Origin of the sequence: Shimia sp. R9_3 (genome assembly GCF_017743755.1) — a bacterium.
In the GTDB taxonomy this organism is placed as follows: Bacteria; Pseudomonadota; Alphaproteobacteria; order Rhodobacterales; family Rhodobacteraceae; genus Shimia.
Window position 1 is genome coordinate 569,313 of the sequence record NZ_JAGHRP010000002.1, and the last position, 57,671, is coordinate 626,983.

50 protein-coding genes and 1 tRNA gene (2 of these 51 cut by a window edge) are annotated in these 57,671 nt (G+C 60.2%); 43 read left to right on the forward strand and 8 right to left on the reverse strand.

The annotated features are described in order from the left end of the window. The 5 genes from J7412_RS07230 to J7412_RS07250 form a co-directional block, all read left to right on the forward strand. Positions 1–426 carry the 3' portion of an HAD family hydrolase gene (locus tag J7412_RS07230; RefSeq protein ID WP_209078043.1) on the forward strand. 264 nt of this gene lie to the left of the window's left edge, so the window shows 426 of its 690 coding nt (coding positions 265–690); its start codon lies beyond the left edge, outside the window; it ends in the stop codon at positions 424–426. Positions 427–617: 191 nt separating this feature from the next. Next, positions 618–2,180, forward strand: coding sequence for a trimethylamine methyltransferase family protein (locus J7412_RS07235; RefSeq protein ID WP_209078044.1), 1,563 nt, complete (start codon positions 618–620; stop codon positions 2,178–2,180). Between the two features lie 129 nt (positions 2,181–2,309). Beyond that, a complete protein-coding gene (locus tag J7412_RS07240) occupies positions 2,310–4,061 on the forward strand; it encodes a DUF4153 domain-containing protein (protein WP_209078045.1) in 1,752 nt (583 codons plus the stop codon). 68 nt (positions 4,062–4,129) lie between these two features. Further along, positions 4,130–4,717 (forward strand): heme NO-binding domain-containing protein, encoded by a 588-nt coding sequence (locus J7412_RS07245; protein WP_209078046.1) that lies wholly within the window; start codon positions 4,130–4,132, stop codon positions 4,715–4,717. Then, positions 4,714–5,730, forward strand: coding sequence for a diguanylate cyclase (locus J7412_RS07250; protein ID WP_348540476.1), 1,017 nt, complete (start codon positions 4,714–4,716; stop codon positions 5,728–5,730). The genes J7412_RS07245 and J7412_RS07250 overlap by 4 nt, the downstream gene beginning before the upstream one ends. A gap of 154 nt (positions 5,731–5,884) precedes the next feature. On the opposite strand, the gene J7412_RS07255 is transcribed toward J7412_RS07250, so the two are convergent. Continuing rightward, a complete protein-coding gene (locus J7412_RS07255) occupies positions 5,885–6,790 on the reverse strand; it encodes a LysR family transcriptional regulator (protein WP_209078047.1) in 906 nt (301 codons plus the stop codon). Positions 6,791–6,955: 165 nt separating this feature from the next. On the opposite strand from J7412_RS07255, the gene xdhA reads away from it, so the two are divergent. Genes xdhA through guaD form a run of 4 tightly spaced genes read left to right on the forward strand, consistent with a single transcriptional unit; the run spans position 6,956 to position 12,915 of the window. Continuing rightward, complete coding sequence (gene xdhA / locus J7412_RS07260; RefSeq protein WP_209078048.1) at positions 6,956–8,419, forward strand: xanthine dehydrogenase small subunit; 1,464 nt, start codon at positions 6,956–6,958, stop codon at positions 8,417–8,419. Positions 8,420–8,429: 10 nt separating this feature from the next. Beyond that, positions 8,430–10,742, forward strand: coding sequence for a xanthine dehydrogenase molybdopterin binding subunit (xdhB, locus tag J7412_RS07265; RefSeq protein WP_209078049.1), 2,313 nt, complete (start codon positions 8,430–8,432; stop codon positions 10,740–10,742). Next, positions 10,739–11,581, forward strand: coding sequence for a xanthine dehydrogenase accessory protein XdhC (xdhC, locus tag J7412_RS07270; protein ID WP_209078050.1), 843 nt, complete (start codon positions 10,739–10,741; stop codon positions 11,579–11,581). Before xdhB ends, xdhC begins: the two co-directional genes overlap by 4 nt. Positions 11,582–11,604: 23 nt before the next feature. Next, entirely contained in the window at positions 11,605–12,915 is a 1,311-nt protein-coding gene (guaD, locus tag J7412_RS07275) for a guanine deaminase (protein ID WP_209078051.1), read from the forward strand. Here guaD and J7412_RS07280 read toward each other — a convergent pair. Both J7412_RS07280 and J7412_RS07285 read right to left on the reverse strand, forming a co-directional pair. Further along, positions 12,894–13,277, reverse strand: a complete 384-nt coding sequence (locus tag J7412_RS07280; protein ID WP_209078052.1) for a DUF1801 domain-containing protein — start codon at positions 13,275–13,277, stop codon at positions 12,894–12,896. The genes guaD and J7412_RS07280 overlap by 22 nt on opposite strands. Before the next feature lie 2 nt (positions 13,278–13,279). Beyond that, on the reverse strand, positions 13,280–14,362 hold the full coding sequence (locus J7412_RS07285; RefSeq protein ID WP_247743801.1) for an alcohol dehydrogenase family protein: 1,083 nt from the start codon (positions 14,360–14,362) through the stop codon (positions 13,280–13,282). A 205-nt stretch (positions 14,363–14,567) separates the two neighbouring features. On the opposite strand from J7412_RS07285, the gene J7412_RS07290 reads away from it, so the two are divergent. From J7412_RS07290 to J7412_RS07365, 16 genes are all read left to right on the forward strand, one after another. After that, on the forward strand, positions 14,568–16,862 hold the full coding sequence (locus J7412_RS07290) for a bifunctional salicylyl-CoA 5-hydroxylase/oxidoreductase (protein WP_209078053.1): 2,295 nt from the start codon (positions 14,568–14,570) through the stop codon (positions 16,860–16,862). Beyond that, entirely contained in the window at positions 16,859–17,617 is a 759-nt protein-coding gene (locus J7412_RS07295; RefSeq protein ID WP_209078054.1) for an SDR family NAD(P)-dependent oxidoreductase, read from the forward strand. The genes J7412_RS07290 and J7412_RS07295 overlap by 4 nt, the downstream gene beginning before the upstream one ends. Beyond that, positions 17,614–18,063, forward strand: a complete 450-nt coding sequence (locus tag J7412_RS07300) for a MarR family transcriptional regulator (protein WP_209078055.1) — start codon at positions 17,614–17,616, stop codon at positions 18,061–18,063. The genes J7412_RS07295 and J7412_RS07300 overlap by 4 nt, the downstream gene beginning before the upstream one ends. Before the next feature lie 3 nt (positions 18,064–18,066). Then, the gene (locus J7412_RS07305) at positions 18,067–18,867 is read left to right on the forward strand and encodes an enoyl-CoA hydratase family protein (RefSeq protein ID WP_209078056.1); all 801 of its coding nucleotides are present in this window, start codon (positions 18,067–18,069) and stop codon (positions 18,865–18,867) included. 141 nt (positions 18,868–19,008) lie between these two features. Continuing rightward, the gene (locus tag J7412_RS07310) at positions 19,009–20,169 is read left to right on the forward strand and encodes an acyl-CoA dehydrogenase family protein (RefSeq protein ID WP_209078057.1); all 1,161 of its coding nucleotides are present in this window, start codon (positions 19,009–19,011) and stop codon (positions 20,167–20,169) included. 2 nt (positions 20,170–20,171) lie between these two features. Next, a complete protein-coding gene (locus J7412_RS07315) occupies positions 20,172–21,788 on the forward strand; it encodes an AMP-binding protein (protein ID WP_209078058.1) in 1,617 nt (538 codons plus the stop codon). Further along, on the forward strand, positions 21,785–22,624 hold the full coding sequence (kynA, locus tag J7412_RS07320; protein ID WP_209078059.1) for a tryptophan 2,3-dioxygenase: 840 nt from the start codon (positions 21,785–21,787) through the stop codon (positions 22,622–22,624). The genes J7412_RS07315 and kynA overlap by 4 nt, the downstream gene beginning before the upstream one ends. Next, on the forward strand, positions 22,621–23,820 hold the full coding sequence (gene kynU, locus J7412_RS07325) for a kynureninase (protein ID WP_209078060.1): 1,200 nt from the start codon (positions 22,621–22,623) through the stop codon (positions 23,818–23,820). Before kynA ends, kynU begins: the two co-directional genes overlap by 4 nt. A gap of 9 nt (positions 23,821–23,829) precedes the next feature. Continuing rightward, positions 23,830–24,231 carry a RidA family protein gene (locus J7412_RS07330; RefSeq protein WP_209078061.1) on the forward strand — a complete coding sequence of 134 codons (402 nt, stop codon included), beginning with the start codon at positions 23,830–23,832 and terminating at the stop codon, positions 24,229–24,231. Between the two features lie 86 nt (positions 24,232–24,317). Further along, positions 24,318–24,391: transfer RNA gene (locus J7412_RS07335), tRNA-Gly, on the forward strand. Positions 24,392–24,555: 164 nt separating this feature from the next. Next, complete coding sequence (locus tag J7412_RS07340) at positions 24,556–26,349, forward strand: ABC transporter transmembrane domain-containing protein (RefSeq protein WP_209078062.1); 1,794 nt, start codon at positions 24,556–24,558, stop codon at positions 26,347–26,349. A 226-nt stretch (positions 26,350–26,575) separates the two neighbouring features. Further along, complete coding sequence (locus J7412_RS07345; RefSeq protein ID WP_209078063.1) at positions 26,576–28,471, forward strand: acyl-CoA synthetase; 1,896 nt, start codon at positions 26,576–26,578, stop codon at positions 28,469–28,471. A gap of 112 nt (positions 28,472–28,583) precedes the next feature. Then, entirely contained in the window at positions 28,584–29,543 is a 960-nt protein-coding gene (speB, locus tag J7412_RS07350) for an agmatinase (protein ID WP_209078064.1), read from the forward strand. Positions 29,544–29,814: 271 nt separating this feature from the next. Beyond that, complete coding sequence (locus J7412_RS07355) at positions 29,815–32,190, forward strand: PAS domain S-box protein (protein WP_209078065.1); 2,376 nt, start codon at positions 29,815–29,817, stop codon at positions 32,188–32,190. 163 nt (positions 32,191–32,353) lie between these two features. Beyond that, positions 32,354–33,397, forward strand: coding sequence for an aldo/keto reductase (locus J7412_RS07360; protein WP_209078066.1), 1,044 nt, complete (start codon positions 32,354–32,356; stop codon positions 33,395–33,397). 76 nt (positions 33,398–33,473) lie between these two features. After that, positions 33,474–33,971 (forward strand): hypothetical protein, encoded by a 498-nt coding sequence (locus J7412_RS07365; RefSeq protein ID WP_209078067.1) that lies wholly within the window; start codon positions 33,474–33,476, stop codon positions 33,969–33,971. A gap of 39 nt (positions 33,972–34,010) precedes the next feature. Here J7412_RS07365 and J7412_RS07370 read toward each other — a convergent pair whose 3' ends face one another. Genes J7412_RS07370 through J7412_RS07380 form a run of 3 tightly spaced genes read right to left on the reverse strand, consistent with a single transcriptional unit; the run spans position 34,011 to position 36,967 of the window. Then, positions 34,011–34,583, reverse strand: coding sequence for a TadE/TadG family type IV pilus assembly protein (locus J7412_RS07370; protein ID WP_209078068.1), 573 nt, complete (start codon positions 34,581–34,583; stop codon positions 34,011–34,013). A 3-nt stretch (positions 34,584–34,586) separates the two neighbouring features. Continuing rightward, positions 34,587–35,123, reverse strand: a complete 537-nt coding sequence (locus J7412_RS07375; protein ID WP_209060773.1) for a TadE/TadG family type IV pilus assembly protein — start codon at positions 35,121–35,123, stop codon at positions 34,587–34,589. Next, a complete protein-coding gene (locus J7412_RS07380) occupies positions 35,120–36,967 on the reverse strand; it encodes a Tad domain-containing protein (RefSeq protein WP_247743802.1) in 1,848 nt (615 codons plus the stop codon). The genes J7412_RS07375 and J7412_RS07380 overlap by 4 nt, the downstream gene beginning before the upstream one ends. 327 nt (positions 36,968–37,294) lie before the next feature. On the opposite strand from J7412_RS07380, the gene J7412_RS07385 reads away from it, so the two are divergent. The 18 genes from J7412_RS07385 (at position 37,295) to ribD (ending at position 54,791) form a co-directional block, all read left to right on the forward strand. Further along, a complete protein-coding gene (locus J7412_RS07385; protein ID WP_209078069.1) occupies positions 37,295–38,725 on the forward strand; it encodes a Glu/Leu/Phe/Val dehydrogenase in 1,431 nt (476 codons plus the stop codon). 4 nt (positions 38,726–38,729) lie between these two features. Then, positions 38,730–39,326, forward strand: coding sequence for a DUF6151 family protein (locus J7412_RS07390; protein ID WP_209078070.1), 597 nt, complete (start codon positions 38,730–38,732; stop codon positions 39,324–39,326). Positions 39,327–39,482: 156 nt separating this feature from the next. Next, positions 39,483–40,376 carry a hypothetical protein gene (locus J7412_RS07395; protein WP_209078071.1) on the forward strand — a complete coding sequence of 298 codons (894 nt, stop codon included), beginning with the start codon at positions 39,483–39,485 and terminating at the stop codon, positions 40,374–40,376. Between the two features lie 153 nt (positions 40,377–40,529). Continuing rightward, positions 40,530–41,786, forward strand: coding sequence for a sarcosine oxidase subunit beta family protein (locus J7412_RS07400; protein ID WP_209060765.1), 1,257 nt, complete (start codon positions 40,530–40,532; stop codon positions 41,784–41,786). Positions 41,787–41,824: 38 nt separating this feature from the next. Further along, on the forward strand, positions 41,825–42,370 hold the full coding sequence (locus J7412_RS07405) for a hypothetical protein (protein WP_209078072.1): 546 nt from the start codon (positions 41,825–41,827) through the stop codon (positions 42,368–42,370). Next, positions 42,367–42,654 (forward strand): sarcosine oxidase subunit delta, encoded by a 288-nt coding sequence (locus J7412_RS07410; protein WP_209078073.1) that lies wholly within the window; start codon positions 42,367–42,369, stop codon positions 42,652–42,654. Before J7412_RS07405 ends, J7412_RS07410 begins: the two co-directional genes overlap by 4 nt. Continuing rightward, entirely contained in the window at positions 42,651–45,578 is a 2,928-nt protein-coding gene (locus tag J7412_RS07415) for a sarcosine oxidase subunit alpha family protein (RefSeq protein ID WP_209078074.1), read from the forward strand. Before J7412_RS07410 ends, J7412_RS07415 begins: the two co-directional genes overlap by 4 nt. Further along, positions 45,571–46,116: a sarcosine oxidase subunit gamma gene (locus J7412_RS07420; protein WP_209078075.1), complete on the forward strand. Its 546-nt coding sequence runs from the start codon at positions 45,571–45,573 to the stop codon at positions 46,114–46,116. The genes J7412_RS07415 and J7412_RS07420 overlap by 8 nt, the downstream gene beginning before the upstream one ends. Positions 46,117–46,151: 35 nt before the next feature. Then, entirely contained in the window at positions 46,152–46,499 is a 348-nt protein-coding gene (locus J7412_RS07425) for a hypothetical protein (protein ID WP_209078076.1), read from the forward strand. 25 nt (positions 46,500–46,524) lie between these two features. Then, positions 46,525–48,498: a DNA primase gene (gene dnaG, locus J7412_RS07430; protein WP_209078077.1), complete on the forward strand. Its 1,974-nt coding sequence runs from the start codon at positions 46,525–46,527 to the stop codon at positions 48,496–48,498. A 141-nt stretch (positions 48,499–48,639) separates the two neighbouring features. Next, complete coding sequence (gene rpoD / locus J7412_RS07435; RefSeq protein WP_209078078.1) at positions 48,640–50,628, forward strand: RNA polymerase sigma factor RpoD; 1,989 nt, start codon at positions 48,640–48,642, stop codon at positions 50,626–50,628. 3 nt (positions 50,629–50,631) lie between these two features. Then, the gene (locus J7412_RS07440) at positions 50,632–50,910 is read left to right on the forward strand and encodes an HlyU family transcriptional regulator (protein ID WP_209060742.1); all 279 of its coding nucleotides are present in this window, start codon (positions 50,632–50,634) and stop codon (positions 50,908–50,910) included. A gap of 154 nt (positions 50,911–51,064) precedes the next feature. Then, positions 51,065–51,484: a hypothetical protein gene (locus J7412_RS07445; protein WP_209078079.1), complete on the forward strand. Its 420-nt coding sequence runs from the start codon at positions 51,065–51,067 to the stop codon at positions 51,482–51,484. A gap of 139 nt (positions 51,485–51,623) precedes the next feature. After that, complete coding sequence (locus J7412_RS07450; protein ID WP_209078080.1) at positions 51,624–52,034, forward strand: hypothetical protein; 411 nt, start codon at positions 51,624–51,626, stop codon at positions 52,032–52,034. A 49-nt stretch (positions 52,035–52,083) separates the two neighbouring features. Next, complete coding sequence (locus tag J7412_RS07455; RefSeq protein ID WP_209078081.1) at positions 52,084–52,494, forward strand: hypothetical protein; 411 nt, start codon at positions 52,084–52,086, stop codon at positions 52,492–52,494. 51 nt (positions 52,495–52,545) lie between these two features. After that, positions 52,546–52,974 (forward strand): secondary thiamine-phosphate synthase enzyme YjbQ, encoded by a 429-nt coding sequence (locus tag J7412_RS07460; RefSeq protein WP_209078082.1) that lies wholly within the window; start codon positions 52,546–52,548, stop codon positions 52,972–52,974. Positions 52,975–53,202: 228 nt separating this feature from the next. After that, positions 53,203–53,670 carry a transcriptional regulator NrdR gene (nrdR, locus tag J7412_RS07465; RefSeq protein ID WP_058240424.1) on the forward strand — a complete coding sequence of 156 codons (468 nt, stop codon included), beginning with the start codon at positions 53,203–53,205 and terminating at the stop codon, positions 53,668–53,670. Next, complete coding sequence (ribD, locus tag J7412_RS07470) at positions 53,670–54,791, forward strand: bifunctional diaminohydroxyphosphoribosylaminopyrimidine deaminase/5-amino-6-(5-phosphoribosylamino)uracil reductase RibD (RefSeq protein ID WP_348540485.1); 1,122 nt, start codon at positions 53,670–53,672, stop codon at positions 54,789–54,791. The genes nrdR and ribD overlap by 1 nt, the downstream gene beginning before the upstream one ends. 13 nt (positions 54,792–54,804) lie before the next feature. Here ribD and J7412_RS07475 read toward each other — a convergent pair whose 3' ends face one another. Together J7412_RS07475 and J7412_RS07480 are read right to left on the reverse strand one after the other, a co-directional pair. Further along, positions 54,805–56,817, reverse strand: a complete 2,013-nt coding sequence (locus tag J7412_RS07475; protein WP_348540477.1) for a capsular polysaccharide biosynthesis protein — start codon at positions 56,815–56,817, stop codon at positions 54,805–54,807. A 2-nt stretch (positions 56,818–56,819) separates the two neighbouring features. Then, positions 56,820–57,671, reverse strand: partial view of a polysaccharide biosynthesis/export family protein gene (locus tag J7412_RS07480; RefSeq protein WP_209062011.1) — the 3' portion only. Its footprint extends 252 nt past the window's final position; only the last 852 of its 1,104 coding nucleotides appear in the window; the start codon falls outside the window, past its right edge; its stop codon occupies positions 56,820–56,822.

A 57,671-nucleotide genomic window follows, 5' to 3' on the forward strand; every position in this document is an offset into this window, starting at 1 on the left:
ACGTTGATGCTTGAAGCGGCAGAGGCTTCGCTTGCACCGGCGGTGCCGCTTGGGCCGTTGATGGACGGGTTTATCGCGCAGGGTCTCAAGCTTGGCGTGATGACCAATGACACGGAGTTTGGCGCGCGGGCGCATCTGCAGGAGGCCGGGGTTGTGGATCGTTTCAACTTCATCGCCGGGTTTGACAGCGGCTTTGGGGCGAAACCTGATCCGGACCCGCTGCTGGCCTTTGCCCGGCATGTGGCGCTTGATCCGGCGCGGGTGGCGATGGTTGGCGACAGCAGCCATGATCTTTTGGCCGGCCGGCGGGCAGGCATGCAGACCGTGGCCGTGCTGACCGGCGTGGCAGAAGAGGCCGAGCTCGCTCCGCTGGCGGATGTGGTGCTGCCCAACATTGGCCATTTGCCGGAGTGGCTGAGCGCCTGATCTGACCGGCAGATAGCCCCATGTGAGAACTTAAAAAGACCCCGCACCAAGAGGTGGCGGGGTTTTCTTTTGCGCTGTGCTCGGTCCCCAAGGCGCAGGCGGAGTTCAAAAGCGACAGGTTTTGTCGAAAAAGCGCAGGAATCTCGGGCGCGTCAGCGTTTCCTGAAAAGGACGCGGAGAAGGAGAGCGCCATGTCTGAAGCAGAAGAGACATCCCGCAGGGGGAAGCGCAGCGGCGGACGGGCCGCACGGCGCGGGCGTTCGGTTGGTCTGGAACAGATGCCATGGCGCTTGCCGGTCAACACAGATCGGCCGACGGAGCCTTTGTCAGAGGACGGGGTGGCGCGCCTTCATGACGGAGCGATGCGTATCCTTGAGGAAATCGGCATTCAGTTCTTCAACGGCGAAGCGCTCCAGATTTTGAAAGAGGCAGGCTGTCGCGTGGTGGAAGACCGCGTGTTTATGGACCGCAGCTTTGTCATGGAGATGGTGGCCAAGGCGCCGCGCAGCTGGACTCTGACCCCACGCAACCCGGATCGGCAATTGGTGATGGGGGAAGGGCACATTCTTTTTGGCAATGTGTCGAGCCCGCCAAACTACTGGGATCTGGAATTGGGCCGGAAAGTGCCGGGCACGCGGGCGCAATGTGCGGACCTGCTGCGGCTGACGCAGTTTTTCAACTGTATCCATTTTTCGGGCGGCTATCCCGTGGAGCCGCAGGACGTCCATGCTTCCGTGCGCCATCTGGACGTGCTGTTTGACACGCTGACCCTGACCGACAAGGCGGTGCACACCTATTCGCTGGGGGCGGAGCGGGTGGAAGATGCCATGGAGATGGTGCGGATTGCTGCCGGATTGAGCCATGAGGCCTTTGAAGCGCGGCCGCATATCTTCACCAACATCAATTCCACCTCGCCGCTGAAACATGATGAGCCGATGATTGATGGCTGGATGCGGCTGGCGCGGCGCAATCAGGCGCTGGTGGTCACGCCTTTCACGCTGGCGGGGGCGATGGCGCCGGTCACCATGGCGGGCGCGGTGGCGCAATCGCTGGCGGAGGCGTTGAGCGCTGTTGCGCTGGCGCAGTATATCCGCCCCGGTGTGGCCTGCGCGATTGGCACCTTTACCTCAAATGTGGACATGAAATCCGGAGCGCCCGCCTTTGGCACGCCGGAATATATGCGTGCCACCCAGATGACCGGTCAGATGGCGCGGTTTTACGGCTTGCCGATGCGCGCCAGCGGGGTCTGCGCGGCCAATGTGCCGGATGGACAGGCCATGTGGGAGACCTCCAACAGCCTGTGGAGTGCTGTGCAGTCGGGCACCAATATGGTGTATCACGCCGCCGGATGGCTGGAGGGCGGGCTGATCGCCAGCCCTGAGAAGTTCATCATGGATTGCGAAGTGGTGCAGATGATCCAGCGCTATCTGGAGCCGGACATCTGGGCCACGGGAGAGGCGGAGGTTGCGCTGGAGGCGATCCGCGAGGTCGGCTCTGACGGGCATTTCTTCGGGATCGATCACACGCAGGAGCGCTACACCACCGCGTTTTATCAGCCCTTTGCCTCGGATTGGCGCAACTTTGAAGCCTTTCAGGCGGCGGGTGGCACATGGACCGCGGAGCGCGCGCATCACATCTTCAAGGATGTGCTGAGCCAATATGAAGAACCGCCCATGGACGCGGCGATCCGCGAGGAATTGGCCGAATTTGTTGCGCGACGCACAGCAGAAGGCGGTGCGCCCACAGATTTCTGAAACGCGGTACATAGTGGAGTGGCGGCGGGGCGGCGGCAGGCCGCCTCACTTCAAGGTAGGCTTATCAAGACGTTGTTTTTTATCGCCAACCCGATATAGAGAGTCCGCAAGTTTGGTTGGAGGTAGGCCATGCACAAGCGGGAAGGCTACGCGGCCGCAGGGCGTGCGGAAATGGCTGGTGTGGGCGGTTTGGCTGGATTGGCCATCTGGGCGCTGATTGAAAAAGCGCATGAAATCGTCAGCCATCCACTGGCTTATCTTACCCTGACGGGATTTGTTTCCGGCTTTTTTGCTGTTCTGATGGGGCTGAGCGGCCCGCATCGCATTGCCCGTGCGGCTTTGCCAGCGCTTGGTCTCTCTGCGCTGGCGGCGGCCTTACTCACATGGTCTGGGCTGCGCTTTGACACGCTGGACGCTTTTGGCGCAGCGCAGCATCCGATCATTGCCTGGGCGCTGTTTCTGCTGATTGGCACGCCCTTTGCCGCCGCGACGCTGCGGGATCGTCACAGCCTGCGGGATTATGGCCATCTGTTTGATGTGAGCTGGGGCATCCTTGTGCGCTACTCTGCGGCCTGGCTGTTTGTAGCGCTGATCTGGGCGGTGATCTTCCTCAGCAATGCGCTGTTGGAGATTGTGGGTCTCACCATCATTGAGGATCTCTTGGACATTGAGGGCGCGGCCTTTGTGATCTCCGGCGCGGCGCTGGGCGTTGGCCTTTCCGTGGTGCATGAGCTGCGCGACTTTATTTCGCCGTTTCTGGTGATGCGTCTGCTGCGCCTTCTGGTGCCGGTGGTTCTGGTGGTGGTGCTGGTGTTTGTGGGCGCGGCCTTGATGCAGGCGCCGGGCGCTCTGTTTGGCAATTTGAGCCGCGCGACGACTTTGCTTGCGGTGGCGCTGGCCATGATCACGCTGATCAGCGTGGCGCTGGACCGCAGCGATGTGGATGCGGTGCAAACCCCTCTGATGCGGGCGGCGACCTCGGCCTTGGCATTGTTGTTGCCTGTTTTGACCGGATTGGCGGGCTATGCGCTGTGGCTGCGCGTGGCGCAATACGGCTGGACCCCGGCGCGGCTGGTGGCGGCCTGTACGGTGCTGGTGGTGGGGCTGCATGCGGTCAGCTATGCGGTGGCCGTGGTGCTGCGCGGCGCGTGGATGGCGCGGATCCGTCAGGCCAATATCACCATCGCGGTGGGTATGCTTTTGCTGCTGGCGCTCTGGCAGACGCCGGTGCTGAATGTGGAACGCATTTCGACCCAATCACAGGTGGCGCGTATCGTTGCAGAGAAAGTGACGCCGCAGGATGCGGCGCTTTGGGAGATGCAGGCGGAATGGGGCCATGCAGGGCAGGCCGGATTGGCCGCTTTGAGCGCCGATTTTGCCGCCGGAAAACCCGAGTGGCAGGCCGCCGTTGAGGCGGCACAGTCGGCGGAGAGCCCTTGGGAATATGCGCAGGGCTTTCATGGCAATGCGCGAGTTGCACCTGCAGAAAGATTTGCCGCCAATCTGACGGTGCTGCCGCCGGAAGCGGTGGTGGACGCCCGTGATATGAGCGATATTGCGCTCTATCGTTTGGAAGATTGGGCGGATATTTGCGAAAGCGCGCCGGATCCCGGATGCGTTTTGCTGTTTGGTGATTTCCATCCTACACGCGCTGGGCGTGTGGGGATCCTGTTTTTGCCAGTGGCGGCACGCAAAGTTGACGTATTTAGCGTGTATGAGGTCGGCAGGTCGCTCGCTGTGGGAGAAAAAATCGCCAGATCAGAAGGTGATCGGGTGACCCTCAGACAACTGAGGGATATACTGGACGGAAAGTTTGAGGTGGCTCCGAGCAGTCGTCAATCGCTGTGGATCGGTGATATGGAGCTTACACCAGAGTTTTAGTTTTGGGCGCGTTGGGGAAATCTTAACACCGCTCTGATCTTATGGGTCTTGGTAAGAAAGGTGAATGCATGCACGGCTTGATCAACAGAGCGATTCAGTGCTTTGTCCGCGACAGCTATGGTCAGCCGCGGTGGGTTGAGGTGTGCCGGCTTGCCGATGTGGAGACCACCGATTTTGAAGCCATGCTGCACTACGAAGACAGCGTGACCGAAGACCTGATCAAAGCCGCGTCTGAGGTTATTGGCGCGCCGCTTGAAACGGTGCTTGAGGACATTGGCACCTATCTTGTGACCCACCCAAATGTCGAAGCGCTCAGGCGATTGTTACGCTTTGGCGGCGTGGATTTTGTGGATTTTCTGCATTCGCTGGATGATTTGCCGGAACGCGCGAGATTGGCGGTGGATGACCTTATTCTGCCGAGTATGGAACTTCGTGAGCATTCATCGGAATGCTATAGCCTGACCTGTCGACACCCTCAGCTGGGGTTTGGCCATGTGATGATTGGCATTTTGCGCACCATGGCGGATGACTATGGCGCGTTGGTGTTTCTGGAGCACAAGGGCGCTGAGCAGGATGCCGAGGTGGTCGATATCACACTGGTTGTGAATGCCTTTGCCAGTGGGCGTGAGTTTGAGTTGGGGGCGCGTGCCCAGTGAGCGAATTGGACCAGATCTGTGAGATGACGCAAATGCTGGACGTGATGTGTCCGATGCATGTGCAGCTCGACAAAGAGGGGCGCATCACCCATGCGGGCCCCACGCTGACCAAGATTTTCCCCGATCAGGCGCTGATCGGCGCGGGCTTCTTTGACGTTTTTGAACTGAACCGCCCACATGCCATCACCTCCATGTCGCGCCTGATGGCCTCGGCGGGCAAGAAACTGCACCTCAAGAAACGCTCTGATCCGCCCACCGGATTGAAAGGCGTGCTGATGCACGACGGCAAAGGTGGTGCGGTTGTGAACCTGAGTTTCGGGATTTCGATCCTGGATGCGGTGCGCGACTATGATCTGAATGCGGCGGATTTTGCGGCCACGGATTTGACCATCGAGATGCTCTATCTGGTGGAGGCCAAATCGGCCGCTATGGAAGCCAGCCGCAAGCTCAACCAGCGCCTGCAGGGCGCCAAGGTTGCCGCGGAAGAACAGGCCTACACCGATACACTGACGGGGCTGAAAAACCGCCGTGCGCTGGATCTGATCCTGCCGCGTCTGGTGGAAGAGCGTAAGCCCTTTGGCCTGCTGCATGTGGATCTGGACTTCTTCAAAGAGGTCAATGACACCAAGGGCCACGCGGCGGGCGATGTGGTGCTGCAGCATGTGGCGCGGGTGCTTGTGGAAAGCAGCCGGGATGCGGATGTGGTTGCCCGTGTGGGCGGCGATGAATTTGTGCTGGTGATCAAGGGCAACACCGATGAGGAGGTGCTGGGCCGGATTTCTGAGCGGATCATCAAAGAGGTGGAGGCACCGGTACCTTATAAGGACGCGGTGTGCGAGGTCTCTGCGAGCGTGGGGATTTCGATCTACACCGGCACGGCAGACACCAGCGTTGAAGAGCTGATGGATGATGCGGATACGGCGCTTTATGCCTCCAAGCACGATGGGCGCGCGACTTTCACGCTTTATAGGCCTGAGCTTCGTGAAAACGGCCCGCTGGCAGTGGGATCCTGATCTGCGCGCCTGAGCAGCGCCGATATGTCGAGAGGATGGCCCCGCGAGTTGCGGGGCTTTTTCTTTTTGGTGGGCAGCATGAGGGCGCGTAAAGATAAGGTTGCCAAAGCCTTAAGCGAAAGAGTTCAATTTCATTTCCGCGCTGGCTGAGGTTCTAGAGCTGGGCGATGCGGTTGCGGCTTTCGGTGGCGATGTAATCGACAAACAGCCGCACTTTCGGGTCTTGCAGCTTGCGGTGCGGATAGAGGCAGCCAAAAGATGCAGGCAGTGGCGGGGTGTCAGGCAACACCTCAACCAGCGCGCCGCTGGCCAGATCGGCGGAGACGTCAAAGCGTGGTTTGTTGGCAATCCCGGCCCCTTCAAGCGCCCATTGGGTGAGCACATCCCCGTCATCCGCGTCAAACCGACCTTTGGCCTCTATTTTCTGCGGGCCTGCCTCGGTTTGCAGGGTCCAGAAATATTCCGGCGACCGCGGGAAGCGCAGCAAGAGGCAGTTGTGATTGGCGAGAAGATCTTCGGGGATTTGCGGCGTGCCAGCGCGGGCGAGATAGTCCGGAGAGGCCACAAGCACGCGCTCACAATCGGCGATTTTGCGCAGCTTAAGATTGCTGTCTTTCAGCTCGCCCAAGACAAAGGCCACATCCAGACCGTCCTCAAACATGTCCACCGTGCGATCGGACAGGCGCAGGCGCACGTCCACATGCGGGTGTTGTTCGGTGAAGGCGGGGATGAGCGGCGCAATGATGCGGCGACCCACGCCCAAGGGCGCGGTGACCCGGATGGTGCCACGCGGATTGTCGGAGAACCCGGCCACCACCGCTTCGGCTTCCTCCAATGTGGTGATCACTTTGCGGGCGTGTTCATAAAACACCTTGCCGACCTCGGTGGGCGAGAGGTTTCGGGTGGTGCGGTTGAACAAACGCACGCCCAAACGGGTCTCCAGCTCCTTCACCCGGTTTGAGGCCACGGCCGGGGTCAGCCGCAGATCCCGCCCACCAGAGGTGATCGAGCCAAGCTCCACAACACGCACAAAGACCCTCAGGCTTTCAAGATACGGCATTTCTCGCTCCATATGTGGCTGAGGGACAGTTTACTGCCGGAATGGCGGGCGATTTTCAACAAATCATTGAAATAGATTTTCCAAAACCCTCGTTTCATTGAAGACGAAAGAGCAGATAGAGTAGCTTGTGGCCACCTAAGTGCCGACTCCCAGCAAGAGGTCAGGATGCAGCACCGCAGCGAAATACGCTTTTTACTCAACGGCCGTGAGGTCTCTCTTTCCGATGTGGGAGCGGACGACACGCTTCTGGATTTTTTGCGGATTGATCAACGCCTTACGGGCAGCAAAGAAGGCTGTGCGGAGGGCGATTGTGGCGCCTGCACCGTGATGGTCGGGCGGTTGACACCGCAGGGGGTGCATTATGAGACAGTGAATGCCTGCATTCGCTTTCTGGCGACACTGGATGGCTGTCATGTGGTGACAATCGAATATCTCGGCGGTCCTAATGGACGTTTGTCGCCGGTTCAGCAGGCCATGGTGGAGCACCATGGCAGCCAGTGTGGCTTCTGCACACCGGGGATTGTGATGTCGCTTTACGCGCTGTGGATGGCCCATGAGCACCCAACGGTGAAACAGGTGGAAACCGCACTGCAGGGCAACCTGTGCCGCTGCACCGGCTATGCGCCGATCATCCGCGCTGCGCAGGCGGTGACGGAATATGGCACGGCCTCTGCCGAACATCTGGCAACCGAGCGCGAGGCGGTGGCCGCAAAACTGAGTGCGCTGAAAGACGGCGCGCGGGTGGACGTGGCCAAAGGCGAGAGTCGCGCCATCCTGCCTGCGGATGTGGATGATCTGGCCGCGGTTCTTGAGGCCGAGCCGGAGGCGACCATTGTGGCAGGCTCCACCGATGTGGGGCTTTGGGTGACCAAGTTTCTGAAACGCATTTCGCCTGCGGTTTTCATCGGTCAGCTTGACGGGTTGAAAGAAATTGCGGTGACGGAGGATGCGGTGACATTTGGCGCCGGGGTGACCTACACCGAGGCGCAGGATGTGATTGCGCAGCATTATCCGCATCTGGTGGATTACTGGGATCGCATTGCCGGCTGGCAGGTGCGCAATATGGGCACGATTGGCGGCAATATCGCCAATGGCAGCCCGATTGGCGACACGCCGCCGGTGCTGATTGCGCTTGGCGCGTCCATCACCCTGCGCAAGGGCGATGCACGGCGGGTGCTGCCATTGGAAGAGTTCTTCATTGCCTATGGCAAACAGGACCGCGCCACTGGTGAGTTTGTGGAGAGCATCACCATTCCGCGCCTACCAGCAGAGAGTGCTGGGGCGCATCATGCGGCCTATAAGATTTCCAAGCGACGGGAGGAGGACATCTCCTCTGTGGCGGTCGGGATGAATGTTGCCGTTGAAAATGGTATCATCACCCAAGCGGTGCTGGCCTTTGGCGGCATGGCGGCCACGCCCAAACGGGCAGCGGCGGCAGAGGCGGCTTTGGTTGGCCAGCCCTGGAGCGAGGCCAGCCTTTTGGCGGCGGCAGCGAAACTGCCTGAGGATTTCCAACCGCTCAGCGATATGCGCGCAACGGCGGATTACCGGATGAAAGTGGCCCAGAACCTGTTCCGCCGGTTCTGGCTGGAACAGCAGGGCGAAGATGCCCGTCTGGCGAGCGCGTGAGGAGAGAATGATGAAACAGAATGTCTCTATCCGTGGTTCGGCGCACACCGACCTTATTCATGACAGTGCGATCAAGCATGTCTCTGGCGGTGCGGACTACTGCGACGACATCGCAGAGCCGGTGGGCACGTTGCACGCTTATTTTGGCACGGCAAAAGTGGCCCATGCAAAGATCGTGTCTATGGATCTGAGCGCGGTGCGCGCGGCCCCCGGTGTGGTGGATGTGCTGACCGCTGAGGATGTGCCGGGCGTGAATGATGTGAGCCCGACGGGGCGGCATGATGAGCCGCTCTTTGCCACCGAGACGGTGGAATTCTGGGGGCAGGTGCTCTTTGCCGTGGTGGCCGAAAGCCGCGACATTGCCCGCCGCGCAGTGGAGCTGGCGCAGATCGAGTACGCGCCGCTGGATCACGTGATTGAAGCGGATGAGGCTGTGGCCAAAGGCTATCCGCATGTGACCGATCCGATGACCCTGCAGCGCGGCGATGTGGCTGAGGGGCAGGCCAATGCGGCCCACCGCATCGCCGGGCAGATGCGCATTGGCGGGCAGGATCACATGTATCTGGAAGGCCATATTGCCTTTGCCATGCCGGGTGAAGATGACGATGTGATTGTGCATTCCTCCACCCAGCACCCGAGTGAGGCGCAGCATATGGTGGCCCATGTTCTGGGCGTGCCCAACAATGCGGTGGTGGTGAATGTGCGGCGCATGGGCGGCGGGTTTGGCGGCAAGGAAAGCCAGATGAACCAGTTTGCCGCCGTCGCCGCGCTGGCCGCAAAGAAGTGGAACCGCGCGGTGAAAATCCGCCCTGACCGCGATCAGGATATGGAGAGCACCGGCAAGCGCCATGATTTTGTCGTCGACTATGATGTGGCCTTTGATGGGGAAGGCCGGATCGAGGCGGTAGACAATGTCTTTGCCGCGCGCTGTGGTTGGACCTCTGATCTATCCGGTCCGGTGACCGATCGTGCGCTGTTTCACGCGGATAACGCCTATTTCTATCCGCATGTGAAACTGCAAAGCCGCCCGATGAAGACCAACACGGTCTCCAACACCGCGTTTCGCGGCTTTGGAGGGCCGCAGGGTGTTGTCGCGGCGGAGCGGATGATCGAAGAGATTGCTTATAAGCTTGGCAAAGACCCGCTAGAGGTGCGCAAGGCGAATTTCTACGGCACCACGGATCGCAATGTGACGCCTTATCACCAGACGGTTGAAGACAATGTCATGCCGCGGCTGGTGGAGGAACTGGAGCAGAGTTCGGATTATCAGGCGCGTCGCGCAGCGGTGCTCGCGCATAACGCCAAAGGTGGGATTATCCGCAAAGGCATCTCGCTGACGCCGGTGAAATTCGGGATCAGCTTTACCGCCACCTGGTACAATCAGGCCGGGGCGCTGGTGCATATCTACAATGATGGCTCCATCATGCTGAACCATGGTGGCACAGAGATGGGGCAGGGGCTCAACACCAAGATTGCGCAGGTGGTGGCCGAGGCGTTTCAGGTGGATATTGATCACATCAAGATCACCAAAACCACCACGGAGAAAGTGCCCAATACCTCCGCCACGGCGGCGAGCTCCGGCACCGATCTGAACGGTATGGCGGCGCTGAACGCTTGTGATCAGATCAAGGACCGGCTGATCCGCTGGGCCTGTGATCACTTTGGTGTGGATGCACTGCTCGTGAAGTTTGCGCCCAATGAGGTGCATGTGGGCGATCAGGTGTTCACCTTTGGGGAGTTCATCAAACAGGCCTATATGGCGCGGGTGCAGCTTTGGGCGGCGGGGTTTTACAAAACGCCGAAGATCCATTGGGACCGCGAAAAGGGGCAGGGGCGTCCGTTCTATTATTATGCATACGGTGCGGCAGTGGCCGAGGTTTCGGTGGATACGTTGACCGGCGAGTATACGGTGGATCGTGCCGATGTGCTGCATGATGTGGGCAAGTCGCTGAACCCTGTTCTGGACAAGGGACAGGTTGAGGGCGCCTTTGTGCAGGGCATGGGCTGGCTCACCACCGAGGAGCTTTGGTGGGACCAGAAGGGCCAGCTGAAGACCCATGCGCCAAGCACCTATAAGATCCCGCTGGCCGGGGACATTCCACGCGAATTCAACGTCAATCTGGCGGATTGGTCGGAAAACCGGGAGCTGACCATCAAACGCTCCAAAGCGGTGGGTGAGCCGCCGTTTATGCTGCCGATCTGTGTGTTTGAAGCGCTGGGCATGGCGGTGGCCTCGGTCGCAGATTACGCCGAATGCCCGCGTCTGGATGCGCCGGCAACGCCGGAGCGTGTGCTGATGGCGGTGGAGCGGATGCGCGGATGAAAGCGGGCGACCTCATAGCGTTTCTGGACCGCGAACCCGCGGTGATGCGGGTGGAGATCACCCGCGTGCGGGGCAGCTCGCCCCGCGAAGAAGGCGCTGTGATGTTTGTCGCGCCCCAAGCCATGACCGGCACCATTGGGGGCGGGCAGCTTGAGTATATGGCGCTGGATGAGGCGCGCAAACTGCTGCGTCTTGGCGCGGAGGCCGGTCACATGGATGTGCCGCTGGGGCCGGAGATCGGCCAGTGCTGCGGCGGGCGTGTGGAGCTGAAACTGACCAAGAAGGATGCGGCTGCGCGCGCAGAGGCGGTGGCAGACGTCACGCGCTCTGAGGCGGCGCTGCCCCATGTCTATGTCTTTGGCGCGGGCCACGTGGGGCGTGCCTTGGCAGATCAGTTTCAGCATTTGCCCGTGCGCTGCGTGCTGGTGGACAGCCGCGCAGAGGAGCTTGACATGGCAGGCGCTTCTGTTGAAAAGCGCCTGACCGCATTGCCGGAAGCCGAGGTGCGCAGCGCGCCTCAAGGTAGTGCGTTCATTGTTCTGACGCATGATCACGCTTTGGATTTTCTGCTGACATCTGAAGCGCTTGCAAAAGGAAATGCATGTTGGGTGGGGATGATCGGATCCGCCACCAAACGTGCGAAATTTGAGAGTTTTGCCCGCACGCATTGTGAGGGGCAAAGCACGGAAACACTGAATTGCCCCATCGGGATGGTCCCGGGGGTGCGCGGTAGCCGCGACAAGCGGCCGTCCGTGATTGCAGCCCTCGTTGTGGCAGATGTGATCGCGGCATTGACCTCTGAACCTGCCGCAGAACCGGTTGCTTCACCCACCATGTGAGGCGGCCTTAGAGAGGTCAAAGAATGGTGCAAAAACTGTTGCGCGGACGCGTATTGAACTTTGTGGCGGAGCCGCAGGGACCCGAAGATGTGACGAGCTTTCAATATCTTGAGGATGGTGCGATCCTGATTGCGGATGGCCGGATCATCGCCATGGGGGAGCACGCCGATGTGGTGGCCAAGGCGCAGGATGCAGAGGTGGTGGATCACCGTCCGCATCTGCTGATGCCGGGGTTCATTGATATGCATCTGCATTTCCCGCAGGTGCAGGTGATTGCCAGCTGGGGCTCACAGCTGCTGGATTGGCTGAACAACTACACATTCCCCGCCGAGTTGGGCTTTTCGGATGCCAACCATGCCACGCGTATGGCGGCGGCGTTTTATGACCAGCTGACCGGTCATGGCACCACAACCGCGATGGCATTTTGTTCCGTGCATGAAACCTCTGCTGAGGCTTTCTTTGGCGAGGCCGCGCGGCGCGACATGTGCATGATCGGCGGCAAAACCATGATGGACCGCAATGCGCCTGACGGGCTGATGGACAGTGCGCAGGAGGGCTATGACGCGACCAAGCGGCTGATCGCCAAATGGCATGGTCAGGGCCGTGCGCGCTATGCCATCACCCCGCGTTTTGCGATCACCTCAACCCCTGAACAGCTGGAGATGTCTGGCGCGCTGGTGGCGGAGCATCCGGACTGTTTTGTGCAGACGCATCTGAGCGAAAACAAAGCTGAGATCGCCTTCACCAAGGAGCTCTATCCGGAGGCGCGGGACTATCTGGATGTCTATCAGCGGGCCGGTTTGGTGACCGATAAGCTGTTTCTGGGCCATGCGATCCATCTGGAGCCGCGCGAGATCGACGCGCTGGCAGAAACCGGGGCGCATCCGGTGTTTTGCCCGACCTCCAACCTGTTTCTTGGCTCCGGCCTGTTTGATCAGGGTGGGCTGAAGGCGCGGGGCATTCAGAGCGGGATCGCCACCGATATTGGCGCGGGTACAAGCTATTCGATGCTGCAGACGCTGAATGAAGGCTACAAGGTGTTACAACTTCAGGGGCAGGCGCTGCATCCCTATCAGGCGTTTCATTGGATCACGCGCGGCAATGCGCAGACGCTTGGCATGGCGGATGAGATTGGCACGCTGGATGTGGGCAGCGCGGCGGATGTTGTGGTGCTTGATGCGCGCGCGACCTCTGCCATGGCGCTGCGGATGGAGGTCGCTGAAACGCTGGCGGAGGAGCTGTTTATCCTGATGATGATGGGCGATGACCGCGCGGTGGCCCAGACCTATGTGGCGGGGGCGGCGCAGAAGGCTCAGGTTTTGGCTGCGCGATAGTTGAAGGCCATGACGGCCATCTGGTGCAGGGCATCTTCAGGCAAGCTTGACGCGAGCGGGAGATGCACGGCGCGGGTGCCGTCATAGGTGAAGCGCGCGCCATACATGTGACGCCAGCTTTCCACCAGAGTGGTCTGACAATGCACAAGAAAAGCGCAATAGTCCGGGGATTTCTCGGACCATGATAGGCGCACGGGGGTGCCCAGTTTGCGGGGCGGGGCAAAGCTGGGCTGCCCCCATTTGAGGCTTTCGCTGAGCGGGATGTTTGCCGCCTTTGCCGCGTCCTGCAGCACCGCACGCACCGCAGTGAGCTGGGCGCGTGGGACTTCGGGGAGCGCGGCGAAATAGGCGTCAACAGACATGCTCAGGGCGTGACCACGATATTGCCGGTGTGCTCTTTGGCGATGAAGGCGGATTGCGCCGCCTTGAGTTCTGACAGCGGGTAGGCGGCGGCAAGCGCGGGCTTGATTTCACCGGCCTCGATGTAGCGGATCAAGTTGGGCATGACCTCCAGATCGATCACGGTGGAGCCGGTGAACGTGAGGTCGCGCAAATACATAGTGCGCAGGTCCAGATCCACCATCGGCCCGGCAATGGCGCCAGAGCAGGTGTAGCGCCCGCCGCGATCCAGAATGTCGATGAGCTTGGGCCAGTAGGGGCCGCCCACAACATCCGCGACCACGGTGATTTTCTCAGCCCCCAAAGCGGCGCGCAGGTTGTCTGATGCGCGGGGCAGGATGCGGTCGGGTCCAAGTTCGGCAACAGCGGCGTGTTTGGCTTCGCTGGCCATGGCGATCACCCGCGCGCCGCGCCGTTTGGCGAGTTGGATCAACGCGCCGCCGACGCCGCCGGATGCACCGGGCACGAGCACCGTGTCAGCGGCTGTGACCTCCGCGCGGGTCAACATGCCTTCGGCGGTGGAGTAGGAGCAGGAGAAAGTGGCAAGCTCGGCATCTAAGAGGTCCGAGACCACTTTGAGCGCATTGCGCGCGGGCAGGACGCAGTATTCTGCAAAGCCGCCATCAATCTCGGATCCCACATAGCCGGTTTTGGTTTTGTCGGTGAGATCCTCCGGGTCGCGCACCCAGCAATCGGTGATGATGCGCTCACCAATGCGCTCGGCGGCAACGCCATCGCCCACCGCCACCACTTCGCCGCAGATGTCTGCGCCTTGGATGCGGGGGAAGGCGAGCGGTTTGCCACCCCAGCTGGGGTCTTCGCCGTCAGGTGTTTCCTCGGTGGCACCTGACGTCGCGCCGGTGACCGCCTTGGAATACCAACCCGCGCGGGTGTTCACATCGGTGTTGTTCATGCCGCAGGCCCGCACCCGCACAAGCACTTCGCCAGCGTCCGGCTTTGGCACGGGCCAGTCGGTGCGCCATTCATATTTGTCCATATCTCCGTGGCCGGTGAGGATCATGGCGGACATTGTGGTGGGCAGGGTCATGGCGTGTCCTTTGCGTTTTGGGACTTAGATCGAACCATGGGCCTGCGCGCCGTGCAATGGATTTTCAGCAGCGGGGGCCTGGCAATCCCGTGCAGGAGAAATCTTTAAGTTTGAAATTTCAAGCTTGAAGTAAATTCCGACTCACCCTAGCCTGATTGTGTGACGGGGCGTTTGGGCCTCGCGAAAGACGCATCAGGAGGGGTGAATGCGTATTGCGTGTTTGGGCGGCGGTCCCGCCGGGCTGTACTTTGCCATTTCCATGAAGCTGCGCGACCCGTCGCATGAGATCACGGTGATTGAGCGCAACCGCGCCAACGACACCTTTGGCTGGGGCGTGGTGCTGTCAGATGACGCGCTGGAGAACCTTTCCCAAAATGATCCCAAAAGCGCACAGATGATCCGCGATCACTTTGCCTATTGGGATGACATTGCGGTGGTGCATGACGGGGTGCGGACGGTCTCTGGCGGGCATGGGTTTGCCGGGATTGGGCGGCGGCAGATGCTGATCCTGCTGCAGGATCGTGCAAGGGAGCTTGGGGTTGAGCTGCGCTTTGAGGCGGAGTTTGACGATGTCGAGGCGATCCGCGCAGAGTATGATCTGGTGGTGGGCTGTGATGGGCTGAACAGCCGGGTGCGGGAGGCCTATGCCGAACACTTCAAGCCGGAGATCGACGTGCGGGCCTGCAAGTTTGTCTGGCTCGGCACGCATCAGAAATTTGACGACGCCTTCACCTTCATCTTTGAGAAAACCGCGCATGGCTGGATCTGGGCGCATGTCTATCAGTTTGATGATGAAACAGCGACCTTCATCGTGGAGTGCGGGCAGGAGACATGGGACAGATTCGGGTTTGAAGACATGTCCAAAGAGGAGATTGTGGAGACCTGCCGTGCGGTCTTTGCCGATCACCTTGGTGGGCATGATCTGATGAGCAATGCCGCGCATTTGCGGGGCTCGGCGGTGTTCATGAACTTCCCACGTGTGCTTTGTGAGACCTGGCATCATGAGAATGTGGTGCTGTTGGGCGATGCCTCAGCCACGGCGCATTTCTCCATTGGGTCTGGCACAAGGCTGGCCTTTGACAGTGCGATTGCGCTGGCGGAATTTCTGCACAGCGAGCCGAGCATGGCGGCGGCGTTTGAGCGCTATCAGGACGAGCGGCGGCTGGATGTGTTGCGCCTGCAATCGGCGGCGCGCAATTCGCTGGAGTGGTTTGAGGAGGTGGAGCGCTATCTTGATCTTGATCCGGTGCAGTTCAACTATGCGCTGCTGACGCGCAGTCAGCGGATCAGCCATGAAAACCTGCGTCTGCGCGATGCAGATTGGCTTGAAAGTGCGGAGGCTTGGTTTCAGGCGCAGGCGGGCGTTTCAAAAGATGCCCCTGTGCGGGCACCGATGTTTGCGCCTTATAAATTGCGCGAGATGGACCTGCAAAACCGCATCGTGGTGTCGCCGATGGCGCAATATAAAGCGGTTGAGGGCTGCCCGACGGATTGGTATCTGATCCACTATGGCGAACGCGCCAAAGGCGGGGCGGGGCTGGTCTTTACCGAGATGACCTGCGTGAGTGCAGAGGGGCGGATCACGCCGGGCTGTCCGGGGCTTTACGCACCGGAGCATGAGGCCGCCTGGGCGCGGCTGACGGATTTTGTGCATCAGGAGACGAGGGCGAAGATCTGTTGCCAGATTGGCCATTCGGGGCGCAAAGGCTCCACCCAAGTGGGCTGGGAAGAGATGGATGCGCCTTTGGGAAGTGACAATTGGGAGCTGATCTCTGCCTCAGCGATCCCGTGGAGCGGGCAGAATGCGGTGCCACGCGAAGCGACGCGGGCAGATATGGACATGATCCGCGATCAGTTTGTGGCTGCGGCGCAGATGGCGGAGCGCGCGGGCTTTGACATGATCGAGCTGCATGCGGCCCATGGCTATCTTCTGTCGAGCTTCATCTCTCCGGTGAGCAATCAGCGCAAAGACGATTATGGCGGCAGTTTTGAGAACCGGCTGCGCTATCCTCTGGAGGTGTTCACGGCGATGCGGGCGGTCTGGCCTGCGGAAAAGCCGATGTCAGTGCGGATTTCGGCCAATGACTGGCTTGGTGAGGATGGGGTGACACCGCAGGAGGCGGTGGAGATTGCCAAGGCGTTCAAAGCGGCGGGGGCCGACATCATTGATGTGAGTGCGGGGCAGACCAGCACCGAGGCCAAACCCGTCTATGGGCGCATGTTCCAGACGCCGTTCTCGGATCGCATCCGCAATGAGGCAGCGATCGCGACCATGGCGGTGGGCAATATCTATGAGGCCGATCACGCGAACTCCATTCTGATGGCTGGGCGCGCTGATCTGGTGGCGGTTGGACGCCCGCATCTGGCCGATCCTTACTGGACGCTGCATGAGGCCGCGCGGATCGGGGATCGGCAGGCAAACTGGCCGCTGCCCTATGAGGCAGGGCGCGATCAGGCCTGGCGGCTGGCCGACCGCGAAGCGGAGATGATCCGGGTATGAGTGTTGAGGGCAAACATGTGGTGGTCACGGGCGGTGGCACCGGCGTCGGCGCGGCGATTGCCGAAGCGATGGCGCACGCCGGTGCAAGGGTCACCGTTGTGGGCAGACGCGAAGGGCCACTGCGCGAGGTGGCCGGCAGACACCGGTTCATTGGCTGGAAAGTGGCGGATGTGACCGACGCCGCCGCGTTGGGCACAGCAATGTCTGAGGCGCGTGCGTTGTCCGGACCCGTCGCGGTAGCCGTGGCCAATGCGGGAGCGGCAGACAGCGTGCCTTTTGCCAAGATGCAGCCCGATCAGATGCGGGGCATGTTGGAGGTGAACCTGCTGGGTGTGATGAACAGCTGGCAGGCGGCGCTGGGCGATATGCAGAGCGCGGGCTGGGGGCGGCTGATTGCGGTGGCCTCCACCGCGGGGCTGAAAGGCTACCCCTATGTGAGCGGCTATTGCGCGGCGAAACACGGGGTTGTGGGGCTGACCCGCGCTGCGGCGCTGGAGATGGCGGAGAGCGGGATCACCGTGAATGCGATCTGCCCCGGGTTTGTGGACACACCGATGCTGGACCGCTCTGTTGCCAAAATCATGGAGAAGACCGGGATGGACGTGGACAAAGCGCGCGCGAGCCTTATGCGGGGCAATCCGCAGAAGCGGTTTATTGAGGTAGATGAGGTGGCGGGTGCGGCGCTGTGGCTCTGCAGTGAGGCCGCGCGTTCGGTCAATGGGACGGCGATGAGCCTGTCGGGAGGCGAGATATGAGTGAGCTGAGCAAAGCGCGTCTGCGGTTGTGGCTGAAGCTGCTGAAGGCCTCGGGCATGATTGAGGATGAGGTGCGCCGCCGTCTGCGCCGGGAGTTTGACAGCACCCTGCCGCGCTTTGATGTGATGAGCGTTCTCGCGCGTTTTCCTGAAGGGAAAAAGATGAGCGAGATCAGCGATTTGCTACGCGTTTCTAATGGCAATGTCACGGGCATTGTCGACAAGCTTTCTGAGGAAGGTCTGGCGCAGCGGGTGGCGGTGCCGGGGGATCGCCGTGCCTCCAAAGTGAAGCTGACCGAGAAAGGCATCGCGGCCTTTGCCGAGCATGCGGACACCCATGAAGGCTGGATTGACGAGATGCTGGGCGGGCTTAACCCGGAGGATGTGGACGGCATGGCCACGCGGCTTGAGCGACTGATTGAGACTTTGGAAGACAGGGAGATCTGAGCGATGCGCACAGATGTGGAGCATTTTCTTTGCACGGTTGTGGATGGCATTTCGACGGTGCAGCTGAACCGGCCGGAGCGGAAAAACCCGCTGACCTTTGACAGCTATGCCGAGCTGCGCGACTGGTTTCGCGATCTGGCCTATGATGATGAGGTGAAGGCGGTGGTCTTTGCCCCCAATGGCGGCAATTTCAGCTCTGGCGGCGATGTGCATGAGATCATCGGGCCGCTCACAGAGATGAACATGAAAGAGCTGCTGGCCTTCACCCGCATGACCGGAGATCTGGTCAAAGCGATGGTGAACTGCGGCAAGCCGATCATCGCGGCGGTGGATGGCGTTTGCGCAGGGGCCGGAGCGATCATCGCCATGGCGAGCGATCTGCGCATCGGTACGCCTGAGGCCAAGACCGCGTTTCTGTTCAACCGTGTTGGCCTTGCGGGCTGTGACATGGGCGCCTGTGCGATCCTGCCGCGGATCATCGGGCAGGGCCGCGCGGCGGAGCTGCTCTATATGGGCCGCGCGATGACCGCTGAGGAAGGCGAACGCTGGGGCTTTTTCAACCGTTTGGTGGCGGCAGAGGAGCTTTATGGCGCGGCGCAGACTATGGCGCAGCGGATCGCGGCGGGGCCGGGCTTTGCCAATATGATGACCAAGACCATGCTGGCGCAGGAATGGGCCATGTCGATTGAGCAGGCGATTGAGGCGGAGGCGCAGGCGCAGGCGATTTGCATGCAGGGGCAGGATTTCCGGCGGGCCTATGAGGCTTTTGTGGCCAAGGAACGGCCGGTGTTTGTGGGGGACTGACCCGCGCGCAGGCTTAAGTGGGGGGCTGGCCTCCACACACAGGTTTAAATGGGGGCCAGCTCCCATACACAGGTCTAAATGGGGGCCAGCCCCCATACCCCCGGGATACTTGGGGCAAGAGGAAGCAAAGGAGGCTTTGACTTGGCGGATCAGACGTTTTTGGACTGGCCCTTCTTTGAGGAGGCACATCGCGCGCGGGCGCGTGAGGTGGAGACCTGGGCGGCTGAGGCGCTTGGGTCGGTGGATCATGGCGATGTGGATCAGAGCTGTCGTGATCTGGTCGCGCGGATGGGGCAGGCGGGTTTGCTGAACGCCACGGCGTCCATGGATGGCGTGCTCGATGTGCGCAGCCTCTGCCTGAGCCGGGAAATTCTGGCGCGGCATGACGGTCTGGCGGATTTTGCCTTTGCCATGCAGGGGCTGGGGACCGGCGCGATTTCGCTGTTTGGCACGGAGGGGCAGAAAGCGGCGTGGCTGCCAAAGACACGTGCGGGGGAGGCGATTGCAGCCTTTGCGCTGACGGAGCCGCAGTCGGGATCGGATGTGGCCAACAGCACGATGACGGCAACGCGCGAGGGGGCAGAGTTTGTTCTCAATGGCGAGAAGACCTGGATTTCCAATGGCGGGATTGCCGATGTCTACACCGTGTTTGCCCGCACCGGTGAAGCCGAGGGCGCCAAGGGGTTGAGCGCCTTTGTGGTGCCAGCGGACACGCCGGGGCTGTCGGTGGTGGCGCGGCTGGAAACCATTGCGCCGCATCCACTTGCGACCTTACGTTTTGACAATTGCCGCGTTCCGGCAGAGGCCTTGATTGGCGCGCCGGGGCAGGGGTTTCGCATCGCGATGTCGGTGCTGGATGTGTTCCGCTCCACAGTTGCCGCCGCAGCGTTGGGCTTTGCGCGGCGGGCGCTGGATGAGGCTTTGGCGCGGGTGCAGGCGCGCAAGGTGCAGGGCGCGCCGCTGAGTGATTTGCAGATGGTGCAGGGCCATATCGCGGATATGGCGCTGGACGTGGATGCCGCTGCCTTGCTGATTTACCGCGCGGCTTGGACCAAAGACAGCGGTGCCCCGCGGGTGACAAGGGAGGCCGCCATGGCCAAGCTCTTTGCCACCGATCAGGCGCAGCAGGTGATCGACAAGGCGGTGCAGCTGTTTGGCGGGGATGGTGTGAAATCCGGCGAGGTGGTCGAGCGGCTTTATCGCGAGATCCGTGCGCTTCGGATCTATGAAGGGGCCAGCGATGTGCAGCGCGTGGTGATCGCGCGTCAGACATTGGCGGCGCATGCGGCAGGAGGTGTTTGAACATGTTGGGACCATCGGCACATCAGGACACATTCACGCGGGACAATCTGCCGGACGAAGCGCTCTGGCCCCAGCTTTTGCTGGCAGGATTTGACTACCCGGAACAGCTCAATGCAGGCTGGGAGCTGACCGATGGGATGGTGGCCAAAGGGTTTGGGGATCATACCGCGCTGATCGGGAACGGGCGCCGGCGGACCTATAAAGAGCTGACCGATTGGACCAACCGGCTCGCGCATGTGCTGGTCGAAGATCTGGGAGTGAAGCCCGGTAATCGGGTGCTGATCCGCTCTGCCAACAATCCGGCCATGGTGGCCTGCTGGCTGGCGGCGACCAAAGCGGGGGCGGTCGTGGTCAACACCATGCCCATGCTGCGCGCGGTGGAGCTGACCAAATATGTGCAGACCGCAGAGATCAGCCACGCGATTTGTGACACGCGCCTGATGGAAGAGATGGAGGCCTGTGCGGCGCAATGTGACGGGCTTCAGGTGATCGGCTTTGACGGCACGGCCAATCATGATGCGGAGTTGGATCGGTTGGCGCTGGAAAAACCTGTGATGTTTGAGACCGTCCCCACCAGCGCGGATGATGTGGCGCTGATCGGGTTTACCTCCGGCAGCACGGGGCAGCCCAAAGGCACCATGCATTTTCACCGCGATCTGATGATCATCGCGGATGGCTATGCCCGTGAGGTGCTGGATGTGCAGCCAAGCGATGTGTTTGTCGGCTCCCCGCCGCTGGCCTTTACCTTCGGACTTGGCGGGCTGGCGATTTTTCCGCTGCGTTTTGGGGCGGCGGCAACGCTTCTGGAGCAGGCCACGCCGCCCAATATGATCGAGATCATCGAGACCTATAAGGCGACCGTGTGTTTCACTGCACCAACGGCCTATCGCGCGATGCTTGCGGCCATGGAGGAAGGCGCGGATCTCTCTAGCCTGCGCGCTGCTGTGAGTGCGGGGGAGACCCTGCCCGCGCCGGTCTATGACGCCTGGATGGAGAAGACCGGCAAGCCAATGCTGGATGGCATCGGGGCGACGGAAATGCTGCATATCTTCCTTTCCAACCGGTTTGATGATCACCGCCCGGCCTGCACCGGCAAGCCTGTGACTGGCTACGAGGCGAAGGTGATCGGGCCGGATGGCGCGACGCTGCCACGTGGGGAGGTTGGTCGGCTGGCGGTGCGCGGGCCAACCGGATGCCGCTATCTGCGCGGGGACCGGCAGGTGCATTATGTGCAGGACGGCTGGAACATCACTGGTGATGCGTTTTGGCAGGATGAGGATGGCTATTTCCATTTTGCCGCGCGCAACGACGATATGATCATCTCCTCGGGCTACAATATCGCCGGGCCAGAGGTGGAGGCCGCTTTGCTTGGCCATGAGGCCGTGGCGGAATGTGCGGTGATTGGCGTGGCCGATGAGGCGCGCGGCGAGATTGTGCAGGCCCATGTGGTGCTGGCGGAGGGTTTTGCCGGGGATGCGGCTTTGGCCGAGGCGCTGCAGACCCATGTGAAGGCGGCAATTGCGCCTTACAAATATCCGCGCTCTGTGGTGTTCACCAAGGCGCTACCCAAGACGGAAACCGGAAAAATTCAACGGTTCAGACTGAAAGAAAACACATGACACCAAAGGCTTACGATCCGGCAACGGATGGGGCGAAAATGGGATTTGCGGATGCGATGTCCTATGGGGACTATCTGCATCTGGATGGCATTCTGAGCCAGCAGCACCCCCAGAGCGATGCGCATGACGAGATGCTGTTCATCATTCAGCATCAGACCAGTGAGCTGTGGATGAAGCTCGCGTTGCATGAGCTGAGCGCTGCGCGAGAGGCACTGCGGGCGCGCGATCTCGCGCCGATGTTCAAGATGCTGGCGCGGGTCAGCCGGATTTTTGAACAGCTCAATTCGGCCTGGGATGTGCTGCGCACCATGACGCCGGCGGATTACACCAAATTTCGCGAGGCGCTGGGGCCGTCCTCCGGGTTTCAGAGCCATCAGTATCGGCTGATCGAATATGTGCTGGGCAACCGCAATCCGAATATGGTGAAGCCTCATGCACACGTGCCGGAGGCCAAAGCGGTGCTGGAGGCCGAGCTGGCGCAGCCGAGTTTTTATGACGAGGTGATCCGCTTTCTGTTTGAGGAACTGGACGGCGATGCCGCCAAGATGCCCGCGCCGCAACTGACCCAGCCGCATCAGGCCGAGGCAGAGGTGCAGGCGCGCTGGAAGATCGTCTATGAGGATGTGGACACCCACTGGCGGCTTTATGAGCTGGGCGAGAAACTGGTTGATCTGGAAGACTATTTTCGCCGATGGAGGTTCAATCATGTTACGACCGTTGAGCGTGTGATTGGGTTCAAACGCGGCACGGGTGGCACCTCGGGCGTGCAGTATCTGCGCAGGATGCTGGATGTGGAGCTCTTCCCGGAACTTTGGCATCTGCGCGGAGACTTATGACGATGGGCGTTTCGCTTCCCAGAAAAGAGCTTTTTGATGTGCCTGAGGGCGTGATCTATTTGGATGGCAACTCGCTGGGCGTCTTGCCCAAAGGGGCCGCAGAACGCGCGCAGAAGACCATCACCGAGGAGTGGGGCGCACAGCTCATTCGCGCGTGGAACTCGGCGGGCTGGATGGCTTTGCCCCAAGTGGTGGGGGATCAGATCGCCGGGCTGATCGGTGCGCCGGCAGGCTCTGTTGCCACCGGTGATACGCTGTCGATCAAAGTCTATCAGGCGCTGGCGGCGGCACTGAAGATGCGGCCTGAGCGCAAAGTCATTTTGAGCGACAACGGCAACTTCCCCTCAGACCTTTATATGGCTGAAGGGCTGATCAAGACGCTGGATCAGGGTTACGCACTGCGCACCCCTGCGCCGGAAGAGGTTATGGACGCTATCACCGAAGAGGTGGCCGTGGTCATGCTGACGCAGGTGGATTACCGCTCTGGCCGGATGCATGACATGGCGGCGATCACCAAGCGCGCGCATGAGGTTGGTGCGGTGATGATCTGGGATCTGGCGCATTCCGCCGGAGCCGTGCCGGTGGATATCGCTGCATCAGGCGCTGAGTTCGCGGTGGGCTGCAGCTATAAATACCTGAACGGCGGGCCGGGCGCGCCTGCGTTCATCTATGTGCGCCCTGATATTGTCGACAGCATTGCGCCTGCGCTGTCCGGCTGGCTGGGCCATGATGCGCCCTTTGCCATGGAGCTGAACTACCGCCCCGCGAACGCTACGGAACGGATGCGGGTGGGCACACCACCGATTTTGCAGCTCGCCGTGCTGCAGGAAGCGTTAAAGTCCTGGGAAGGTGTGGATATGGCGGATCTGCGCGCCGCGTCTGTGCGTCTGTCTGAGCTGTTCATCTCTGAGGTGGAAGCGCGCTGTCCGGAGCTGACTTTGGCCAGCCCGCGGGAGGCGGCGCTGCGCGGCTCGCAGGTGTCTTTTGCCTTTGAGCACGGCTATCCGGCGATGCAGGCGCTGATTGATCGTGGCGTGATCGGGGACTTCCGCGCGCCCAACATCATGCGGTTTGGCTTCACGCCGCTCTATCTGGATGAGGCAGACATCATTGCCGCAGCGGAAGTGCTTGAAGATGTGATGTCTAACCAGCTGTGGAAAAATGAAAAATATCAAACGCGGTCGCGTGTGACCTGAGGGGGAAGGATGGCGTTAAAGGAGATACATCCGGAAGGCTGGGCCCCGGCGTTGGGCTATGCCAATGGCATGCTGGCAGAGGATGGCACGCTGCACATCGGTGGGCAGATTGGCTGGAACAGTCAGAAGGTCTTTGAATGTCATGATTTCATCGGCCAGATGACGCAGGTCTTGAAAAACATTCGTGCCGTTGTGGAGGCGGCGGGCGGTGCGCCAAGTGACATCGCGCGGCTCACTTGGTTTGTGAAAAGCAAGGCAGAATATATGGCCCATCAAAAGGAGATCGGCGCGGCTTATCGCTCTGTGATGGGGCGGCATTTCCCGGCCATGTCACTGGTTGTGGTGGCGGATCTGCTGGAGGATGAGGCGCTGTTGGAGATCGAGGCGACGGCGCATATCGCGCAGGGCTGAGACAAAAAATCTGCGATAAATTTCGATTGGATGGGGGAAGTCTCTTGACCTCCCCAAATCGCTGAAATACATCAACCGGACCTCGGGCGGGTATGGTGAAATGGTATCATAAGAGCCTTCCAAGCTTAAGGTGCGGGTTCGATTCCCGCTACCCGCTCCAAGGTCAATCTCCCTCAAGTAAAACACTCTCCAAACCACCCGCCGGTGGGCCGCTTTGCCGTGTTTCTTGGGGGGCTATTGTCGCGGTAGCGATTTTGACCGCTTGACCCTTGGGCGCTCCTTGGTCACTAACGCTTAACACCTCAGCCAGAGTAAGGGCGACAGATGGCAAGACGGCCACAAGCCGCGGAAACTGACCAGGACCGCGCAAAAAGCAAGAACATTGGCGCGCTGCGCGGGTTGGGCCCGTTTTTGCGCCCCTATCGTGTGCTGGCGTTTCTGGCGCTCTGTGCGCTGTCGCTGACGGCCTCGGTCTCGCTGATGCTGCCCGTGGCGGTGCGCCGCGTGGTGGACAATTTTGGCACCGAAAGCGATGCGCTTTTGGACAAGTATTTCCTCGCCGCTCTGGGCTTTGCGTCGTTGCTCGCCGTGGGCACGGCGCTGCGCTATCTACTGGTGACGCGCCTTGGCGAGCTGGTGGTGACTGACATCCGCAAGGCGGTGTTTGCCCGTGTGATCGGCATGAGCCCTGCGTTTTATGAGAACGTGATGACCGGCGAAGTGCTGAGCCGCATCACCACGGACACAACGGTTATTCAGTCGGTGATCGGCTCCTCGGTGTCCATCGCGCTGCGCAATATGCTGCTGTTCCTCGGTGGTCTGGTGCTGATGCTTTACACCTCCACCAAGCTCACATTGATGGTGCTTTTGGTGGTGCCGATGGTGATTGTGCCGATCCTCGTTCTGGGGCGGCGCCTGCGCAAGCTGAGCCGTGAGAACCAGGATTGGATTGCGGAGAGCTCCGGCAATGCCTCTGAGGCGTTGCTGTCGGTGCAGACCGTGCAAGCCTTCACCCACGAAGCCCAATCTCGTGCCGCTTTTGACCGGGTGACCAACCTGTCGCTGGCAGCGGCGATGCGGCGGATCAACACCCGTGCGCTGTTGACCATGATCGTGATCTTTCTGATCTTCACCGGCGTTGTGATCGTGCTCTGGATGGGCGCGCGTGACGTGCGGGCCGGGGGCATGAGCGTCGGTGTGCTGGTGCAGTTTGTGATCTATTCCGTGATGGTGGCGGGCGCGGTGGGCGCGCTTTCTGAAATCTGGAGCGAGTTGCAGCGCGCGGCAGGGGCGACCGAACGTCTGGTGGAGCTGCTCTTTGCGCAGGACAGCGTGAACGACCCTGAACAGCCCAAAGCGCTGGCCGCGCCGGTGCGCGGGGAGATCACTTTTGACAATGTGTCTTTCCAATATCCTTCACGTCCGAATGTCTCAGCCCTTGATGGGGTTGATCTGACCATTGCTCCGGGAGAGACGGTGGCGCTGGTTGGCCCGTCTGGTGCGGGTAAGACCACGATCATTCAAATGATCCAGCGGTTTTATGACCCCAAAGAAGGGCAGGTGACGCTTGACGGTATGCCGCTGGCTGAGCTGCAGCGGGATCAGTTCCGCCAGCACATGGCGCTGGTGCCGCAGGATCCGGTGATTTTTGCCAATAGCGCGCGAGAAAACATCCGCTTTGGCCGCCCTGATGCCACCGATGCAGAGGTGGAAGCCGCTGCCAAGGCAGCCGCGGCGCATGACTTCATCAAAGCGCTGCCTGAGGGCTATGACAGCCAGCTTGGCGAGCGCGGCGTGATGATTTCCGGCGGCCAGAAACAGCGCATCGCCATTGCGCGTGCCATCTTGCGTGATGCGCCTGTGCTGCTGCTGGATGAGGCAACATCGGCGCTGGATGCGGAAAGCGAGCGTTTGGTGCAGGCGGCGGTGGATGAGCTGGCACAGAGCCGGACCACCATCATCGTGGCCCACCGTCTGGCAACCGTGAAGAAAGCTGATCGGATCATCGTGATGGAAGAGGGGCGCATTGTGGCGCAGGGACGCCATGATGATCTGGTGGCTGAAGGCGGTCTTTATGCCAAACTTGCGAGGCTTCAATTTACGGCCGGTGCAGCGTAGGCTGCATGCATGAGGCTGCGCCGCAAGGACTAACTCCGAAAAGTAGTTTGGTGGTGCTGTTCCAGTCGTATAGGGAGATCATGACGTAACGTTTCGGTTGCGGTTTACCTTACGTTCAACTGGCCTCATTGCGGGTGCTGAGTGTTTTTGTTGAGATCGCGAGGAAGGACCGCCACATGTGTGGGGCATGTGTGGCAAAACCCACAACAGGGGGGAGACAAGTACTATGAGCTTTGAGTCTTTGGCTGATCTGAAGGCAATTGAACAAGAACAGGCGTGGGAAGACCGCGACTTGCCAGTCACCATCTTTGAGATGCTGACGCGAACAAAGGATAAGTTCCCAAACCGCCCTGCAGTAAGCTATCAGATCTTCTCTGGTCCCAAAGACAAAGCTGAGACGCTGACCTGGGCGGAGCTGCACGCTAAGACGGCACAGGCGGCCAATATGTTCCGCGATCTGGGCGTCGGCGAAAAAGACACCGTGGCCTATGTGCTGCCCAACTGTAACGAGACACTGATTACGTTGCTGGGCGGTATGGTTGCCGGGATCGCAAACCCGATCAACCCGCTGCTGGAGCCAGAGCAGATCTCTGCGATCCTGCGCGAAACGGACGCCAAGGTTGTGGTGACGCTCAAAGGCTTCCCAAAGACCGATGTGGCTCAGAAAGTGGCCGAGGCCGTGCGCCACGCGCCGCATGTGCACACGGTTCTGGAAATTGATCTGGTCAAATATCTGACCCCGCCAAAGTCGTGGATTGTGCCTTTGATCCGTCCGAAGGTGAGCGGCCCGCACCATGCGGATTTCAAAGACTTCAATAAAGAACTCGCGAAATACAACACCACGCTGGACTTTGAAGACAGCAAGGTGGATCGCGTGGGCGCTTATTTCCACACTGGGGGCACCACTGGGATGCCCAAAGTGGCGCAGCACCTTTATTCCGGGATGGTCTACAATGGCTGGCTGGGCCATCGTCTTCTCTTTACCGAGAAAGACAACATCATGTGCCCGCTGCCGCTGTTCCATGTGTTTGCGGTGCATGTGATCATGCAGGCCGCCATCAGCTCTGGTGCGCATGTGGTCTTCCCGACGCCGCAGGGCTATCGCGGGGAAGGGGTGTTTGACAACTTCTGGAAGCTGATCGAGCGTTGGAAGATTTCCTTCATCATCACAGTGCCGACCGCCGTTTCCGCGCTGATGCAGCGCCCGGTGGATGCGGATATCTCATCTGTGAAAACCGCTTTCTCCGGTTCTGCGCCGATGCCGATGGAATTGTTCAAACGGTTTGAAAGCACCTGCGGTGTGGACATCGTGGAAGGCTATGGCCTGACCGAAGCGACCTGTCTGGTCTCTTGTAACCCTCCAACAGGGAATAAAAAGGTCGGCTCTGTAGGTGTGCCGTTCCCGTATACGGATGTGCGTATCATCAAGAACACGCCGGAAGGCCCTTTGGATTGCGAAACCGATGAGGTCGGCGAGATTTGTATCTCCAATCCGGGTGTCTTTGCGGGGAACACCTATACGGAAGCCGATAAGAACGCCGACCTGTATCATCATGAAAAATATCTGCGCACGGGCGACTTGGGTCGGATTGACGAAGACGGCTATCTCTGGATCACCGGACGCGCCAAGGATCTGATCATCCGCGGCGGTCACAACATCGACCCGGCAGAGATCGAAGAGGCGCTGCTGGCGCACCATGACGTGGCCTTTGCGGGCGCGATTGGTCAGCCGGATGCCCATGCCGGTGAGGTGCCTTGCGTTTATGTGGAGCTGATTGAGGGGGCGAGCGTGACCAAGGACGCTCTGATGGAACATGCCAAGGTGCATGTGCACGAGCGCGCCGCCCACCCGAAATATGTGGAGATCATGCCGGAGCTGCCCAAGACGGCGGTGGGCAAGATCTTTAAGCCGGACCTGCGCAAGGCGGCGATCACCCGCGTCTATGATGCGGCGCTGACCAAAGCCGGCGTGCCTGCACATATCGACCACGTGATTGACGACAAAAAGCGCGGTCTGATCGCTCAGGTGAAGCGCACCGGCGACGCCTCTGACGAAGATGTCAGCAAAGTGCTCGGTGATTTCATCAACGCCTGGGAATGGCTGGGCGAAGACGCAGCATAACGGCTGAGTTTCGTGAAAAATCAAAAGGGTGCGGCGCGGGCTGCACCCTTTTTCTTTACGCCGCGGGCAAAAGCGGTCACGCTCCGGTGCAACAGGACAGAGGGAGCGGCAGATGGCGGGACACGGGTATGAGAGCGGGCGGCTGGATTTGCCGTTTGTGGGGATTTCGACCTTTGGCAAGCGGCCCTATGTTGCCGATTGGGACGCGCTGGACGCGGATGTGGCCATCCTTGGGGCGCCGTTTGATTTTGGCACGCAATGGCGCAGCGGCGCGCGGTTTGGCCCGCGTGCGGTGCGGGAGGCCTCCACGCTGTTCAGCTTTGGTCACGCGGGGGCTTATGACCATGAGGACGACGAGACCTATCTGCCAGCCAGCGTGCGGATCGTGGACATGGGGGATGCGGACATCGTGCACACCGACACGCTCAAAAGCCATGCCAATATCGAAGCGGGGGTGCGCGCCGCTCTGAAGGCGGGGGCGCTGCCCGTAACCATCGGCGGTGATCACTCGATCAATATCCCCTGCATCAATGCCTTTGACGATCAGGGCGATATTCACGTGCTGCAGATTGATGCGCATCTGGATTTTGTGGACGAACGCCACGGGGTGCGCTTTGGCCACGGCAACCCGATGCGGCGCGCGGCAGAAAAAACCTATGTGACCGGGCTGACCCAAGTGGGCATTCGCAACGTGAGCTCCACCGCCAAGGAGGGCTATGCCGATGCGCGGGCCATGGGCAGCTCGATCCTGAGCGTGCGTCAGGCGCGCAAGCTTGGGCCAGAGGGCACCATTGCGCAGATCCCTGAGGGCGCGCGGGTTTACGTGACGATTGATATCGATGCGTTTTGCCCTTCCATTGCGCCGGGCACGGGCACACCGAGCCATGGCGGTTTTCTCTACTATGACGTGCTTGAGATGTTGCAGGTGCTGGCCAAACGCCATGAGGTGGTGGGCATTGATCTGGTGGAAGTGGCCCCGGATTATGATCAGAGCGGGTCGACCGCGATCTTGGCGGCACAGGTGCTGTTGAACCTGTTGGGATTCGTGTTTGCAGCGCGCGATCAGAGTTGAATCGCATTGGCAAAGCACGGGCCTTGAGGTTATGTTGCCCTAGAAAATATGCGTATATATTATAGCTGAGCGCCGTTAGCGCTATACGTTTCTACGCGCGCTTAGCGGGTTTTTGACGGGGCGCAGCGCGCGTCGGAAATCAGGCCGATTACCGCCTAAAAAACTATCTAAGAGTCACATTAAACTATTTTCTTCCTCTCCTGATTGTTCTATGTGCGCCGCCCTGCGGATCGGCTAGTACGCCGGATGATTTGGCGAGGAGACACAATCAATGGAAGACTTCATTGCAAAGCAGAGCGACACTGCGGTTCTCGTTCAAATGCAAAAAGTCCAAATGCAGGCGATGGAGCAGGCCACGGGTGTTGGCTATTGGTGTCTTGACCTGCAGCGAGAGGCGCTCTGGTGGAGCGAGAAGACCAAGCAGATCCATGAGGTGGCCCCGGATTTTGAGCCGGATCTGAGCAAGGCGATTGAGTTTTACCTGCCGGAATATCGTGAGGGGGTGCAGAAGGCGCTTGATCTCGTGCTGTCGGCAGGGACGCCCTGGAATGGGACGCTGCAGATCGTCACCGCGCGGAACCGCAAACTGTGGGTTCAGGCTGTCTGTGCGCCAGTATATTCCGGGGACAAGGTGATCGCGATTGCCGGGTCATTCAGAGAGATATCTGAAGAACAGGAAGGTACTGAAGCGCCCCGGCATCTGAGCTCGCCGCAGGGGATGTCTGTTCTGGAGCTGCAGCACGCGAGCAGAGCGCTCAATGAGGCGGCGATTGTCGCCACGGCGGATCGACGGGGCCGGATCACAAGCGTGAACCAAAAGCTGCTCGATATTTCGGGGTATTCCGAAGAGGAACTGATCGGGGCGGACCACCGCATTCTGAATTCCGGCGAACATGACAAAGACTTCTTTGTCGATCTTTGGAAGACCATTTCCAAAGGGCAGATCTGGCGAGGAGAGATTTGCAACCGACGCAAGGACGGGCGGCTCTATTGGGTGGACACGCTGATCTATCCGATCCGCGGCGAAGACGACAAAGTGGAGAAATACCTCTCGATCCGCTTTGATGTGACCGAGCGCGTGGAAGCCTCCAAGCTGGTGTCAAACTTCTTTGACGTTTCCATGGCGCCGCATTGTATCTTTGATCAGTCGGGGCGGATCCAGCAGGTGAACCATGCTTTCTGCCAGCTGGTGCATAAGACTGAGAAAGAGCTGATCGGGCGGGATATTCTGGAGTTTGTGCAGCCCGAAGATCACGGCGAAGTGCCCAACTTCCAGCAATCGCCTCCTGACCCGCATGTGCCAAATCCGGCGCGTCTGAGGCTGATCGACGGGCATGGCAATGTGCGCCACACCGAGTGGCAGAGCCGCGTATATGGAACGCTGATTATTGCCTCAGGCCATGATCTGACAGCAGAGGTGGAGCGGCGTGAGGCGCTGGATGAGGCCAAACGCTCCGCCGAAGAAGCGAGCTTCTCCAAATCGGCGTTTCTGGCAAACATCAGCCATGAAATCAGAACGCCGCTGAACGCGATTGTCGGCGTTGCGGATGGGCTCTTGGACAAGCCGGGCCTGTCTGAAGAGGACAAGAAACTCATCCAGATGATTTTTGACAGCGGCAAGGTGCTGGAGCGCCAGATGTCGGACATTCTGGATTTTTCAAAGATCGAAGCGGGCAAAAGCGAGCTGTTGAACCAGCCGTTCTCGCCAGAGGACATGTTGCAACGCGCGGTGGCCCCCCATGCGGAGGCGGCGCAGGCCAAAGGTGTGGCCTTTCATGTGGATATTGACCCGCAGGCCAGCATTCCGGTTTTGGGTGACGATATGCGGGTGCGTCAGATCGTGTCCAATCTGGCGTCAAATGCGGTCAAGTTTACGTCCAAGGGGGCGATCACGACGCGACTGCGTTGTGTGGCGGATTGCGAAACCGCCTCTTTGGAAATCACCCTGAAAGACACCGGCGTGGGCTTTCCGACGCGCACCGAAACGGATGAGTTTGACCGGTTTGACCAAAAGGGCAGAAGCAGCACTGAGGGCTACTCCGGCACCGGGCTTGGCCTGTCGATCAGCTCCTCTCTTGCGCGCCAGATGGGTGGCCGCCTGTCGGTGGTGTCTGCGCCGGGAGAAGGCAGTGCCTTCCTTGTGGAGCTGCCGCTGCGGCGGGCACAGCCCGCAGAACCCAAGTTGGTCGCATCAGCGCCAGCCAAGAAATTCGCCGGCAGCCTGAAGGGGCGCAGGGTTCTGATTGCCGAGGACATCAAGGCGAACCAGAAAATCGTCGCTTTGCTGTTGAAGGTCACAGGCTGTGAGACGGCCTTTGCGAACAACGGCAAAGAGGCGGTGGCGCTGTATCACTCCTGGAAGCCGGATGTGGTCCTGATGGATATGATGATGCCGGAGATGAACGGCCTTGAAGCGACACGGGAAATCCGGGTTCAGGAGAGAATACGCCGCCTGCCACGCATGCCGATCCTGATGCTGTCGGCCAATGCCATGCGTGAACATATCCAGCAGGCGGAGGATGCGGGTTGTGATGCGCATATTTCCAAGCCGGTGAATAAGAAGGCGTTGATCACTGCCATTCTGGAACGGGTCGAGAGCGACGCGGGCGACGCGCCGTTGGTGCAGCAAGGCAGCATCAGCGCCTAAGGGCGGGCAGCGCAGCAGAACATGAGAGCACTTGCGGCAGGACGCGCGGCTTCTTAGCGCGTGCCTGCCGGCGCGCTTTGCAGGAGCAGAAAGCCTGCGCCCCTTGAAACCCGCGCGCCAAGGCTTAATGTCGCGCCAACGCGATTTCCAACAGGATCCCCCCATGAAAATGAACCCGCTTGGCCGGACGGGCCGCTCTGTTTCTGAATATTGCCTTGGCACAATGACCTTCGGCACCCAGACCGATGAGGCTGACGCCCATGCGCAGATGGATATGGCGCTGGACCATGGCATCAACGTCATTGACGCGGCCGAGCTTTATCCGGTGAACCCGATTAGCGCGGAGACGCAGGGGCGCACCGAGGAAATTCTCGGTACATGGTTTGCCAAGACCGGACGCCGGGATGCCTGGGTGCTGGCCACCAAACACGGCGGGGCAGGGGTGAAGCACATCCGCGATGGCGCGCCGATCACCGGCGCGTCGGTGCGCACGGCGGTGGAAGGATCGCTGAAGCGCCTGCAAACCGAGCATATCGACCTCTATCAGCTGCATTGGCCCAACCGTGGCTCTTATATGTTCCGCCAGAATTGGGAATATGACCCGTCCGCCCAGAACAAGGCCGAGACGTTGGCAAACATGGAGGAGGTGCTGGACGCGCTGCAGGCGGAGGTCGACCGCGGCACCATCGGCGCCTTTGGCCTGTCCAATGAAAGCGCTTGGGGCACCGCGCAGTGGCTGCGCCTGTCTGAGGAGAAAGGCACCCCGCGTGTGGCTTCGATCCAGAATGAATACTCGCTGCTGTGCCGGATGTTTGACACCGATCTGGCGGAGTTGTGCCTGAACGAAGATGTGGGGCTGCTGGCGTTTTCCCCTCTGGCGACCGGTTTGCTGACCGGGAAGTATCAGAACGGTCAGACACCGGAAGGCTCGCGCAAGGCGATCAACGGGGATCTGGGCGGGCGCGTGAGCCCGCGGGTCTTCGATGCGGTGCAGGCTTATCTGGATATTGCGGCCAAACACGGGCTTGATCCGGTGCATATGGCGATGGCCTTTACGGTGCAGCGCCCGTTCATGTGTTCCTCGATTTTTGGGGCCACCACGCTGCCGCAGCTGGAGCATCTGCTCAAAGGCGCGGAGGTGACGCTGAGTGATGAGGTTCTGGCAGAGATCAACGCGGCCAACCGCGCGCACCCGATGCCTTACTAAACACCAATTTTGAAACGCAGCCCCCAGCACTCACATATTTTGGGGGCTGCGTTTCTGACAAAGGATGACTGAGAAGATGCTTCCTCAAACTGATGAAACCGAAGTGCTGGCCACAATCCGTGCCTCCGGCCCGCGCCGGGTGTTTGGCATTGGCACATTGGCCCTGTTGGGCGGCTTGCTTGTGTATTTGGCGCTGGCCACGTCGCCTGCGCTGATCTGGCAGGTCTTCCTGCTGGTCTTGGGCGTGCTGTCTTTGTGGCTGGCGGAGAGCACGCGGCGGGCAACGGAGAACACCATTCAGCTCACCCGCGCAGGGATGGCGACCGACAGTGGCGAGGTGATTGCCCCTCTGGACGATATTGCGGCGGTGAAGCGCGGTATGTTTGATCTGAAACCGTCCAACGGGTTCACAGTGGTGCTGAAAACCTCGCGCCCCCGCCGTTGGCAGCCGGGCCTGTGGTGGGCTCTGGGGAAGCGCGTTGGCATTGGCGGGGTCACACCCGGCTCCGAAGCCAAGTCGATGGCGCAGATCTTGGAAGCGCTGCTGGTAGAAAGAGGCGGCTCAGAGATCTGAGCCGCCTTTCAAATTGTTTTGCACTGAGCTGCCTATGGATCAGGCGCCGTTCCAGGCGAGGTTGGCCACGAAGCGGGGGCGGGTGAACACGAAGGTGTTCATCGGGAAGCCGTCCCAATCATCGCCCCACCAGCGTTTCATGATCACCGGCGGTGCGTAGGTGCCAAAGGTTTGCACCACAATCAGGCTTTCCCCCGGCACCAGCGTTGGCAGGTTCTCACCAAGCTCGGGCAGGTCCGCATCGGTCAGGGTGCGCGACGGCAGCGTGCTGTGCGACCATTCCAGATCGTGGGCGTTGGTGTTTGAGTCCCAAGACACCAGGCTCACGGTCATTTCTTGCTCGCCACGCAGGGTGGAGATTTCCTCAAACAGGGTGTGCACACCGTCAATGTAGCTGGAGTCCACTGCGGCGGTTTCCCGTGACAGCATGTCAGACACCGCAAAGGCGGCTTTTTCCGTGGTGGAGCGTGCGCGGTAAGCGTCAAACAGCACGGCCATGGCCATCAGCGCTAGGAACAGGGCTGGCCACATGATCACGGTCTCCACCGCGACACTGCCGCGCGTGTCTTTGCGAAAATCTCGGATGAGCTGGAAAACAGATGGAATATTCATGGCTTAACGAGGCTCCTGAACAAAGGCGTTCATGACAACAAGCGCGTAATCACCGGCGTCATCTTTGTGCAGCGCCGATCCGATCATCGACGTTGGGAAGATAGGTGTGACCTTGGCGCAGGCGCGCAGCACCATCAGATCGTTTTCGGCGCCATCTTCAAAACGGGTGACCGGCTGAGTTGCTTCGGAACGATCGGTGCAGATGGTGTTTTCATCCATAGACACATAGTTGCGCGGATCACGGGTCACCATTTCCAGTTTCATGTTGCTTTCGCAGTTTGGAATGATGGAGGCCCGTTCACAGACCTGTGCAACCAATTCGTCATGGCTTGGGGTGAACCCGGTGGAGAGGCGGATGTCGCGCACCGCCATATCCAGAGAGCGCTCCAGATAGGAGTAGCGCAGGGTCATCAGGCCAAGCTCCACAGAGGAGAGGAACAGACCGATAAAGAAGGGCACCATGATGACAAATTCAATTGTGGTGCTGCCGTCTTCATCGCGACGGAACGCGCGGGGCAGATTTGCAAGTCTCCGGATCATTGGGTCAACCTCAACTGGCGAATAGATGTTGCGATGGTTGCGAAGGCATTGCGGATTTCCAGACCGTTCACATCAAAGTAGTGGCTGTCGGAGCTGGCGCAGTCTTTCAGCACGGCCTGACCGTTTGAAGGCGCTTCAAAGCCGATGGTGAAGACGATGATGCCCGCATCTTTGGCCGCCTGACAGACTTCGCGTGTCCGCGCATCTTTCTGGGACGTTTTGAAGGAGCTGCGCACACCGTAGTGCCAGTCGTTGTAGGCCGCGTTGGAGCCCATGAAGGGGCGGTACAGATACTCCGCGATCCAAGAACTCGTCGTGTAGGCCCAGAGGTCAGGATATGTGATGACTTCTGCAGAGCCCGGCTCGTTCACGGTAACTGTCGTGGTGACCTGGCGATAGCGGCGGCAAGAACCGTTCCAGTAGTATGATCTGCATTCCCAGCTGGTTTCGGTCTTGTCATAGACACCTTCACCGTAAGCCCAGTTCTTCCACTCATAGGTCGAGGGCCAGTAGAACAGCGGCTCTGAGGTGATGCCGTCGTAGTCCTGGTCGTTCACATCCTGGCCAACATAGACGGAGTAGAAGTCCTCCTGTTCGTTGTACCAGACATTGGACTCGCCTGAGCGGTAGTCGTCTCTGATATAGTACTGGCTGGTGTTCTGACCGTCAGTCATGAGAACCACCACCTTCAGGGACTCGTTGGTCCCGTATTCATAAGGGCGATCTGCGAAACCACTGGAGATGTGGCTACCTTCGATCAGGTTGGCCGCAATTGGTTCAAAGGACGGATCCACCAGAGCGGTGCCCCATTTCATACCAACGTCGATCGAGGTGTTGCCGCGGGCGGTGAGGGCCGAGATGTAGTTTTTCAGCGTGGTGCGGTCGCTTTCCAGCACAATGGCTTCACGGCCGCTGTCAAACTCACAGACAGGCAAGCTGTTCACCGGTGTCGGCGTCGCATCGCGGTTGTCATAGCGATACCACGGGTCAAAGTGCATGGTGCGCTGGTACGTGGCCGTCGGCGAGATTTCCGTGTTGTTGAAATCGCTGCTGGTGAAGTTCACGCAGTTGGAATAGGCGTTTTCACCCGTGGTGTTCAGCTCTGCCATGACTTCGTCAGGAATGGACACCTGCGTTGCGTAGGGCACGATGGAAACAGACAATGTGCCGTCTTCGGTGTTGTCATCCATTGTGTCGATGAACTCTTGAGCCGCGATCTTGAGGTTGGTCAGGCGGTTGTTGCTGTTCATCGAACCGGACACGTCGAGAACCATGGAGATTTCGATGTTTCCGATGCTTTCGATCGCGGTGCCGGTCGCAGAAACGGTGATTTCGCCGATATCCTGCGTGCTGCTGGTCGCGTCGGTGAGCTGATCAGCGGAGCCCTCTCCAGCCGAAGAGCCGCTGGCTTCGCCGTCGCCGTTCCAGGCCCGTTTGAAGCGCGCGCCAACCTGGCTGTTGCGCAGGACCGTGGGCACGGTGGCGGAGGCGCTAACCTTGCGGTGGTTCAGCGTGATCTCTGAAGATGTCGAAACGCTGTCATATTCGACGCCGGATTTGTCAAAGTAGTCTTCGACCACCGCATCGGGCGCGCGTTCCTGATCCATGTCGGCGGCCGCCAGAACGGCGCGGTCCAGCGTGTGCTGCAGGCGCGTGCGTTTCATTTCTGCCAACATGATGTCGGCGCCCAGGCCGCCAATCATCACCATCATGATGACCAGCACAACGGCGAATCCGACCATCACGCCGTCTTCCTCTTTGCGGAAACGGGTGATTATCCCCAGATTTCCGGCACTTGGACCTGGACTGTTGGTGCGCCGTTTGCGGACTGTAAACTGTTTCATATTACTCACCTCGTATCGACGCATCAAAATGGAGTTCCCACCGAAGTTGCGGTTTGCGCCAAGGATCTTATCCAAGCAGATTGGGGCGGAATTGGGGCCTAAACGGGTGGTTAATGCGGCCTTGAGGCAGGTTTTTTTGTTTTTCAGTAAGGGTTTGGATACAGTCTTTGATTTGACCGGTGTTCTGTTTCCGAACTGAAAACATCCCTGACACGCAACTGTGACATGGATTCCTCTATCGTCACGGGCCGACTTATCGCCTAACTCTTGATTAAGTCGATTGGTGTGACGGTGAGTCGCAGTCGTTTGCTTGTCGGGAGGAAAAAGATGAGCACAATTCAAGAACCGAGTTTTCGGGAAAGTGTCGACCTGATGTTCAACAGAGCGGTTGCTCTGATGGACCTTCCGCCCGGCTTGGAAGAAAAGATCCGGGTCTGCAACGCGACCTATACGGTACGGTTTGGTGTCCGCCTGCGCGGCCAGATCCAGACGTTTACCGGCTACCGGTCAGTTCACAGCGAGCATATGGAACCCGTGAAGGGTGGTATCCGCTTTGCAATGGGTGTGAACCAGGATGAGGTTGAGGCGCTGGCGGCGTTGATGACCTATAAATGCGCGCTGGTGGAAGCGCCGTTTGGCGGCTCCAAGGGCGGCCTGCGGATCGATCCGCGTAAATATGATGAACATGAGCTGGAGCAGATCACGCGCCGTTTCGCCTATGAGCTGGCCAAGCGCGACCTGATCCACCCCTCGCAGAACGTTCCGGCGCCGGATATGGGCACCGGTGAGCGCGAGATGGCCTGGATGGCGGACCAATATGCCCGCATGAACACCACGGACATCAATGCGCGGGCCTGTGTGACCGGCAAACCGCTCAACGCGGGTGGCATCTCCGGCCGGGTCGAGGCCACCGGACGTGGCGTGCAATATGCACTGCGCGAGTTCTTCCGTGATCCGCTTGACGTGAAGAAAGCCGGTATGACCGGATCTCTGGACGGCAAGCGCGTGATTGTGCAGGGGCTTGGCAACGTGGGCTATCACGCCGCCAAATTCCTGAGCGAGGAAGATGGTTCCAAGATCATTGGCATCATCGAACGCGACGGCGCGCTGCACAATCCGGATGGCATTGATGTGGATGCGGTGCAGCAGTGGCTGTCCAAGCACGGCGGTGTGTCCGGCTTCCCGGATGCGAGCTATACCCAGAACGGCGCGGCGATCCTTGAAGAAGACTGTGACATTCTGGTGCCTGCGGCGCTGGAAGGGGTCATCAACCTTGAGAACGCAGCCAACATCAAGGCTCCGCTGATCATCGAGGCCGCCAACGGTCCGATCACCGCGGGGGCAGATGACATTCTGCGCAAGAAAGGCACCGTGATCATTCCGGATATGTATGCCAACGCCGGTGGTGTGACCGTGTCTTACTTTGAGTGGGTCAAAAACCTGAGTCACATCCGCTTTGGCCGGATGCAGCGTCGTCAGGAAGAGGCGCGTCACCAGCTTGTTGTGGATGAGCTGGAACAGATCAGTGCCGCGCTGGGCGGTCAGTATAAGCTCACCGATGGCTTCAAGCAGAAGTATCTGCGCGGGGCGGGTGAGCTGGAGCTGGTACGCTCTGGTCTGGATGACACCATGCGGATTGCCTATCAGTCCATGCGGGATGTCTGGCATTCTCGGGACGACGTGGAAGATCTGCGCACCGCCGCCTATCTTGTCTCGATCGAGAAGGTGGCTGCCAGCTACCGCGCGAAGGGTCTCTGAGCGCATGGCGCCCGTCGATCTGGATATCGGGTGCCGCTGCGGCCGGTTTGGTGCCGTACTCAAAGATGTGAGCCCGCGTATGGGCTCACATGTGCAATGTCACTGCACGGACTGCCAAACCGCCGCGCGCGTGCTGGGCGCAGAAGATCAGTTGTTGCCGCGCGGCGGCAGCGACATTTTCCAAACCACTCCTGCGCATTTGCAGATCATCAAGGGGGAAGAGCATCTGGCCTGTTTGCGACTGTCGCCCAAAGGTCTGATGCGCTGGTATGCGGCGTGTTGTGACACGCCGTTGTTCAATTGCCTGCCGCACACCAAGCTGGCCTTTGTCGGGATCTGGGTTCCGGCGATGCAGGGGGCTGAGGTTTCCAAGGCCATTGGCAAGGTGATTGCGGTGGTGCGCACGCAGGATGCGCCCATGGGTGCGGAGCGGTTGCGCGAATACGGGTTCAACCGTGCGGGGTTTCAGGTGCTGGCCCGCCACTTCAGCGCTTTGATGCGGGGGCAGGTAAAGCAGACCCCCCTGTTTGACATGGCCGGTGCGCCTGTGGTGACACCCCGTGTGCTGACCAAAGAAGAGCGCAAATCCGCCACGCCGTGAAGGCATACCCAAGGCACCGCTCGCTGTGTTCACGCAGGATTTAGCGCTTTTATTAGTATTTTAGCGATACTGTGCTATCCTAAACCAAGCAGACTGATCTTTCGTACTGAACCATGCGTAGAGCCTTTAAAGGGCTTATGGAGACTGTGACCTGAAATGATCCGAGCAACATGCACCATTGCCGTTGTGGCCTGTTTGGCGTCTCAGACGTTTGCGCAGGGCAACGAGGCCGCGCCGGAAGGTTGGGTGTTTCAGCTTGAAAGTGCTTATCTCTCACAAGGCGACTCTGATCTGTCCTCCGGCAGCGCGTTTGCGGCGGAGCGCGGATATCTGCGGCTCGGGTCGTTTAACCGGCGCGCCGACGGTTTGAGTGTTGGCCTGTCAGCCACGCTTGGGCAGACCGATTATGACTTTGACACAGCGGCCCCCTGGGGGCGCATCCGGGAGAACAGCCTGTCGCTGACCTTTGCAGGGCGCAACCGCAATGGCATGAACTGGTTTGTGGCGCCAACGCTGCGGGAGCGCGCAGAAACCGGTGCCGGATTGGATGACGGCGTGACGGCAGGGGCCTTTGCCGGTGTGAGCTGGTCCTTGAATGACCGGCTGACGATTGGCCCCGCCATCGGTGCTTTTGAGGGCGTGGGTAGTGAGGATGTCGATGTCTTCCCGGCTCTGCTGCTTGACTGGCAAATCTCTGACCGGTTCAGCCTCACAACAGGGCCGACGCTTGGAGCCTCGCAGGGGCCGGGGCTGTCTTTGCGCTATGCTCTGGATGACGACTGGGGGGTGACGCTTTCGGCGCGGCGGGAGAGCAATCGCTTTGCGCTGTCAGATCGCGGTGCGACACCCGGTGGCGCGGGCGAAGACACAAGCGTGCCGGTGGTGGTGAGCCTGAACTACAAACCACGCCCTTCGATGAACTTTGCGGTCTTTGCCGGAGCGGAATTTGACGGGCAGCTGGAGGTGGAAAATGCCGCCGGCGCCACGGTGCGCAAAGAGAGCTATGACACTGCGCCATTGCTGGGCATTGCTGTGTCGCTGGCGTTCTGAAACGTCGCAGTAAGGACATCCTTGATTGCAATCAAAAATCTTGCGCCGCATGGTACGCTCATGCGGGCTGAGGATGTGTGCGCAGAGACACGTCTTGGCTTGTAGCGGCGGTATTGTGCGCCAGAGAGATGTGACGAAACAGGGGGGCGGATCATGCGGTTTTCAGGGCTGAAAGTGCTCGCGGAAGGTTTGCGCGGCAATAAGGGCTGGCAGGCCCATTGGCGGGATGCGGAGCCCAAGCCGGAATATGATCTGGTGATCATCGGTGGTGGTGGGCACGGGCTTTCCACTGCCTATTACCTCGCCAAGAACCATGGGCTGACAAATGTTGCCGTGCTGGAGAAAGGCTACCTCGGCGGCGGGAATGTGGGGCGCAACACCACGATTGTGCGCGCGAACTACTTTCTGCAGGGCAACAGCGAGTTTTACTCCCACTCCCTGAAGCTCTGGGAAGGGCTGGAAGAAGACCTGAACTACAATGTGATGCATTCCCAACGTGGGCTGATCAATCTGTTCCACAGTGACGGGCAGCGCGATGCCTTTGTGCGGCGCGGCAATATGATGGTCAATCAGGGCGATGATGCGATCTTGCTCGACCGTGAAGGCGTGCGCAAACATCTGCCCTATCTGGATTTCAAACAGGCGCGGTTCCCGATCTACGGCGGGCTGTACCATCCGCGCGGCGGCACCGCGCGCCACGATGCGGTGGCCTGGGGCTATGCGCGCGGGGCGTCAGACCGCGGTGTCGATCTGGTGCAGAATTGCGAAGTCACCGGCATTGATATCGAAGGCGGCGTTGTCAAAGGTGTGCAGACCACGCGCGGCGCGATCCGTGCCAAGAAGGTGGGGATCATCGTTGCGGGCCGCTCGGGCCAGGTGGCGGCGATGGCGGGGCGGCGTCTGCCGGTGGAAAGCCATGTGCTGCAAGCCTTTGTGACCGAAGGGCTGAAGCCGGTGATCAACCATGTGATCAGCTTTGGCATGGGGCATTTCTACATCAGCCAGTCCGACAAGGGCGGTTTGGTCTTTGGCGGGGATCTCGATTTTTACGCCTCTTATGCGGCGCGCGGCAATCTGCCGATGAAAGAGCATGTCATGGAGGCGGGCATGACGCTGATGCCGATGATCGGCAAAGCCAAGGTGCTGCGCAGTTGGGGCGGGATCATGGATATGACGCCGGATGGCTCTCCGATCATCGACAAGATGGAGGGCATCGAGGGGCTCTATATCGACTGCGGCTGGAACTACGGCGGCTTTAAGGCGGTGCCGGCCTCTGGCTGGTGTATGGCGCATCTGATGGCCACGGATCAGCACCATGAGGTGGCGGCAAAGTTCCGGCTCGATCGCTTCCGCACCGGGGTTGGGATCATGGATGAAGAGGGCACAGGCTCTCAGCACAATTTGCACTGAAATATTTTGATACTGAGGGGGCAGCAATGAAGACTGCAATGAAAACGATGGCCCTGACCACTGCGCTTTTGGCTGGACCTGCATTGGCGGATGGGCTGCCTGAGGGCTGCTATGTGCGGGACTACTCCGACGCGCATTTGGCATCGCAACCCCAGCAGGTTGTGGATTGGATGCAGCTTTGGGTGTACCAAAATCAGTTTGAAAACAAATCTGCCATGATGCAGGTCCGGTTTGCCGCGCAAGGGCATGTGGCAGGCACACGCCATGCGGGGCAGGTGCTGGATCAATCGGCATTGTGCTATGAGTTTGAAGGTGGTCCGACCTGCGTGGTCGATTGTGACGGAGGCCGTTTCCAAGTCGTACGGGACACGGGCGACGCCATCACCATTCAGACAAATTACTTTATGGTTGGCCAAACCGGCAGCTGTGGTGGCGCGGCAGATTTGGCGGAGAAACCGGACCAAGCGGTCAAATACAAACTCTACCGCGCTGATGCGCGCCAATGTGCGGGCGTACGTGCCCTTCTGGTGCGTGACGGGGTGCCGCCGCAAGAGGGTCCAAGCGATACGGGGGACAGCAAATGAGGTTGACATGTCCAGTGTGCGGCGCGCGTGACCGGCGCGAGTTTTACTATATGGGGGACGCGGTGGCGCTCCAGCGGCCTTCGCCGGAGGCCAGCGATGAGGTGTGGGATGATTATCTGCACAACCGCGCAAATCCGGCGGGGGAGACCCGCGATCTGTGGCAGCATGAGGCGGGCTGTGGGGCGTGGCTTGTGGTGCGGCGCAACACCATCACCCATGAGATCTACGATGTGACGCTGGCCTGCGACGCCAAACAGGCGCTCCAAGAGGAGGCGGAAGCATGAGGATTGCGGGCAAGGGGCAGATCAACCGCGACAAGCCGGTCACCTTTCAGTTTGACGGCGCACCGGTCAGCGGCTTTGAAGGCGACACCGTGGCCTCGGCGCTTTTGGCCAATGATATCAAGCTGGTGGCGCGCTCTTTTAAATATCACCGGCCGCGCGGGATTATGGGGGCAGGCTCTGAGGAGGCCAATGCGCTGGTCACCTTGGGGCGAGGATCCAGACAGGAGCCCAACCTGCGCGCCACAATGATCCCGGTGCGGCAGGGGCTGGAGATTTTCAGCCAGAACCGCTGGCCGACACTGGGAATGGATCTGCTCTCCGTGAATGATCTGGCCGCACCGTTTCTGGGCGCGGGGTTCTACTACAAGACTTTCATGTGGCCGCGCGCCTTTTGGGAGCGGCTTTATGAGCCGATGATCCGTCGCGCGGCGGGGCTTGGCGCGCTGAGTGGGCGGAACTGTGAAGAGCGCTATGAGAAAGCCTATGCGTTCTGCGATGTGCTGGTGATTGGCGCGGGGCCTGCGGGTTTGATGGCGGCGCTGACCGCTGGGCGCGCGGGGGCCGATGTGATCCTCGCGGATGAAGATATGCACATGGGCGGGCGGCTCAACGGTGAGGACGAAGAGGTCGGCGGCATGCCGGGCGCGGCGTGGGCCGCAGAGGCGGTGGCGGAGCTGGCGGCGATGCCCAACGTACGGCTGATGACACGCACCACGGTGACGGGCGCTTATGACCAAGGCACATACGGCGCGTTGGAGCGGATCGTGGACGGGCCTGCGCGCAGCGACAAACCCCGCGAATGTTTCTGGCGGATCGTGGCCAAAGGGGCCGTGCTCTGTGCCGGTGCGATTGAGCGGCCCATCGCCTTTCGCAACAATGACCGTCCTGGGATAATGGGTGCGGCGGCAGTGCGTACCTATCTGCACCGCTATGGCGTGGCGCCGGGCAAGGCCATCACCCTGTTCACCAACAACGACAATGGTCACCGCACCGCGCGCGATCTGATCCGGGCCGGGGCGCATGTGGCGGCGGTGCTGGATACGCGCCATGACGGGCCGGAGGGCGAGGGCTATAGCGTGATCCCGGGGGCTGAGGTCTGCAACGCAGGCGGTCGGCGGGCTCTGGAAAGCATCACCTATCGCACCGTAAGCGGTGAGGAAAAAATTCGCACCGATTGTCTGGCGGTGTCCGGCGGCTGGAACCCGACGCTGCATCTGACCTGTCATATGAACGGGCGGCCGGAATGGAGCCGCCAGATTGAGAGCTTTGTGCCGGTGCCCGGGGCGATCCCGGGATTGCGCACTGCGGGGGCCTGTCAGGGGACATTCTCGACCCATGGCGCGCTGACAGAAGGCGCGGCAGCGGCGCGCGATGTGCTGGCGGAGCTGGGGCTTGATGCCTCTGAGGTGGCAACACCGGAGGCAGAAGATGCCCCCTACGCGCTGAAGGCCCATTGGGCCGTCGCGGGCAGCGGACGCGCCTGGCTTGATTTTCAGAACGATGTGACCGTGAAGGATGTGAAGCAGGCAGCGAAGGAGAATTTCCAGTCTGTTGAACATATGAAGCGCTACACCACGCAGGGCATGGCACCTGATCAGGGCAAGAACTCCAACATCGGCGCACTTGCCATTCTGGCGGATGTGACCGGGCGGGGCATTCCTGAAACCGGGACCACCACCTACCGCCCGCCGTTCGTGCCGGTGACGATAGCGGCCATGGGGGCAGGGGCGCAGGGCAAAGGCTTTGCGCCGGAGCGTTTCACCACCAGCCATGCGGCCAGCGTCGCGGCCAAGGCCCCGATGATAGAGGCGGGGCTCTGGTATCGCCCGAGCTATTTCCCAAACGCCGGGGAGGTGAAGTGGCGCGAAAGCTGTGATCGCGAGGTCACGATGGTGCGCAACGCGGTGGGCATTTGCGATGTCTCCACATTGGGCAAGATCGACGTGCAAGGCCCTGATGCGGCTGCGTTTTTGGATTTTGTCTACACCAACACCATGAGCACATTGAAGCCGGGGCGCGTGCGCTATGGGCTGATGCTGCGCGAAGATGGCACGGTGATGGATGACGGCACCTGCGCGCGCATGGGGGAAAACCACTATGTGATCACCACCACGACCGCAGCTGCGGGCACGGTGATGCGCCATCTGGAATATGTGCACCAATGTCTGCGGCCCGAGCTGGATCTGGCGATGATCAGCACCACAGAGCAATGGGCGCAGTTTGCGGTGGCCGGACCAAAGGCGCGCGCTTTGCTGAATGAGGTGCTGGATGCGCCGTTGGAGGAGAGCGCTTTCCCCTTCATGGCCTGCGGTTCCGTGCAGATTGGCGGGGTTGATGCGCGACTGTTCCGGATCTCCTTCAGCGGGGAGCATGCCTATGAAATCGCGGTGCCAGCACGCTATGGTGCCAGCTTGTTTGACGCGCTCCTGACCCAAGCTGAGGCGCTGGGCGGCGGGGCCTATGGCATGGAAGCGCTGAATGTGCTGCGGATTGAAAAGGGCTTTATCACCCATGCGGAAATTCACGGCCGGGTCACGGCCTTTGACATCGGCATGGAGCGCATGGTGAGCCAGAAGAAAGACTGTATCGGCAAAACCATGAGCGAGCGGCCCGGGCTTTGGGGCGAGGAGCGTGAACAGCTGGTTGGCCTGATGCCGGTGGGGCCGGTGAAGCAGTTGACGGCGGGGGCGCATCTGTTTGCGCCTGAGGCGGAGCCTGTGCGGCAAAACGAGCAGGGCTACACCACCTCGGTGGGCTATTCGCCGACGCTGGAAAGCTTCCTTGGATTGGCGTTTTTGCGCAATGGGCGCGCGCGTCATGGTGAGGAGGTGATGATGGTGGATCATCTGCGGGGCGTGACGGCGCGCTGTAAGGTCTGTGATCCGGTGTTTTTTGATGCTGATGGAGGGCGGTTGCGTGATTGAATTGAAAGCAAAATCCGCCTGTGAAGGCCTGCTGCCCAAACGGGTTGGCGACATGCGTATTGAAGAGGCTGAGACAAGGCATATCACCTCGATTGCCCCACTGGAGGGGCAGGCAGCAGCAGTTGATGAGGCACTTATGGTGGCGCACAAACTGAGCTTTCCCAAGCCAAACCGCAGCACGGGACGGGCTGGCGAGCGGCTGATCTGGAGCGGACGCGGGCAGGCCTTTCTGATGGGGCCTGCGCTGGCGGCGGATCTGAGCGGGCTCGCGGCGGTGACCGATCAGAGCGACGCCTGGGCGGTTGTGAGACTGGAAGGAGAGCAGGGTGCCGATGTGCTGGCACGGCTTGTGCCGGTGGACCTGCGCCCCCAGAGCTTTAAGCGCGGGCATACTGTGCGCACGCTTTTGGGGCATATGACCGTGTCGATCACGCGGGTCGGCGACAGCAGCTTTCAGATCATGGCGTTCCGCTCGATGGCCAAAACCCTGGTTCACGAGCTCATAACAGCGATGGAAAGCTTGGGAGCACGGGGGTAATCTCTCCGGATCAGAAGTGATTCAGGAGAGTGGGGATGGTCCGGTATATTGTGGCGTTTGCGGCGTTGGGCCCGATGATGGGAACAGCGGCCTTTGCGGCAGACAACAAAGAAGAGGTCTGCGGCTATCAGGGCGCGGTGATGACAGCCATTCAGGAGGCCCGTCTGGACCGCGTGAAAGAGCGCGACCTGCAGGAGCACCTGAAGGCCAACAACCCGAGCTGGCCAGAAAGCTACAATGTGGCGATCCCGCAATTTGCCCCGATTGTGTATGAGGCGAAGCGGCGCGATCTCAAAAAGATCGATTTGGGCGCACAGATTGAGCAGCAGTGTCTGGACAATTGGGATCAGATACAGGAATTGCAGAAGTCCGTTTCCAACTGACCCTCTGTCTGATGTGATCTGACCCATGTCTTTGCCACCCGGATTCCTCGATGAATTGCGCAGCCGTACCTCCATCACGCAAGTGGTGGGGCGCAAGGTTATGTGGGATCAGCGCAAATCCAATCAGGGCAAAGGCGACATGTGGGCGCCGTGTCCGTTTCACCATGAAAAAACGGCGTCTTTTCATGTGGATGACCGCAAAGGCTATTACTATTGCTTTGGCTGCCACGCCAAGGGTGACGCGCTGAAGTTTGTCACCGAGACGGAAAATGTCAGCTTCATGGAAGCGGTGGAAATTCTGGCCGAAGAGGCCGGAATGCAGATGCCCAAACGTGATCCGCAGGCGCAGCAAAAGGCGGATCGGCGCACACAGCTCGCTGAGGTCATGGAGATGGCCACACAGCATTTCCGTTTGATGCTCAACACCGGCGCAGGCGGTGCGGCGCGGGCCTATCTGGATGGGCGCGGGCTGTCTCAGGAGGCGCGCGACCGGTTTGGCATCGGCTTTGCGCCGGAGGGCTGGCAGGGGCTGTGGGATCATCTGACCGGCAAAGGTGTCGCGCCGGATCTGATCCTAGGCGCTGGGCTTGCCAAACCCTCAACCAAGGGCGGCAAGCCTTATGACACCTTCCGCAATCGGATCATGTTTCCCATTCGGGACGCGCGCGGCAAATGTATCGCCTTTGGCGGCCGTGCGATGGACCCCAATGACAATGCCAAATATCTTAACTCGCCTGAGACCGAGCTGTTTGACAAGGGGCGCAGCCTCTACAATCACGGCCCCGCGCGCGAGGCCGCTGGCAAAGGGCAGGCTTTGATTGTGGCGGAAGGCTACATGGATGTGATCGCCCTCAGCGAGGCGGGATTTGGCGCGTCGGTTGCGCCGCTTGGCACCGCGGTGACCGAGAACCAGCTGCAGCTTTTGTGGCGCATCTCTGATGAGCCGATCATTGCGCTGGATGGCGACAAGGCGGGGCTGCGTGCCGCGATGCGGGTGATTGATCTGGCACTGCCGTTGCTTGAAGCCGGCAAGAGCCTGCGGTTTGCCATCATGCCTGAGGGGCAGGATCCGGATGATCTGATCCGCGCCAAAGGGGCGAGCGCGGTGCAGAAAGTGCTGGATGGGGCCATGCCGATGGTCAACCTGCTGTGGCAGCGCGAGATTGAGGGCAAGATTTTTGACAGCCCGGAGCGCAAAGCCGCACTCGACAAGACTCTGCGCGAAAAGATCAAGCTGATTCAGGATTCATCGATCCGCAGCCATTATGGCGATGCGATCAAGGAGCTGCGCTTTCAGCTCTTCCGGCCCCAGCGCGGCGGCGGGGTAGGCGGCGGCAAGCGTGGCGGCTTTCAGCGCGGGCGCTGGAATGCGCAGCCGACGGTACAGGCGCGCACCAAAGTCTCGATGTTGGCCGCCAGCGAAGGCGCTGTTGAGCAGCGGGTGCGCGAGGCCGTGGTGCTGGCGGTGGCCCTGATGACACCTGAGATGCTGGATGATTTCGAATATGAGATCGAGAGCATGGATTGTTTGGATCAGGACAACGCCCGGATGCGCGATGCGCTGATGCAATTTGCCAACACGCCGGACCCGCGCGCCAATATTGAGGGATATCTTGGCCCGGAGGCGGTTGAAAACCTGCTGCGCCAACCCCATGTGGCGATTACCCCTGCAGTTCTTCGTGCCGGCGACACAGCGCTTGCGCGCAAAACCTTGAGAGAAGAACTCAACAAGTTGAAAGCTGAACGTGGCTTACGGCAGGAGATCGCAGAGGCGGAAGAAGAAGCGCATTCTTTGACAGATGAAACTGTAACGTGGCGATTGGGACAGGCCGCAGAGGACAGCAACAAGGCCAAAATCTCAAGTCAGGACGAAGAAGGCGGCGATTATGCGGTCGGAGCCAACGGGGCACCGATCGACAGAGAGGAACGCGCGGCGCTGGATGCGCTGGCTGAAAACATTGATTTTTCACGGGGCGGGAAGCCACCACGACGCGGATAATTTCCGCGCGAGTCGGCTGTCGATTCTACCTTGTGAGCAACAGATGAAGAAAACGGGCTTTGTGGGGTTGCGAATCACCCCGTGTAACGGTTGATTCGACGCTAGCGAATCACCTTCAGCCCGAACTTGCAGGAGCACTTAATGGCCGCCAAGGACACCGACGACCAGAAGCCCGCCGATCAGGACGCCGAAATCTCGCTCGATATGAGCCAGGCCGCCGTCAAGAAGATGATCGCCGAGGCCCGGGAGAAGGGCTACATCACCTACGATCAGCTGAACCAGGTTCTGCCGCCCGATCAGGTGAGCTCTGAGCAGATCGAAGACGTGATGTCGATGTTGTCTGAAATGGGCATCAACATCATCGAGGATGAGGAAGCCGAAGAAGAAGAGGCGAAATCCACCGCTGTTGTGGACACCTCTTCGGCCAACCGTGGCGTGGCGCTTGCCAGTGGCGGCAATGAAAAGCTCGACCGCACGGACGACCCTGTCCGCATGTACCTGCGCGAGATGGGCTCTGTTGAGCTGCTGAGCCGCGAAGGTGAGATCGCGATTGCCAAGCGTATCGAGGCTGGCCGCAACACGATGATTGCCGGGCTGTGCGAAAGCCCGCTGACCTTCCAAGCGATCACCATCTGGCGCGACGAACTTCTGTCCGAAGACATTCTGCTGCGCGATGTGATCGATCTGGAAACCACCTTTGGCAACCAGATGGGCGACGATGACGACGAGGACGATGCTGCGCCCGTCGCTGAAGCCGCCAACGTGACCACCGCGCCGAAACAGGAAGCGGAGCAGGAGCTGGATGCGGACGGCAACCCGATTGCCAAAGACGATGATGATGACGAGGACGAACAGGCCAACATGTCGCTTGCGGCGATGGAAGCGGCCCTGAAGCCTCGCGTGCTGGAAACGCTGGACATCATCGCCCGTGACTTTGCCCAACTGAGCGACATGCAGGATGCGCGTATCTCCGCGACCCTGAACGAAGACGGCTCTTTCTCTGATGCGGACGAAGACACCTATCAGAAACTGCGTTCGGAAATCGTGCTGCTGGTGAACGAGCTTCACCTGCACAACAACCGTATTGAAGCGCTGATTGACCAGCTCTACGGCATCAACCGCCGTGTGATGCAGATCGACAGCTCCATGGTGAAGCTGGCCGACCAGGCGCGCATCAACCGCCGCGAGTTCATTGAAGCCTACCGTGGCCGCGAGCTCGATCCGACCTGGCTTGAGGACATGTCTGAAAAGTCCGGCCGTGGCTGGCAGATGTTCATGGAGCGCTCCTCTGACAAGGTCATGGAGCTGCGCAACGACATGGCTCAGGTGGGCCAGTATGTTGGTTTGGATATCTCCGAATTCCGCCGCATCGTTCAGCAGGTGCAAAAAGGTGAGAAAGAGGCGCGTCAGGCCAAGAAAGAAATGGTCGAGGCAAACCTGCGTCTGGTGATCTCGATTGCCAAGAAATACACCAACCGTGGCCTGCAGTTCCTTGACCTCATTCAGGAAGGCAACATCGGCCTGATGAAGGCGGTGGACAAGTTTGAATACCGCCGCGGCTATAAGTTCTCGACTTATGCCACATGGTGGATCCGCCAGGCGATTACCCGCTCCATCGCGGATCAGGCGCGCACCATCCGTATTCCGGTGCATATGATCGAAACGATCAACAAGCTGGTGCGGACCTCCCGTCAGATGCTGCACGAGATTGGCCGCGAGCCAACCCCGGAGGAACTGGCCGAGAAGCTGCAGATGCCGCTTGAGAAGGTCCGCAAGGTGATGAAGATCGCCAAGGAGCCGATCTCTCTGGAAACCCCGATCGGGGATGAGGAAGACAGCCAACTGGGTGATTTCATCGAGGACAAGAATGCCGTGCTGCCGCTGGACAGCGCCATTCAGGAGAACCTCAAAGAGACCACAACCCGCGTGCTGGCAAGCCTCACCCCACGTGAGGAACGTGTTCTGCGGATGCGCTTTGGTATCGGCATGAACACCGACCACACGCTGGAAGAAGTGGGGCAGCAGTTTAGCGTTACCCGCGAGCGTATCCGTCAGATCGAGGCAAAGGCGCTGCGCAAGCTGAAGCACCCGAGCCGCTCGCGCAAACTGCGCTCCTTCCTGGATCAGTAAGCCGTGTCGTTCTGGAAGACCCTGTTTGGCGGCGGTGGTGGGGCAAAGCCCGAAGAGCCGCCGCAACAGGTGGACTACAAAGGATTTGCGATCACGCCGCTGCCAATTGAAGAGGGCGGTCAGTACCGGATCTCTGCGCGCATCGACAAAACGGTGAACGGCGAAGCCAAGACGCACACGCTTATTCGAGCCGATGTGATCCGGGACCTCAATGAGGCGAAAGAGGCGTCTGTCAATAAGGCCAAGCAGATGATCGATCAGATGGGGGATCACCTGTTCTGACGATCTGTCTTTGATCTTTGCGATTTTGTTCAATGAAGACTGAAAAAAATGATGTGACCGTCGGTGTTTGCCGGCGGTCTTTCAAGTTTTGGGGTTAACAACTAGATTGAAAGTGTCTGCCACAGAGGGTGGGCGTTGCACGTAGAGTTCGAAAATGAAACGTTTTTCTTTGGCTATGGTGGCCGCTTTGGCGGCATGTGAAGCAACAACGACCAGCAGCGATGGTGGTTTTGTGGTTTCCAACGGAGCCCGGGTTTATTCGCTGAACCAGGATGTGTTTGAGGTGACCGCGCGTCCGGGTAATGAGATCAACCAGTTCTGGTGCGGAGCGGGTGAATATGCCAGTCATGTCTTGGGAGCTCCTGCGAATGCGCGCATTTATGTTGTTGGTGAGGCCGGCCCGGGCACCGTGGTCGACTCGCCTAATGCGATGCAGTTCTCGCTCCTCCCACCGGGGCAAGCCAGTGGCGCGACCGGACGTCAGAGCACCTGGGGGCCTGATCTCGGCGAGGATGAATTTGTTGGCGATGCGCGCTATCGCTGTGTCCGCCGAGTGGATTTCTTTTCAAATTAACCCTGGACAGAGCTTGGGGCCAGTTTGATTTGCCTGACAGTTTTGCAAGCACGCCTTCGGGGGGCGCCGCCAAAATAGACCTTGATGCACGTCATGATTGCGCTAAGACGGGACTTAAGCTGCTCGAAAGGATGCTGGTATGGTAAAACGCTTTTTGGTGTCACTGATAATTTTGGCTGGATGTGCCGAATTGGGTGACGGTGGCTTTGTGACCGCTGGCGGCACACGCGTGAATCCGGTGAATGGGGATGTGTTTGAAGTCATCGCACGCCCCGGCAACGAGAAGAACCAACTCTGGTGCGGGGCCGGTGAATATGCCCACCGCGCGCTCGGTGCGCCGTCCAACGCCAAAGTCTATGTTGTCGGCGGCGCAGGGCAAGCGGTGACAATGAAGACGCCGACTGCGGCGCAATTTTCGCTTAAGCCTGCCGCCCAGGTGGAGGGCGCTACCGGTCGCGACACCCGATGGGGGCCGAGGCTGGGCCAATCCCGATTTGTGGGAGATGCGCGTGGACGTTGTAACCGCACGCAGTTTGATGTTTCCTTCTAAAGGATGTGTCGTTTGAGAACGGCCCAAGCAGTGTGCGAAGGTGTGTGTGATGCGTGGTTTTAAGTTTGTGCTGCCGCTGGCGCTGATGGCCTGCGAAGGCACTGGATCCAGCGCTTTTGTCACCCGCAATGGCGTGCGGGTGAATCCGGTCAATGAAGCCGTGTTTGAGGTGCTGGCGCGCCCGGCCGGTCGGGCGTCAGATTTTTGGTGCGGGGCTGGCAATTACGCGCGGCGCGCGCTGGATGCCCCTGACACGGCGCTGGTTTATGTGGTCGGCGGGGCGGGGCCGGGCGTCACTGCGAAATCACCGGATGCGGCTCAGTTTTCGCTCACACCACCTGCGCGGACAGAAGGCGCCACTGGACGCGCGGCCTCTTGGGGGCCAGAGCTTGGTGCCTCAGCGACTGTTGGGCGTGCCCGCCGGAGCTGCCGAGAACTGGCAACAAGCTCAGATGATTGAAGTTTGCCCGTGGGCGGGGCAATCTGCGTGTCACGCATAAGAGGGCTGAACATGCCGCAAACTGAGTTTCAGATCACAACCCGTGGCCCAGGACTTTATGAATTTACGCGGGAGGTGACGCGCTGGGTTGCGGCGCTTGGGGCTGAGGCAGAACAAGGTCTGCTTACGCTGTTTGTGCGCCACACCTCCTGTAGCCTGCTCATACAGGAAAACGCCGACCCTGAAGTGCAGAGCGATCTGCAGGCGTTTTTTCACCGCCTTGTGCCTCCGACCAGCGATCCGTCGATGTCATACCTGACCCATACCTATGAAGGGCCAGATGATATGCCGGCGCATATCAAAGCGGCGATGATGCCGGTGTCGCTGTCCATTCCTGTGAGTGGCGGGGTGCCTGCGTTGGGCACCTGGCAGGGGATCTATCTCTTTGAACATAGAAATGCGCCGCACAGCAGACGTGTGACGGCGCATTTCAGTGCATGATTGGATCAGCTCTCTTGCCTCAGGTCCCTGTATAACACAGTGACGTAAGAGATGCAGCGGGAAAGAAAAAAGCCTTTTCCCCTTATGGCCGATATTGGGGCGCGCTTTTGCCTCTACCCAAAGAATTGTAGCTCCCCTATAGTAGCTGTGGATAAGTTGAAAAAACGCCCTAGCGTCGGGACATGGCGCAAAGGTGAGGCCCAAAGCAGCTGATACAAGGGGAAGTCTATGCGCTGTCCGTTTTGTGGAAATATCGACACTCAGGTGAAGGATTCACGCCCAGCGGAGGACCATGTGTCAATCCGTCGGCGTCGCTTTTGCCCGGCTTGCGGGGGTCGGTTCACCACCTATGAGCGGGTGCAGCTGCGCGATCTGGTTGTGGTGAAGTCCAACGGCCGCCGCGAAGATTTTGACCGCGACAAGCTGGAGCGCTCGATTCGCATCTCCATGCAGAAACGTCCGGTCGAGCCAGAGCGCATTGATCAGATGATTTCCGGCATTGTGCGGCGTCTGGAGAGCATGGGGGAGACGGATATCCCCTCCAAAACCATTGGCGAAATTGTCATGGAAGCGCTCGCGCGGATCGACACGGTAGCCTATGTGCGCTTTGCCAGCGTCTATAAGAACTTCCAGGCCGCTGACGACTTTGATAAATTTGTAAGCGAACTGCGTCCCGATCCTGCTCCTGAGGAATAATTGTGACTGATCGCCGTTACATGGCGCTGGCCCTGAGTTTGGGTCGGCGCGGTCAAGGTGTGTGCTGGCCCAACCCTGCGGTGGGCTGTGTCATTGTGAAGGATGGGCGCGTTGTGGGCCGGGGCTGGACCCAGCCCGGTGGTCGCCCCCATGCGGAGCCTGTCGCGCTGGCGCAGGCGGGCGAGGCGGCCCGTGGCGCGACGGTCTATGTCACGCTGGAGCCGTGCTCTCATCATGGTCAGACCCCACCCTGTGCCGAGGCGCTGATTGCGGCGGGCGTGGCGCGGGTGGTGATTGCTGTTGAAGACAGCGATGCGCGGGTCTCCGGCCGTGGGATTGCCATGCTGCGGGAGGCGGGGATTGAGATCACCATGGGCGTGCTGGCGGATGAGGCGGCGCGCGACTTGCAGGGCTTTTTCCTCAAGACCGATCTGGGGCGTCCGTTCCTGACGCTGAAGCTGGCCACCACGCTGGATGGGCGCATTGCCACCGCATCGGGGGAAAGCAAGTGGATCACCGGTGCTGAAAGCCGTCGTGCCGTGCATGGGATGCGGATGCGCCATGATGCGGTCATGGTCGGCGGCGGCACTGCGCGGGCGGATGATCCTTCGCTCACGGTGCGGGATCTTGGCGTCTCACGCCAGCCTGTACGCGTGGTGGTGTCGCGCCGTCTGGACCTGCCGTTGATGAGCACCTTGGCCCGCACGGCCAAGGATATTCCGGTTTGGATCGCCCATGGCGAGGACGCTGATCCTGCGCTGATGCAGACTTGGCGCGATATTGGTGCGGAGCTTCTGCCTTGCGCGCTTGAAGGCGTGCAGCTGTCGCCAACGGCGGTGCTTCAGGCCTTGGGCAAGCGCGGCATCACGCGGGTGTTCTGTGAAGGCGGCGGTGCGCTGGCGGGCTCGTTGCTGGCTGCGGATATGGTGGATGAGTTGATCACCTTCTCAGCAGGCGCGGTGATCGGCGCTGAGGGGCACCCGGCGATTGGGGCCATGGGGCTGGCACGGCTCGCGGAGGCCCCGCGCTTTGATCTGGTGTCCCACCGTGCGGTCGGCCATGACATGATGTGCACCTGGCACCGTGTCGAGGCGCAGCGCAACCCGCGCTACAATCTCTGATCCTCTCTGCTTTTTAGCGCCGCCAAAGCGCCTGATAGCTGGCAAACCGTCCCTGCAGTTTTGACAGCAGCCGATTGCCCAAACCCGGATGCGGGATGTCTCCGCTTGAGAGGCGTAGCAAGGCGGTTTCCGCGGTGCAGGGCAGGCCGCTGACCGGATCGCGATAGCGCGGGTAGTCGATCAGTGCCGCATGAACCAGTCCTTCAAGGCTCGGGTCTGCGCGGCGGCGGGCAGGGGGGCTGCCCAGATCGGTGGTCAGGCCCCATCCGGCATAAAACGGGCTGCCGAAGGTGGTGACCTTGCAGCCGCGCAGCAGCGCCTCAAAACCGGTGAGGGAGGTCATGGTCCAGACCTCTTGCACATTGTCCAGAAGATAGGCCATATCCGCGTGATCCAGCACCATATCGGCAAGCGCGGCGGCCTCTTCAGGGTCCACACGCCCCGCGCGCAAGCCGGCCTCCACATCCGGGTGGGGTTTGAAGAGGATCTGCGCCTCCGGATGGGCCGCGCGCGCGGCGCGCAACAGGTCGAGATTGCTGCGCACCTCGCCATTTGCCCCCTTGAGAATGGAGGCGTCATCTTCGACCTGCCCGGGCACCAGAATGCGGTGGCCTTCGGGCAGAGCGGGCTGTGCGCCGCCCAGATTGTATTTGCTCACCTGCGCGGTGCGGATCCTCTTGATCAGCGTCCGCGCGCGGCGCTCCTGATCCGGACGCAGGGTTTCCCGCGCAGCAATCAGGCGCTCAAGGCGACTTTCCTGTGTGGGATCGTAGTAGATGCCCAGATCATCACAGACCAGCGAGAGCGGCGGCACCAGTTCAGCACCCAGCCCGCGGGAGCGCAGGAAGCCGTCCTCCAGCCGCACCGCGCCCTCCGGCCCATCCTTGCTGGCCCAGACCATATCGCGGGCCTCTGAGGATCTGCGCTCAAACACCATGGCTTTGTGCTGGCCAAAGAAGCGCTGCAGCGGTTTGCGTTTCCAAAGGCGCATGGCGTGGCCGTTCCAGCCCCGGTGGTCCTCCCGCCACGCGCGGGTTTGCGCGGCGAGCTGCTCCAGCGTGTCTTCCAGCTCACACAGCTCATCTGTGCAGGGATTGTACCATGTGGGATAGAGGATCATGGCCGCCGCAAAGAGCTGCGCGCGGGTTAGGCGGCGCTGGCGGCGATAGAGCGGAAACTCATCGTCTGTCAGATCCCATCCGGCATAGAACGGCTGGCCGAAGACACGTGGCTTGTGCCCCGCAAGGATGGCTTCAAAGCCCATCTGGGACGACACGGTGTAGACCGCAATCGCGCCATCCAGCAGGGACCACGGGCTGTGGGCCTCGTCACAGAGGCTGACCCGGTCGGTGATGTGATCCTGACTGTAATACCCCGCCCGCGCGCCCTGTTTGGTTTCCGGATGGGTTTTGATCAGGATGCGTGCGCCGGGGTTTTCCTCCTGCGCAAGAATGAGCATCTCCTGAAAGCGCGCCTCATTGGCACCGCTGGCCACCACAGCCGCGTCATCCCGTGTCTGATCGATCACCAGCACATATCCGGGGTCGGGGGGGCGCAGGGTGTCGTCCACAGCGGCATATTTGGTGAGATGGCTTTCTTTCAGGCGGGCAATCGCGCCCCGCGCGCGGTCCAGCAGCACGGTGTCATCCAGCGGATGGTGTTTGAGCAGCTTTTCCAGATCAGATGGTTCGGAGGGGTCAAAATGCGGGACTGTTTCATCAATCAACAGGCCTATGGGCGGCTCTTTGGCGATGCGCCCGGGAAAGAGGGAGCGCAGGAAGGCATCCTCGACATAAAGACAAGGTGCGCCGGTGCGTTCCGCCATAGCAAGGCCACGGTGGGCGGTCGGGCTGTTGCCCCAGATCGCGATGAGGTCGGCCTCAGTAGGGCGGCCCAGATGCAGGCTGTAGCCCGCTAGGCTCAGAATGCGGCGCAGGCGTTTTTGAAAGAAAAAGCCGCCGTTGAATGCAAAAAGCCGCCGGGGTGCACTGCTCCCGGCGGCTTCGTTTTCATATGTGTTGCGCACAGTTAGCCGCCTAGGCTGCCAAGGCTGCTGAGCGTGTCAGCCGAAGACAGGGTGCCTGTGATCGCGGAGATGGTTTTGTCCCAAGTGGTGATCGGCGCTTCGGTCACATATAGTGTGTCGCCGTCGCGGATGACAAAATCCCGTGCCATGAACATGCCGTTGGGCTTGGTCAGATCCAGCACATAGACCATGCGCTGCGCACCGTTCAGATCCTGACGGCCCAGCACGCTGTTGGCGATCACGTCCTCTTCGTTGCGGAAGACAAAGACGCCGGTCGGGTCACTGTTGGTCGGGGTGAGGCCGCCAACCTGCGCCAGCGCTTCGATGGCGGACAGGTCCTTGGAAAAGAAATTCACGCGGCTTTGTGTGCCGGTCGCGCCCAGAGCCGTGAAGGCGCGGGTGTCTTCTTCGACCAGAATGCGGTCGCCGCCGCGCAGGGCGATATCAAGGCTTGGATCATCATAGAGATCCTGGAACCAGATCTGCCCGCTGGCGCTGCCGCGCAGAATGGTGATCTGGGCAATTTCGGGCACGATGGTCACACCGCCGGCCTGCGCCAGCATGGTGGACAGCGTGCGGGTTGGACGCTCGATCGGGTAAACACCCTGCGCGCCTACAGCGCCCACAAGGGAAACGGTGGCGCCATCACCTGCGGCGCGGCGCACTTCGACCTGCGGATCCGGGGTCTGCTCTTCGAGCTTGGATGAGATGATGCGGCGGATGCCCTCAGGCGTGTTGCCCGCAGCGCGGATGCGACCGGCGTAGGGCACAAAGATGAAGCCTGCGCCATCGACCTGCACCTCTTCAAGGATCGCCGCGACCTGACCTTCAGGACCCAGAAGCGGTTTGTCGAC

Bases quoted from the DNA above. Each gene is read 5' to 3' on its own strand.
- J7412_RS07235 (WP_209078044.1), top strand. From the start codon at position 618: ATGTCTGAAGCAGAAGAGACATCCCGCAGGGGGAAGCGCAGCGGCGGA.
- J7412_RS07240 (WP_209078045.1), top strand. From the start codon at position 2,310: ATGCACAAGCGGGAAGGCTACGCGGCCGCAGGGCGTGCGGAAATGGCT.
- J7412_RS07245 (WP_209078046.1), top strand. From the start codon at position 4,130: ATGCACGGCTTGATCAACAGAGCGATTCAGTGCTTTGTCCGCGACAGC.
- J7412_RS07255 (WP_209078047.1), bottom strand. From the start codon at position 6,790: ATGCCGTATCTTGAAAGCCTGAGGGTCTTTGTGCGTGTTGTGGAGCTT.
- xdhA (WP_209078048.1), top strand. From the start codon at position 6,956: ATGCAGCACCGCAGCGAAATACGCTTTTTACTCAACGGCCGTGAGGTC.
- xdhB (WP_209078049.1), top strand. From the start codon at position 8,430: ATGAAACAGAATGTCTCTATCCGTGGTTCGGCGCACACCGACCTTATT.
- xdhC (WP_209078050.1), top strand. From the start codon at position 10,739: ATGAAAGCGGGCGACCTCATAGCGTTTCTGGACCGCGAACCCGCGGTG.
- guaD (WP_209078051.1), top strand. From the start codon at position 11,605: ATGGTGCAAAAACTGTTGCGCGGACGCGTATTGAACTTTGTGGCGGAG.
- J7412_RS07280 (WP_209078052.1), bottom strand. From the start codon at position 13,277: ATGTCTGTTGACGCCTATTTCGCCGCGCTCCCCGAAGTCCCACGCGCC.
- J7412_RS07285 (WP_247743801.1), bottom strand. From the start codon at position 14,362: ATGACCCTGCCCACCACAATGTCCGCCATGATCCTCACCGGCCACGGA.
- J7412_RS07290 (WP_209078053.1), top strand. From the start codon at position 14,568: ATGCGTATTGCGTGTTTGGGCGGCGGTCCCGCCGGGCTGTACTTTGCC.
- J7412_RS07295 (WP_209078054.1), top strand. From the start codon at position 16,859: ATGAGTGTTGAGGGCAAACATGTGGTGGTCACGGGCGGTGGCACCGGC.
- J7412_RS07300 (WP_209078055.1), top strand. From the start codon at position 17,614: ATGAGTGAGCTGAGCAAAGCGCGTCTGCGGTTGTGGCTGAAGCTGCTG.
- J7412_RS07305 (WP_209078056.1), top strand. From the start codon at position 18,067: ATGCGCACAGATGTGGAGCATTTTCTTTGCACGGTTGTGGATGGCATT.
- J7412_RS07315 (WP_209078058.1), top strand. From the start codon at position 20,172: ATGTTGGGACCATCGGCACATCAGGACACATTCACGCGGGACAATCTG.
- kynA (WP_209078059.1), top strand. From the start codon at position 21,785: ATGACACCAAAGGCTTACGATCCGGCAACGGATGGGGCGAAAATGGGA.
- kynU (WP_209078060.1), top strand. From the start codon at position 22,621: ATGACGATGGGCGTTTCGCTTCCCAGAAAAGAGCTTTTTGATGTGCCT.
- J7412_RS07330 (WP_209078061.1), top strand. From the start codon at position 23,830: ATGGCGTTAAAGGAGATACATCCGGAAGGCTGGGCCCCGGCGTTGGGC.
- J7412_RS07340 (WP_209078062.1), top strand. From the start codon at position 24,556: ATGGCAAGACGGCCACAAGCCGCGGAAACTGACCAGGACCGCGCAAAA.
- J7412_RS07345 (WP_209078063.1), top strand. From the start codon at position 26,576: ATGAGCTTTGAGTCTTTGGCTGATCTGAAGGCAATTGAACAAGAACAG.
- speB (WP_209078064.1), top strand. From the start codon at position 28,584: ATGGCGGGACACGGGTATGAGAGCGGGCGGCTGGATTTGCCGTTTGTG.
- J7412_RS07355 (WP_209078065.1), top strand. From the start codon at position 29,815: ATGGAAGACTTCATTGCAAAGCAGAGCGACACTGCGGTTCTCGTTCAA.
- J7412_RS07360 (WP_209078066.1), top strand. From the start codon at position 32,354: ATGAAAATGAACCCGCTTGGCCGGACGGGCCGCTCTGTTTCTGAATAT.
- J7412_RS07365 (WP_209078067.1), top strand. From the start codon at position 33,474: ATGCTTCCTCAAACTGATGAAACCGAAGTGCTGGCCACAATCCGTGCC.
- J7412_RS07370 (WP_209078068.1), bottom strand. From the start codon at position 34,583: ATGAATATTCCATCTGTTTTCCAGCTCATCCGAGATTTTCGCAAAGAC.
- J7412_RS07375 (WP_209060773.1), bottom strand. From the start codon at position 35,123: ATGATCCGGAGACTTGCAAATCTGCCCCGCGCGTTCCGTCGCGATGAA.
- J7412_RS07380 (WP_247743802.1), bottom strand. From the start codon at position 36,967: ATGAAACAGTTTACAGTCCGCAAACGGCGCACCAACAGTCCAGGTCCA.
- J7412_RS07385 (WP_209078069.1), top strand. From the start codon at position 37,295: ATGAGCACAATTCAAGAACCGAGTTTTCGGGAAAGTGTCGACCTGATG.
- J7412_RS07390 (WP_209078070.1), top strand. From the start codon at position 38,730: ATGGCGCCCGTCGATCTGGATATCGGGTGCCGCTGCGGCCGGTTTGGT.
- J7412_RS07395 (WP_209078071.1), top strand. From the start codon at position 39,483: ATGATCCGAGCAACATGCACCATTGCCGTTGTGGCCTGTTTGGCGTCT.
- J7412_RS07400 (WP_209060765.1), top strand. From the start codon at position 40,530: ATGCGGTTTTCAGGGCTGAAAGTGCTCGCGGAAGGTTTGCGCGGCAAT.
- J7412_RS07405 (WP_209078072.1), top strand. From the start codon at position 41,825: ATGAAAACGATGGCCCTGACCACTGCGCTTTTGGCTGGACCTGCATTG.
- J7412_RS07410 (WP_209078073.1), top strand. From the start codon at position 42,367: ATGAGGTTGACATGTCCAGTGTGCGGCGCGCGTGACCGGCGCGAGTTT.
- J7412_RS07415 (WP_209078074.1), top strand. From the start codon at position 42,651: ATGAGGATTGCGGGCAAGGGGCAGATCAACCGCGACAAGCCGGTCACC.
- J7412_RS07425 (WP_209078076.1), top strand. From the start codon at position 46,152: ATGGTCCGGTATATTGTGGCGTTTGCGGCGTTGGGCCCGATGATGGGA.
- dnaG (WP_209078077.1), top strand. From the start codon at position 46,525: ATGTCTTTGCCACCCGGATTCCTCGATGAATTGCGCAGCCGTACCTCC.
- rpoD (WP_209078078.1), top strand. From the start codon at position 48,640: ATGGCCGCCAAGGACACCGACGACCAGAAGCCCGCCGATCAGGACGCC.
- J7412_RS07445 (WP_209078079.1), top strand. From the start codon at position 51,065: ATGAAACGTTTTTCTTTGGCTATGGTGGCCGCTTTGGCGGCATGTGAA.
- J7412_RS07450 (WP_209078080.1), top strand. From the start codon at position 51,624: ATGGTAAAACGCTTTTTGGTGTCACTGATAATTTTGGCTGGATGTGCC.
- J7412_RS07455 (WP_209078081.1), top strand. From the start codon at position 52,084: ATGCGTGGTTTTAAGTTTGTGCTGCCGCTGGCGCTGATGGCCTGCGAA.
- J7412_RS07460 (WP_209078082.1), top strand. From the start codon at position 52,546: ATGCCGCAAACTGAGTTTCAGATCACAACCCGTGGCCCAGGACTTTAT.
- nrdR (WP_058240424.1), top strand. From the start codon at position 53,203: ATGCGCTGTCCGTTTTGTGGAAATATCGACACTCAGGTGAAGGATTCA.